54 protein-coding genes (1 of these 54 running past the window's edge) are annotated in these 57,671 nt (G+C 31.7%); 50 read left to right on the forward strand and 4 right to left on the reverse strand.

The annotated features are described in order from the left end of the window. The first annotated feature begins 5 nt into the window (after positions 1 to 5). Positions 6 to 560 (forward strand): acyltransferase family protein, encoded by a 555-nt coding sequence (locus B5E58_RS14030; protein ID WP_443080031.1) that lies wholly within the window; start codon positions 6 to 8, stop codon positions 558 to 560. Here B5E58_RS14030 and B5E58_RS03240 read toward each other — a convergent pair. After that, complete coding sequence (locus tag B5E58_RS03240; RefSeq protein ID WP_088108255.1) at positions 557 to 1,807, reverse strand: shikimate kinase; 1,251 nt, start codon at positions 1,805 to 1,807, stop codon at positions 557 to 559. The genes B5E58_RS14030 and B5E58_RS03240 overlap by 4 nt on opposite strands. Before the next feature lie 192 nt (positions 1,808 to 1,999). Between B5E58_RS03240 and polA the strand changes: the two genes are divergently transcribed. From polA to B5E58_RS03275, 7 genes are read left to right on the forward strand one after another with little or no spacing between them, the layout of a single operon-like run. After that, positions 2,000 to 4,645, forward strand: coding sequence for a DNA polymerase I (polA, locus tag B5E58_RS03245; protein ID WP_088108256.1), 2,646 nt, complete (start codon positions 2,000 to 2,002; stop codon positions 4,643 to 4,645). A 12-nt stretch (positions 4,646 to 4,657) separates the two neighbouring features. Then, positions 4,658 to 5,242: a dephospho-CoA kinase gene (coaE, locus tag B5E58_RS03250; RefSeq protein WP_088108257.1), complete on the forward strand. Its 585-nt coding sequence runs from the start codon at positions 4,658 to 4,660 to the stop codon at positions 5,240 to 5,242. A gap of 17 nt (positions 5,243 to 5,259) precedes the next feature. After that, positions 5,260 to 5,835 (forward strand): lytic transglycosylase domain-containing protein, encoded by a 576-nt coding sequence (locus tag B5E58_RS03255; RefSeq protein ID WP_088108258.1) that lies wholly within the window; start codon positions 5,260 to 5,262, stop codon positions 5,833 to 5,835. Between the two features lie 12 nt (positions 5,836 to 5,847). Continuing rightward, positions 5,848 to 7,464: an ABC transporter substrate-binding protein gene (locus tag B5E58_RS03260; RefSeq protein ID WP_088108259.1), complete on the forward strand. Its 1,617-nt coding sequence runs from the start codon at positions 5,848 to 5,850 to the stop codon at positions 7,462 to 7,464. A 37-nt stretch (positions 7,465 to 7,501) separates the two neighbouring features. Next, on the forward strand, positions 7,502 to 8,479 hold the full coding sequence (gene galT, locus B5E58_RS03265; protein ID WP_088108260.1) for a galactose-1-phosphate uridylyltransferase: 978 nt from the start codon (positions 7,502 to 7,504) through the stop codon (positions 8,477 to 8,479). Between the two features lie 6 nt (positions 8,480 to 8,485). Then, a complete protein-coding gene (locus B5E58_RS03270) occupies positions 8,486 to 9,424 on the forward strand; it encodes a D-alanine--D-alanine ligase family protein (RefSeq protein WP_088108261.1) in 939 nt (312 codons plus the stop codon). Positions 9,425 to 9,448: 24 nt separating this feature from the next. Next, positions 9,449 to 9,760 carry a YbjQ family protein gene (locus B5E58_RS03275; RefSeq protein ID WP_088108262.1) on the forward strand — a complete coding sequence of 104 codons (312 nt, stop codon included), beginning with the start codon at positions 9,449 to 9,451 and terminating at the stop codon, positions 9,758 to 9,760. A 39-nt stretch (positions 9,761 to 9,799) separates the two neighbouring features. On the opposite strand, the gene B5E58_RS03280 is transcribed toward B5E58_RS03275, so the two are convergent. Both B5E58_RS03280 and B5E58_RS03285 read right to left on the reverse strand, forming a co-directional pair. Then, a complete protein-coding gene (locus tag B5E58_RS03280; RefSeq protein WP_088108263.1) occupies positions 9,800 to 11,329 on the reverse strand; it encodes a putative polysaccharide biosynthesis protein in 1,530 nt (509 codons plus the stop codon). 64 nt (positions 11,330 to 11,393) lie between these two features. Next, positions 11,394 to 12,158 carry a YdcF family protein gene (locus tag B5E58_RS03285; protein WP_088108264.1) on the reverse strand — a complete coding sequence of 255 codons (765 nt, stop codon included), beginning with the start codon at positions 12,156 to 12,158 and terminating at the stop codon, positions 11,394 to 11,396. Between the two features lie 75 nt (positions 12,159 to 12,233). Here B5E58_RS03285 and uvrC point away from each other — a divergent pair, with 75 nt between their 5' ends. The 28 genes from uvrC to B5E58_RS03425 all read left to right on the forward strand — a co-directional run bounded on the left by uvrC (position 12,234) and on the right by B5E58_RS03425 (position 38,655). Then, on the forward strand, positions 12,234 to 14,099 hold the full coding sequence (uvrC, locus tag B5E58_RS03290) for an excinuclease ABC subunit UvrC (RefSeq protein ID WP_088108265.1): 1,866 nt from the start codon (positions 12,234 to 12,236) through the stop codon (positions 14,097 to 14,099). Between the two features lie 105 nt (positions 14,100 to 14,204). Then, entirely contained in the window at positions 14,205 to 15,134 is a 930-nt protein-coding gene (gene hprK, locus B5E58_RS03295; RefSeq protein ID WP_088108266.1) for an HPr(Ser) kinase/phosphatase, read from the forward strand. A 43-nt stretch (positions 15,135 to 15,177) separates the two neighbouring features. Continuing rightward, entirely contained in the window at positions 15,178 to 16,137 is a 960-nt protein-coding gene (locus B5E58_RS03300) for an ROK family protein (protein ID WP_088108267.1), read from the forward strand. Between the two features lie 13 nt (positions 16,138 to 16,150). Beyond that, positions 16,151 to 17,056 (forward strand): UDP-N-acetylmuramate dehydrogenase, encoded by a 906-nt coding sequence (murB, locus tag B5E58_RS03305; protein WP_088108268.1) that lies wholly within the window; start codon positions 16,151 to 16,153, stop codon positions 17,054 to 17,056. A 17-nt stretch (positions 17,057 to 17,073) separates the two neighbouring features. Further along, the gene (gene rapZ / locus B5E58_RS03310; RefSeq protein WP_088108269.1) at positions 17,074 to 17,946 is read left to right on the forward strand and encodes an RNase adapter RapZ; all 873 of its coding nucleotides are present in this window, start codon (positions 17,074 to 17,076) and stop codon (positions 17,944 to 17,946) included. An 18-nt stretch (positions 17,947 to 17,964) separates the two neighbouring features. Next, on the forward strand, positions 17,965 to 18,921 hold the full coding sequence (gene whiA / locus B5E58_RS03315) for a DNA-binding protein WhiA (protein WP_088108270.1): 957 nt from the start codon (positions 17,965 to 17,967) through the stop codon (positions 18,919 to 18,921). Beyond that, a complete protein-coding gene (locus B5E58_RS03320; RefSeq protein ID WP_088108271.1) occupies positions 18,921 to 19,163 on the forward strand; it encodes an HPr family phosphocarrier protein in 243 nt (80 codons plus the stop codon). Before whiA ends, B5E58_RS03320 begins: the two co-directional genes overlap by 1 nt. 254 nt (positions 19,164 to 19,417) lie before the next feature. Next, positions 19,418 to 21,097, forward strand: a complete 1,680-nt coding sequence (locus tag B5E58_RS03325) for an HlyD family efflux transporter periplasmic adaptor subunit (RefSeq protein WP_088108272.1) — start codon at positions 19,418 to 19,420, stop codon at positions 21,095 to 21,097. 27 nt (positions 21,098 to 21,124) lie between these two features. After that, positions 21,125 to 21,832 carry a YggS family pyridoxal phosphate-dependent enzyme gene (locus B5E58_RS03330; protein ID WP_088108273.1) on the forward strand — a complete coding sequence of 236 codons (708 nt, stop codon included), beginning with the start codon at positions 21,125 to 21,127 and terminating at the stop codon, positions 21,830 to 21,832. Between the two features lie 47 nt (positions 21,833 to 21,879). Beyond that, the gene (locus tag B5E58_RS03335; protein WP_088108274.1) at positions 21,880 to 22,389 is read left to right on the forward strand and encodes a cell division protein SepF; all 510 of its coding nucleotides are present in this window, start codon (positions 21,880 to 21,882) and stop codon (positions 22,387 to 22,389) included. Positions 22,390 to 22,406: 17 nt separating this feature from the next. Further along, entirely contained in the window at positions 22,407 to 22,697 is a 291-nt protein-coding gene (locus tag B5E58_RS03340; RefSeq protein WP_088108275.1) for a YggT family protein, read from the forward strand. An 11-nt stretch (positions 22,698 to 22,708) separates the two neighbouring features. Further along, positions 22,709 to 23,506, forward strand: a complete 798-nt coding sequence (locus B5E58_RS03345; protein ID WP_088108276.1) for a YlmH family RNA-binding protein — start codon at positions 22,709 to 22,711, stop codon at positions 23,504 to 23,506. Between the two features lie 11 nt (positions 23,507 to 23,517). Further along, positions 23,518 to 24,171, forward strand: coding sequence for a DivIVA domain-containing protein (locus B5E58_RS03350; RefSeq protein ID WP_088108277.1), 654 nt, complete (start codon positions 23,518 to 23,520; stop codon positions 24,169 to 24,171). A gap of 66 nt (positions 24,172 to 24,237) precedes the next feature. Next, complete coding sequence (gene aroB, locus B5E58_RS03355) at positions 24,238 to 25,323, forward strand: 3-dehydroquinate synthase (protein ID WP_158097654.1); 1,086 nt, start codon at positions 24,238 to 24,240, stop codon at positions 25,321 to 25,323. Positions 25,324 to 25,340: 17 nt separating this feature from the next. Continuing rightward, positions 25,341 to 25,820, forward strand: coding sequence for a signal peptidase II (gene lspA / locus B5E58_RS03360; protein WP_088108279.1), 480 nt, complete (start codon positions 25,341 to 25,343; stop codon positions 25,818 to 25,820). A gap of 3 nt (positions 25,821 to 25,823) precedes the next feature. After that, complete coding sequence (locus B5E58_RS03365) at positions 25,824 to 26,750, forward strand: RluA family pseudouridine synthase (protein WP_088108280.1); 927 nt, start codon at positions 25,824 to 25,826, stop codon at positions 26,748 to 26,750. Between the two features lie 37 nt (positions 26,751 to 26,787). Further along, positions 26,788 to 27,711: an aspartate carbamoyltransferase catalytic subunit gene (locus B5E58_RS03370; protein ID WP_242956585.1), complete on the forward strand. Its 924-nt coding sequence runs from the start codon at positions 26,788 to 26,790 to the stop codon at positions 27,709 to 27,711. Continuing rightward, a complete protein-coding gene (locus tag B5E58_RS03375) occupies positions 27,704 to 28,972 on the forward strand; it encodes a dihydroorotase (RefSeq protein ID WP_088108282.1) in 1,269 nt (422 codons plus the stop codon). The genes B5E58_RS03370 and B5E58_RS03375 overlap by 8 nt, the downstream gene beginning before the upstream one ends. A 16-nt stretch (positions 28,973 to 28,988) precedes the next feature. Continuing rightward, positions 28,989 to 29,432, forward strand: coding sequence for a hypothetical protein (locus tag B5E58_RS03380; RefSeq protein WP_088108283.1), 444 nt, complete (start codon positions 28,989 to 28,991; stop codon positions 29,430 to 29,432). A 150-nt stretch (positions 29,433 to 29,582) separates the two neighbouring features. Beyond that, positions 29,583 to 33,158, forward strand: coding sequence for a chromosome segregation protein SMC (gene smc / locus B5E58_RS03385; RefSeq protein ID WP_088108284.1), 3,576 nt, complete (start codon positions 29,583 to 29,585; stop codon positions 33,156 to 33,158). A gap of 467 nt (positions 33,159 to 33,625) precedes the next feature. Continuing rightward, the gene (ftsY, locus tag B5E58_RS03390) at positions 33,626 to 34,576 is read left to right on the forward strand and encodes a signal recognition particle-docking protein FtsY (protein WP_334293184.1); all 951 of its coding nucleotides are present in this window, start codon (positions 33,626 to 33,628) and stop codon (positions 34,574 to 34,576) included. 143 nt (positions 34,577 to 34,719) lie between these two features. Further along, the gene (gene ylxM / locus B5E58_RS03395) at positions 34,720 to 35,073 is read left to right on the forward strand and encodes a YlxM family DNA-binding protein (protein WP_088108286.1); all 354 of its coding nucleotides are present in this window, start codon (positions 34,720 to 34,722) and stop codon (positions 35,071 to 35,073) included. 15 nt (positions 35,074 to 35,088) lie between these two features. Then, positions 35,089 to 36,426, forward strand: coding sequence for a signal recognition particle protein (gene ffh, locus B5E58_RS03400; protein ID WP_088108287.1), 1,338 nt, complete (start codon positions 35,089 to 35,091; stop codon positions 36,424 to 36,426). Between the two features lie 47 nt (positions 36,427 to 36,473). Further along, a complete protein-coding gene (gene rpsP, locus B5E58_RS03405; protein WP_088108288.1) occupies positions 36,474 to 36,722 on the forward strand; it encodes a 30S ribosomal protein S16 in 249 nt (82 codons plus the stop codon). Positions 36,723 to 36,758: 36 nt separating this feature from the next. Continuing rightward, a complete protein-coding gene (locus B5E58_RS03410) occupies positions 36,759 to 36,989 on the forward strand; it encodes a KH domain-containing protein (RefSeq protein ID WP_088108289.1) in 231 nt (76 codons plus the stop codon). A gap of 91 nt (positions 36,990 to 37,080) precedes the next feature. After that, complete coding sequence (rimM, locus tag B5E58_RS03415; protein ID WP_088108290.1) at positions 37,081 to 37,590, forward strand: ribosome maturation factor RimM; 510 nt, start codon at positions 37,081 to 37,083, stop codon at positions 37,588 to 37,590. Beyond that, on the forward strand, positions 37,590 to 38,333 hold the full coding sequence (gene trmD / locus B5E58_RS03420) for a tRNA (guanosine(37)-N1)-methyltransferase TrmD (protein WP_088108291.1): 744 nt from the start codon (positions 37,590 to 37,592) through the stop codon (positions 38,331 to 38,333). The genes rimM and trmD overlap by 1 nt, the downstream gene beginning before the upstream one ends. Before the next feature lie 13 nt (positions 38,334 to 38,346). Further along, positions 38,347 to 38,655, forward strand: coding sequence for a hypothetical protein (locus tag B5E58_RS03425; RefSeq protein ID WP_088108292.1), 309 nt, complete (start codon positions 38,347 to 38,349; stop codon positions 38,653 to 38,655). 40 nt (positions 38,656 to 38,695) lie between these two features. On the opposite strand, the gene B5E58_RS03430 is transcribed toward B5E58_RS03425, so the two are convergent. Further along, a complete protein-coding gene (locus tag B5E58_RS03430; RefSeq protein ID WP_088108293.1) occupies positions 38,696 to 40,309 on the reverse strand; it encodes a DEAD/DEAH box helicase in 1,614 nt (537 codons plus the stop codon). A gap of 283 nt (positions 40,310 to 40,592) precedes the next feature. Between B5E58_RS03430 and B5E58_RS03435 the strand changes: the two genes are divergently transcribed. The 14 genes from B5E58_RS03435 to B5E58_RS03500 all read left to right on the forward strand — a co-directional run. Then, positions 40,593 to 41,180, forward strand: a complete 588-nt coding sequence (locus tag B5E58_RS03435) for a helix-turn-helix domain-containing protein (protein WP_088108294.1) — start codon at positions 40,593 to 40,595, stop codon at positions 41,178 to 41,180. Positions 41,181 to 41,246: 66 nt separating this feature from the next. Next, positions 41,247 to 41,585, forward strand: coding sequence for a winged helix-turn-helix domain-containing protein (locus B5E58_RS03440; protein WP_088108295.1), 339 nt, complete (start codon positions 41,247 to 41,249; stop codon positions 41,583 to 41,585). 204 nt (positions 41,586 to 41,789) lie between these two features. Beyond that, on the forward strand, positions 41,790 to 42,305 hold the full coding sequence (locus B5E58_RS03445) for a hypothetical protein (RefSeq protein WP_088108296.1): 516 nt from the start codon (positions 41,790 to 41,792) through the stop codon (positions 42,303 to 42,305). Between the two features lie 41 nt (positions 42,306 to 42,346). Next, the gene (gene lepB / locus B5E58_RS03450; RefSeq protein ID WP_088108297.1) at positions 42,347 to 42,946 is read left to right on the forward strand and encodes a signal peptidase I; all 600 of its coding nucleotides are present in this window, start codon (positions 42,347 to 42,349) and stop codon (positions 42,944 to 42,946) included. A gap of 29 nt (positions 42,947 to 42,975) precedes the next feature. Beyond that, positions 42,976 to 48,006 (forward strand): SpaA isopeptide-forming pilin-related protein, encoded by a 5,031-nt coding sequence (locus B5E58_RS03455; protein ID WP_088108298.1) that lies wholly within the window; start codon positions 42,976 to 42,978, stop codon positions 48,004 to 48,006. A 51-nt stretch (positions 48,007 to 48,057) separates the two neighbouring features. Then, positions 48,058 to 49,647, forward strand: a complete 1,590-nt coding sequence (locus B5E58_RS03460; protein WP_088108299.1) for a SpaH/EbpB family LPXTG-anchored major pilin — start codon at positions 48,058 to 48,060, stop codon at positions 49,645 to 49,647. 96 nt (positions 49,648 to 49,743) lie between these two features. Beyond that, positions 49,744 to 50,628: a class C sortase gene (locus B5E58_RS03465; RefSeq protein WP_242956586.1), complete on the forward strand. Its 885-nt coding sequence runs from the start codon at positions 49,744 to 49,746 to the stop codon at positions 50,626 to 50,628. 3 nt (positions 50,629 to 50,631) lie between these two features. Next, positions 50,632 to 51,759: a Cna B-type domain-containing protein gene (locus tag B5E58_RS03470; protein WP_088108301.1), complete on the forward strand. Its 1,128-nt coding sequence runs from the start codon at positions 50,632 to 50,634 to the stop codon at positions 51,757 to 51,759. After that, a complete protein-coding gene (locus B5E58_RS03475; RefSeq protein ID WP_158097655.1) occupies positions 51,749 to 52,354 on the forward strand; it encodes a sortase in 606 nt (201 codons plus the stop codon). The genes B5E58_RS03470 and B5E58_RS03475 overlap by 11 nt, the downstream gene beginning before the upstream one ends. A gap of 221 nt (positions 52,355 to 52,575) precedes the next feature. Then, positions 52,576 to 53,985 (forward strand): uracil-xanthine permease family protein, encoded by a 1,410-nt coding sequence (locus B5E58_RS03480; RefSeq protein ID WP_088108303.1) that lies wholly within the window; start codon positions 52,576 to 52,578, stop codon positions 53,983 to 53,985. Continuing rightward, entirely contained in the window at positions 53,982 to 54,494 is a 513-nt protein-coding gene (locus B5E58_RS03485) for a nucleoside-triphosphatase (protein WP_088108304.1), read from the forward strand. Before B5E58_RS03480 ends, B5E58_RS03485 begins: the two co-directional genes overlap by 4 nt. Positions 54,495 to 54,699: 205 nt before the next feature. Further along, positions 54,700 to 55,488, forward strand: coding sequence for an FAD binding domain-containing protein (locus B5E58_RS03490; RefSeq protein ID WP_088108305.1), 789 nt, complete (start codon positions 54,700 to 54,702; stop codon positions 55,486 to 55,488). A gap of 3 nt (positions 55,489 to 55,491) precedes the next feature. Next, positions 55,492 to 55,950, forward strand: coding sequence for a (2Fe-2S)-binding protein (locus tag B5E58_RS03495; protein WP_088108306.1), 459 nt, complete (start codon positions 55,492 to 55,494; stop codon positions 55,948 to 55,950). Continuing rightward, positions 55,950 to 57,671, forward strand: the 5' portion of a protein-coding gene (locus B5E58_RS03500) for a xanthine dehydrogenase family protein molybdopterin-binding subunit (RefSeq protein ID WP_088108307.1). Its footprint extends 561 nt past the window's final position; the window shows 1,722 of its 2,283 coding nt (coding positions 1-1,722); it begins with the start codon at positions 55,950 to 55,952; its stop codon lies off the right edge, out of view. Before B5E58_RS03495 ends, B5E58_RS03500 begins: the two co-directional genes overlap by 1 nt.

Here is a 57,671-nt window from a genome sequence, read left to right on the forward strand (position 1 = left end):
CTTATATTTTTGTTAATATTATAACTAGATATAATATTAAAAATAAATATATTTTTCTTTTATGTGTTTTTATTTTATACTTAAGTTTATTTATAAATTTATTTACATATAGAACTTTTTTATATAGAAATTGGCTTATGACAGGAGTTCCTTATTTTTTAATTGGAATTTTAATATGGAAAAATAAAGATTTTATTAAAAAAATAAACTTTAATAATTTTATAATATTATTTATAGTTTTTTTATTTTTATCAGAAATTGAAAAATTTTTGTTTTTTAAGGATAATTTTATGGAAACTTATATTTTTACATTTCCTTTTTGCATTATAATATTTATTATATTTTTTAAGCTTAATATAAAAAATAATTCTATATTAGCCACATTTGGCAAAAAATATTCTTTTATAATTTACATTGTACATCCATGGATAATACATATAATAAATGAATATTTATTATATTATAAATTTGAATTTATTATTCCTATTATAGTTTTATTATGTTCTATTATTTTTGCTATGATATTTGATTATATAAGAACAAAAATATCCACCCATTAAAGGTGGATATTTTTATATTCAGATATAAGATTTTCGGCACAGGCACATTCATCAATACCATTATTATATACAGATATATCAGCATATTTTTTATATAAAGGAAGTCTTTCTTTATACATAATTTTTAAAGTGTCAATACTTTTTGAAAGAGGACGACTTGGGTCTACTGAAAGACTTTCAATGTCTCTTTCTATAAATGCTACAACACCATTAGCTTTTAAATTTTCCATATTTATTTCATTTTTTACAGCACCGCCTCCAGTAGCTATAACCATTCCATTATGTTGTCCATATTCAGCACAGACTTCTTTTTCCACTTCTCTGAATTTTTCTTCACCATATAAAGCAAAATACTCTGATATTTCCATTCCTATTTTTTTGACTATGGCATCATCAAGGTCAATAAATTCTTTATTAAGATTTTTAGCACAAATTTTGCCTATTGTTGTTTTTCCTGCACTTGGCATACCTATTAAAACAAGGTTTGATTTGTCAAAAGTTATTGATTTTGATATTTCATCTATTATTGAGTTATCTATTTTTGTGTCAATAAAATATTCAACAGCATATTTTGCCTGAGCCACAAGCATTTCAAGACCGTTTACAGCTTTTATTCCTTTTTTCTCTGCCCATAAAATAAGTTTTGTTTTAAGTGGATTATATACAATATCTAAAACAGCACTTAAATTATTAAATTTATCTAAATCAACAGGGCTTTTATTTTCCTTTGATAACATACCTAAAGGAGTTGTGTTTACAATAACATCAGCGTCACTGTGCTTTTCATAACACTCATCATATGTTATTGTATTAGGATTTTCTTTGTAATATACAATATGTATTTCTCTTGCTTTTAAATACTTTAAAACAGCAATAATAGCTTTTGAAGCTCCACCATTTCCTAAAACTATAACTTTTTTACCTTCTATTTCAACATTATTATGCTGTACCTGATATAAAAATCCGTAAAAATCTGTATTATATCCATAAAGTTTACCGTCTCTGTTTACTATTGTATTTACAGCACCTATATTTTTTGAATTTTCATCCATTTCATATAAATAAGGAATAACATCTTGTTTGTAAGGTATAGTTACATTTATAGCCTTAAACTCTCGTTTTTCCATAAAATTTTTAAAATCTTCTTTTGATAACGGACATAAATCGTATGTATAATCTGCAATCTGTTCATGTATTATTTTTGAAAAGCTGTATGTGAGCTTTTCGCCTATTAAACCATATTCCATAATATTACCTTCTTTACGCTTTTTATAAAATGATAAATGTTATTTTATAAAAATGCAATAAAAATGTTTATTTATTTTTAGAAAGTAATTTTAAGAAAAAAATAAATATTATTATTACATTAAATGGTGTATAATAAATAAGATACCCATATTTGTAAATATGTTTATATAAATGAATTCAGGAGGATAAAAATGTCGGAAAAAGTTATGCTTATAGATGGCAATAGTATTGCAAACAGGGGTTTTTATGCATTGCCAAATTTAACAAACTCTGAGGGGATTTATACAGGGGCTATATATGGCTTTTTAAATATAATGTTTAAGTTTATGGACGATGAAAAACCAGATTATATAGGAGTTGCCTTTGACCTTCATGCACCTACTTTCAGACATAAAAGGTTTGAAGATTATAAAGGTACTAGAAAGGGTATGCCAGAGGAGCTTCGCCAGCAGATGCCTATTTTAAAGGAGCTTTTGACAAAAATGGGCATAAAAATTTATGAGTGTGAAGGTTTTGAGGCTGATGATATTTTAGGTACATTGTCTAAAAAAGCTGATGATTGTGGAATAATTCCTGTTGTTGTATCAGGAGATAGAGACCTTTTACAGATTGCCGGTAAAAATCTTAAAATTAAAATTCCAAAAACAAAGGGCGGAAAAACAGAGGTTGAGGACTATTACGAAAGTGATGTAATAGAGAAATATGGTGTAACACCAACTCAATTTATAGATATGAAAGCTCTTATGGGAGACAGTTCTGACAATATACCGGGAGTTCCTGGTATTGGTGAAAAAACAGCGGCTAAAATAATAAGAGAGTATGGTGACATTGAAAACGCTATTGCCCATGCTTCTGAAATAAAACCTAAAAAAGCTTCTGAAAATTTGGCAGAGTTTCAAGAACAAGCTCGTCTCTCGAAGTTTCTTGCTACAATAGTTCGTAATATGGATATTGACCTTGACAAAGATAATATGTCAACAAAAAATATATTTACTCCTGAGGCTTATGAAATGTTTAAACGCCTTGAGTTTAAGAGTATGTATAATCGTTTTGAGAGCAGTGAAACAGTTTTAAAAAATGTATGTGATGATTTTTATAAAGTAATTGAAAATGAAAGTGATATTGAAAAATATGTTTCAAATATTGATAAAAATTTAGAGTATTCATACTTTTTATATAAAGAGGATAATACTTTAAAAGCTATATCAGTTTATACAGATAAAAGCTGTGTTGTTGTATATGGTGAAAACAATATTTTAAAATATTTCAATGAATTTTTGACATCAAAGGAATTTTGTAAAATAGGAAACAATGTAAAAGAAGATATACGTTTTATGAGAACAAAAAATGTTGAGATAGATGGTATTGTTTTTGATACAGCTTTAGGAGGATACGTTCTCAATCCTACAAGGGAGGAGTATTTATATAATGATATAGCATCAGAGTATCTCAAAACAACATATCCTTCCGAGGAAGAAATTTTTGGAAAAGGAAAAAAACGTGTTTCTATTGATGAACTTGATAAAGATGTAAAAAATACATTTATGGCTAGAAATGCAAAAACATTTTATGATGGTTCAGATATAATAAGAGCTGAAATTGAGAGAAACGGACAGCATAAACTTTATTATGATATAGAGCTTCCTTTGATGAGGGTTTTGGCTGATATGGAAAAAGAGGGAATAAAAGTTGATAGAAAAGCCCTTGAAGATTATGGAGATATGCTTTCTGAAAAAATAGAGGCTATAACTAAAGAGATATACGATATTGCAGGGGAAGAATTTAATATAAATTCACCAAAGCAGTTGGGAGTTATACTTTTTGAGAAAATGGAGCTTAAAGGTGGTAAAAAGACTAAAACAGGATATTCTACTGCTGCCGATATATTAGAAAAACTTAAAAGTGAAAGTCCTATTGTTGAGAAAATTTTGTATTATAGACAGCTTGCAAAACTTAAAAGCACTTACGTTGATGGTCTTATATCTGTTATTGATGATAAAACAGATAAAATATACTCAACATTTAATCAAACTGTGACAGCAACAGGAAGAATAAGCTCAACAGAGCCTAACTTACAAAATATACCTGTTCGTCTTGACCTTGGTAGAGAGCTTAGAAAAGTTTTTATACCTTCTGATGAAAATAGATGTTTTATAGATGCGGACTATTCACAGATTGAGCTTAGAGTTTTAGCTCATATTTCAGAGGATGAAACACTTATAAATGCCTTTAAAAACAATCAGGATATACACAGACTTACAGCTTCACAGGTTTTCAATATTCCTTTTGATGAGGTTACACCTTTACAGAGAAGAAATGCAAAGGCTGTAAATTTTGGTATTGTTTATGGTATAGGTGCTTTCAGTCTCAGTCAGGATTTAGGAATAACAAGAAAAGAGGCTGAAAATTATATAAATGGATATTTTGAAAAATATCCTAAAATAAAAACATATATAGATAAAACTATAAGAGATGCAGAGGAAAAAGGATATGTGTCAACAATATTTGAGAGAAGAAGGGCTATGCCAGAATTACAGTCAGGTAATTTCAATGTGCGTTCTTTTGGTGAAAGAGTAGCTATGAATATGCCTATACAGGGAAGTGCTGCCGATATTATAAAAATTGCTATGGTAAAAGTTTATAATGCATTGAAAGAAAGAAATATGAAATCAAAACTAATACTTCAAGTACATGACGAACTTTTAATTGATGCATATATTGATGAAATTGATGAAGTTAAAGACATACTTAAAAATGAAATGGAAAACGCTGTGGAACTTAAAACACATCTTGATATTGATGTACACACAGGCAAAAACTGGTATGAAGCGAAATAAAGGGGAATTTTTATGGATATAATAGGACTTACTGGGGGAACAGGAAGTGGAAAAAGTGTTGTATCTTTGGAGCTTAAAAAGAGAGACTCTTTTATAATAGACTGTGACAAAATAGCCCATGATATAATATTAAAGGGTGAACCTGCCTACAATGAGATTGTTGAATTTTTTGGAGATAATATTATTGATGAAAATGGTCAGATAATAAGAAAAAAATTAGGTGAAATAGTTTTTTCAGACAGTGAAAAACTTAAATTTTTAAATAAGTGTACTCATAAACATATAGGAGATGAGGTTAAAAGACAGATTGAGTTTGCAAAAAATTCAAATGTATATAAAAGAGTTATTATAGACGCTCCACTTTTAATAGAGGCAGGACTTACAGATATATGCGACAAAATTTGGGTTGTATACTGTGATGAGAGTGTGAGAGCTGATAGAATTGTGGCTCGTGACGGTATTTCAAAAGATTTAGCACTTAAAAGAATAGCCTCCCAAAAATCTTGGAGTGAGTATAAAAAATATGCTGATGTTATAATTGACAATAGCAGTGACTTAAATTCTGTAATAGAACAGATTGACAAAATTTTAAAATGATGAGAGGTAATATATAAATGTCTTTTTCTTTTAAAAAGAAAATATTTGGTTTTTTAACATTTTGTATTATTGTTACTTTTGGCATAGGTTTTTTGAAATGTTATGTAATAGAAGATGTACTTTTTCCTTTAAAATACAGAGATATAATTGAAAAATATTCTGATGAATATGATATTCCTATGTCCCTTGTTGTGGCAGTTATAAATACAGAGAGTAGTTTTGACAAAGATGCTTTATCTAAAAGAGGAGCAAAAGGTCTTATGCAGATAATGGATATTACAGGAGAATGGGGTGCTAGTGAACTTAATATTGAAAATTTTACACCAGATATGTTGTTTGACCCTGAAACAAATATACATATAGGTTGTTGGTATCTTGATACATTAGATAAGCAATTTGACGGTGAGACAGATACAGTTCTTGCAGCATATAATGCGGGAAGTGGTAATGTTTCAGATTGGCTTGATAGTGAAGATTATAGCAAAGATTACAGAACACTCCATTATATACCTTTTGAACAGACAAGAAATTATGTTGAAAAAGTAAATAAACACAGAGAAATATATAAAAAGCTTTACGATTTGAAGGACTAAGGAAGTGATATAATGAAAAAGAAAATAGCCCTTATTATTACTTTTGTAATGTTTGTTGTTTCTGTTTTTTCAGGTTGTAGTTCATCAGATGAGAATGTTGAAAATACTGATAACACAACAAATACAGAAGCTCAAACAAATACAGAAAATTATGAAAAGGGAAATGAGATTGTTCTTTCAATGAGAACAACGCAAAACTTAAATCCACTTACAAATGAAGATGAGTCAGTTGATAATATATTAAAGATTATGTTTGAGCCTTTGATAGCCATAGACAACACAGGAAAACCACAGCCGGCTGTGGCTGAAAGCTGGACTTATTCAGAGGACGGAAGTGTTTTATCTATAAAAATAAAAGATAATCTATACTGGCATAATGGAAGTAAGATAACAGCAGATGATGTTGTATTTTCAATAAATACAATAAAGGGAGCTTCTGAAAATTCTGTATATAAAAATTGTGTGTCAAATATAGCTTCATGCACAAAAACAGGAGAACTTACAGTCAATATAAACTTTACAGGTCTTTACAGTGGAAATATATATTATCTTACATTTCCTATAATATCATCAGCCTATTATGGAAGTGGAAATATGGCTGATAAAAATCTTACACCTTTGGGAAACAGTGCTTATGCTTTTAAGAGTTTTACTCCTGCAAAAGAACTTAGACTTGTAAAATCTGATAACAGTTTTGGAAAAGTGGCTGCAACAGATGAAATATGTGTAAATATAACACCAGATAAAGATACAGACCTTTATTCTTTCGACCAAGGTATATTGGATGTTATAGCTGCTGATGTAACTGAAATGGGCAAATATGATAGCACAGGAGACAGACAGATTTCAGAGTATTCAACAAATTATATTGATTATATAGGCTTTAACTGGAATAGAAGTATTTTTCAGGATAAAAATGTGAGAAAAGCTATTGCCTTTGCTGTTCCAAAAGAAAGTATACTTGAAAGTGTTTATCTTTCCCATGGACAAGTTGCTAATACAATAGTAAATCCTTCATCATGGCTTTATGAAGATGAAGTTGAAAAATATGAATATAATCTTGATGAGTCAAAAACATTGTTAAATGATAGTGGTTGGATTGACAGTGATGGTGACAATGTGAGAGATAAAACAACCAATGAACTTAAAGAGGTTTTGAAGTTTAATATACTTGTAAATGAGGAAAACGAGGAAAGAAAACAGATTGCCGTAAGACTTTGTGAGGAGTTTAGAGCCATTGGAATTTCTGCCACTGTTGAGGCTGTACCTTTTGCCGATTATCAAGAAAGACTTTTAAATAATGATTTTGATATGTATGTGGGAGGAATAAAACAGAATGTTGTTCCAGATTTTACATATCTTTTAGGCACAGGCGGTTCAATGAATTATACAGGATATAGCAGTGAACAGACAGACTTATTTTTACATTCATGTAGAAGTGCTTTGACTGATGAGACTATGAAAACATCTTTTTCAAGTCTTCAAAAATATGTTGCTGAGGAAGTTGTATATATTCCTGTTGCTTACAGAAATTCAGCTATATTCGCCAATAGACGTGTAAATGGTGAGCTTTCAGCAACAGAAATAAATGTTTTCCAAAATGCATATAAGTGGTATATTAAAAAGTAGTAAGTTTATTATGCTTATATTGGGGGAGTGATTTTTAATGTCAGAACTTAGAAGAAATCCCATAACAGGTGAATGGGTAACCTTTGCAGTAAAACGAGGTGCAAGACCCTATGACTTTGTTAAAAAAAGTGAGGCGAAAAAGGATAGTAGTAAAACTTGTCCTTTCTGTCCTGGAAACGAGAATGAAACCACAAAAGAAGTATTTCAAAATGATGATAAAAATTGGTCAATAAGAGTTTTTCCAAATAAATATCCTGCCCTTGATTTTGGAGATTGTGATTTTGAAAATCACTCTTTTTATGAAAATATGAATGGTGTAGGGATACATGAAGTTATTGTGGATACTCCAAATCATAATGAAAAAATATATGATTTTAGTAGCGAGCATTTTTTAGATGTCATAAAGGTTTTAAAAATGCGTTTCGATGATATGAAAAAAAGGGATTTTATAAAATATATTCAGATATTTAAAAATAATGGAGCGGAAGCAGGTATGTCCCTTGTACATTCCCATTGGCAGATTATAGGTATGCCTGTTATGGGAAGAATACAGAATGATACTCTATTTAATGCTTTGGAGTACAGAAAAAAACATAACTCTTGTGTTATGTGTGATATGATTAAAAATGAGATTAAAGAGAATATAAGGGTTGTTTCTGAAAATGAAAATTTTGTAGCTTTTACTCCCTACGCTTCAAAAATGAGCTATGAGTTATGGATAGCACCAAAGGAACATATATCATCTTTTGGAGAATTTAACGAAAAACATATTGAAGATTTTACAAATATATTCCATAATATGTTGAAAAGGGTATCTCTTATAAACAAGGATATTTCATATAATATATGTTTTATGGATAGTCCTATTGATGAGAATAAAAAATATTTTCATTGGTATGTTAAAATTGTACCCCGAATAGGAAATTTTGCTGGTCTTGAGTTTTCAACAGGAACATTTATAAATCCTGTTATGCCAGAAGATGCGGCAGAAGTTTATAAAAGCAAGAAGGTGTGACTTAATATGCGTACAAAAGTTTTAATTCTTTATGGAGGAAGTTCTGCTGAAAGAGAGGTTTCTTTTATGACAGCAGAAAAAATACTCTCAAACATTGACTATGATAAATATGAGGTCTCAAAAATAGAAGTCCCCGCAAAAAATAAAGACACAGAGTGGATTTCTAATATTATTAAAATTAAGCCTGATATTGTTTTTATTGCCCTTCATGGTGGAAAGGGTGAGGATGGTTCTGTTCAAGGTTTGTTGGAATGTCTAAATATACCCTATGTGGGAAGTAGAGTTTTAGGCAGTGCTATTTCAATGAACAAACACATATCAAAAACAATTATGAGATATAATTATATACCTGTTGCTCCTGATGTGTTTATAGGCAAAAATGAGGACTATACTGAAGTTTTAGATAAAATAGTTCAGATAGGTTTCCCTCTTGTTGTAAAACCTAACAGTGGCGGTTCTAGTATAGGTATAAGTGTTGTATCAAATATAGATGAACTGGCAGAGGCTATTGATAATGTCAAAGATTTGGGAGATGATGTTATAGTTGAAAAATTCGTTTCAGGTCGTGAAGTTACCTGTGGTGTGTTTGAAAAAAATGGTCAACTTAATGTCACATCAGTTCTTGATATAGGTACAAAAAGTAGATTTTATAATTACAGTGAAAAATATGAAGGTGATACATCTTTTGCAGATATATCAAAACTCCCTGACTATTTACAAAGCATGATTAAACAGATAGCGAGAAAAGTTTTTACTGCTGTAAATGCAAAGGGCTATGCTTGTGTTGATATGATTGTTTCAGAGGAACAAGTTTATGTTCTTGAGATAAATACTTTACCAGGAATGACTGTTAAAAGCCTTCTTCCTAAGGCTGTTGAGAACAGCGGAAATCCTTTCTCTGAATTTATAAACCTTTTGATTGAAGATGAGCTTAAAAATAAGTGATATTAATAAAAGGGGTGTATTAATATGTTTATTGTAAATACTGATTACATTGAAGGAACAAAATTTGAAATGATTGGCCTTGTCTTTGGAAGTGTTGTTCAGTCTAAAAATATAGGTCGTGACATTGGAGCTGGTTTAAAGAGTATAGTTGGAGGAGAGCTTGAAGGCTATACTGAAATGATGGAGGAGGCAAGAGAGATTGCCACTGAAAGAATGATTAAAAAAGCCGAAAGTTTGGGAGCTGATGCTGTTATAAATGTAAGATATGCCACATCAGCAATTATGCAGGGAGCTTCTGAAGTTATGGTTTACGGTACAGCAGTTAAATATATTTAATACAGATAAATAAAAAACGGTGGATTTTTCCACCGTTTTTTATTTTTTCTTTAATCCTGCAAACTGTAAAATTTCATCTTTTTTAATACAGCCTGTTATTATTAAAAGTATTATATAAAATATACACATTCCACCCATTATTGATACAGTTGAAATACTACTGTAAGGTATTTTTATAAATAATAATCTTCCTGTAAGAGCTGAAGCTAATATACATATAAGGGGATAGAATAAACATTTTATAATATCAATTTTAGTTTCTGTTATTTTTAATACTCTGTGAAGGCTTGTTGTTGATGTCAAAATTAAACTTACTATCCAACCTAATATGAAAGCGTCAACACCATACAAAGGCATTCCAAAGTATATAAAAATTATGTTTATTATTGATGATATTACATTGTTTTTAAGTATGTAAATATGTTCCCCCAAACCATTTAATAATCCTGAAAGAGTTATATGTAAATATAAAAAAGGACAGACAGGAGATAACTTTAATAAAAGCATATAGAGTTTTTCTTCTTGGTATACTGTCTCACATACTTCCTTTGGAAATATGGCAAATATAGCTGTAAAACACAAAGATACAACTATTGTAAAAAATACTGATAAATTCACAGCATCACGAATACGTCTCTTGTTTTTTATTGCACAAGCCTCTGAAACTGCTGGAACAAGTGTTATTGATACAGCCATTAAAAATGCTGTTGGAAACTGTATTAAAGGCATCATAAGACCTGTTAAACTGCCGTATATCTCAAGAGGATTTCCCTTTGCACCTGAAAAAAGTCCTAATCTTTGAGGTATAAGTATATTTTCAATAGTTGATAAAAGAGCTCCAAGACATCTTCCTGATGAAAGAGGTATTGCCATGGATAGTATTGTTGTAAGTGATGTCATAACACCCATTGAAGGTTTTTTAATAAATCCTTTTTTTATTTTAACTCTCTTATAAAGTAAAAGTACAAATAAAAATGATACAATTTCTCCGGCAACTATACCTATAACAGCGGAAGCACAAGCATAGGAAAGTCCCATAGGAACAAGTTTTTCAGCTGTAAAAAATACTGCTGTTATTCTTACGGTCTGTTCCAAAATTTGAGAAAAAGCAGGAACAGTTGAGTTTTGTATACCGAAAAAATAACCTCTTATACATGAACCGGCAGACATAAAAGGAAAACACAAGGCAAGTATTTTTAATGGAATTATTGTTCTTTGCTCTTTTATTATGTATGTTGCAAATACATCAGCTGTAAAATACAGAGATATACTTATAATGAGACTTAAAAAAGTACATATTAAAAGAGATTGTTTAAGTATCCTACCCATATTTCCATATTGATGTTTAGCCTTTTCTTGGGCTGTCAGCTTTGATATTGTAGTTGTAAATCCTGATGATGTTATACTCCAACAAAGAGAATATACAGGCATTATAAGCTGATAAAGTCCCATACCCTCAATGCCTATTGTATTGTTCATGTATATTCTGTAAAAAAAGCCTGTAAAACGAGTTATTATATTTGCTAGGGTTAGTATGAAAGCACCCTTTAAAACAGTGTTTTTGTTCATAAAATCCTCACTGTGCAAAAGTTTTTCAATCTATTTTATGGCTTTTTTTATTGGTCTATGTATATTATCTGTCAAATACAAAAAACTTTATTATTGAAAAATATTCACGTATATAAAAATTAAAAAGTAAAGGTTTGTAGGAAGGAGCTCCCAATCCATAGGAATTTAAACCGCATTTTTTTGCTGTAAGTCCTGCTCTAAAAACGTGAAAATCATTTGTTACATATACTGTTGTGTATTCTTGATTTTTAAAATATTCATCAAGTATATTTTTTGAAAATTCAAAATTTTCAAGAGTTCTTGTGGATTTATTTTCCTCAATTATTCTTTCTTCTGATATTCCTTTGTTTATCAAATATTCTTTCATGGCGGAGCTTTCTGTTCTGTCCTCACCTCTACCTTGACCGCCAGATACAACAATTATACAATCACTATTGTTTTTAGCATATTCAAAGGCTGTATCAAGGCGATAGGCTAAAGATTTGCTTACTCTACTACCGTTTAATCCTGCACCTAAAACTATGACTGCATCACAGTTATCAGGGGGATTTTTTGTTCCTCTATAATTTAAAAACAGTGTGCATATTGTAAATGATATTATAAAAAATAGAAATCCACAGTATACTATTATTTTAAATGTTTTTAAAATTCCTGTTGATGTGAGTATATCTATTTTAGATTTTAAAAATGAAAAAAATATAAGGATAAAACCCATTATGCCAGGGAGATATGTACCTAAATTTCCATTTGACACTATAAGAGTTGTAAATGTGTTTATAATACCTATTGCACCTACTGCAAGACATAAAAGTCGTATTATAATATCCAAACTTTGTCCTCCTTTGATAATTTTATTCCATTAAGGTATAATTATTATATCACACAAAAAAGAGAGGGAGGAAAAATGTTTGACATACAAGAAGAATTGAAAAAATTACCGGAAAAACCCGGCGTTTATATAATGAAAGATGATACAGATAATATTATATATATAGGAAAAGCTAAAATTTTAAAAAACAGAGTGCGACAATATTTTAGAAGTCTCAAAAATCAACCCCCTAAAGTTGCCGCTATGGTTAAACATATAGCAGAGTTTGAATATATTGTAACAGATACAGAAATGGAGGCTTTAATACTTGAATGTAATCTTATAAAACTTCATAAGCCCCATTACAATATAATGCTTAAAGATGATAAAACTTACCCATATATAAAAATTACTGTAAATGAGGATTTTCCAAGAATTTTTGTGACAAGACAGTACAAAAAAGACGGAGCAAAATATATAGGACCTATAACAGACGCTCTTGCTGTTAAAGAGACTATTGACACAATACACAAACTTTTTCCCGTAAGAAAATGTAAAAAAGTTTTTCCAAGAGATTTGGGAAAGGAGAGACCTTGTTTAAATTATCATATTGGACAGTGTTCTGCTCCCTGTGACGGTTTAATATCTAAAGAGGAGTACAGAAAATATATTGATGAAGCTATACTTGTAATTGAGGGAAAACATGATGATATTGTAAAAAGAATGAAAATTGAAATGGAAAAGGCGGCTGAAAATCTGGAATTTGAAAAAGCGGCTTTAATTCGTGATAAACTTAAAAGTATAAAGAGTATAGCTGAAAAACAAAAAATGTCTAATACAGGATTGGGGGACTGTGATGTTATAGCCTTTGCAAGAGCCCATAATGAGGGTATTGTTCAAGTTTTCTTTATACGAAAGGGCAAAATGACAGGAAGGGAACATTTTTTACTTGAAAATGTTGATGATACAGACAGAAGTCAAATTATGACAGACTTTATGAAACAATTTTATAGTGGTACAGCTTTTATTCCTAAAGAAATACTTGTTCAAGATGATATTATACCAGAGGAAAAAGATATTATAGAAAGTTTTCTTTCTGATATAAAGGGCAGTAAAGTTTCTATAAATTGTCCTAAAAAGGGAGAAAAACATAAAATGGTAGAATTGGCAGGTAAAAATGCCATAATAGTTTTTGAACAGATTGGAGACAGAATTAAACGTGAAAAACAGCGTACTGTTGGGGCTGTTGATGAGATAAGAAAGGCTTTAGGAATTGATTTTGATATAAATAGAATTGAAGCCTTTGATATTTCAAATACTCAAGGTTTTGAGTCTGTGGGTTCTATGGTTGTTTTTGAAAAGGGCAAAGCTAAAAAAAGTGATTACAGAAAATTTAAAATAAAAACTGTAATAGGTGCAAATGATTTTGCCAGCATGGAGGAAGTTTTGACAAGAAGATTTTCAAGGGGATTAAAATCTGATGAAAAGGGAAGTTTTTCAAAAATGCCTGACCTTATTATGATGGACGGGGGAAAAATACAGGTAAATGCAGGAAAAGAAATTCTTAATAAATTTGGACTTAATATTCCTATATGTGGCATGATAAAAGATGATAAACACAGAACGAGAGGACTTATATATAATGATGAGGAAATATATATGCCTTTATCATCGGAAGGATTTTTGCTTGTAACAAGAATTCAAGATGAAGTTCACCGTTTTGCAATAGAGTATCACAGAAAACTTAGAGAGGAAAAAGCTCTACATTCTGTGTTAGACGATATAAAAGGAATAGGCGAAAAGAGAAGAAAATCCCTTATGAAACATTTTGGTTCAATAGATAAAATAAAAGAGGCGGAAGTAGCTGAACTTATAGAGGCAGAAGGAATGACAATAAAATCTGCTGAGGCTGTATATGCCTTTTTCAGAAATATTAACACTGCTGTTGTTGAAAAAAGGTGACATATGGTTTATTATAAAATAAATCATATTTTTACTATGATTTTTAAAAAATAACTACAAAAACATAAGGGGTATTTGTTTAGTTAAGATACGGAGGGAATTTATATGTATACAGTATCAATGGAAAAGTTCGTAAAGGAATTTGGTTTGGAAGTTGTTACACCACAAATTGATTTTTCAGATAAGGTTTTGACTTGCAGTGATGTAAATCGTCCGGCACTCCAGCTTGCAGGATTTTTTGAACATTTTGACAATGACCGAGTGCAAGTTATAGGTATGGTTGAATATACGTATCTTTCAAAACTTGACCCTGAATTTCGTGAAAATGTTTTAAGACAAATTTTTGGTTTTAAAATACCATGTATAGTAATATCAAGAAACCTTGATGTTTTCCCAGAAATGATTGTTTTTGCAACAGAGTTTCAAGTGCCTATATTTAAAACAAGAGCAAACACTAGTGAATTTATGGCAGAGTGCATAAGATGGCTTAATGTTGAGCTTGCACCAAGAATTACAATGCATGGTGTACTTGTAGATATATATGGTGAAGGTATACTTATAACAGGTGAAAGTGGTATAGGAAAAAGTGAGACAGCCCTTGAGCTTATAAAGAGAGGTCATCGTCTTGTTGCTGATGACGCTGTTGAAATTAAAAGAGTTTCCCATAGAACACTTGTAGGAACAAGTCCAGAGCTTATAAGATACTTTATAGAGCTTAGAGGTATAGGAATACTTGATGTAAAACAGCTTTATGGTGCTGCTTCTGTAAAACAGACACAAAATATAGACCTTGTTGTAAAACTTGAAATGTGGGACGAAGACAAAGAATATGACCGTCTTGGTCTTACTGAGGAATATATTGATATATTAGGTAATAAAATATTATGTAATTCAATACCTATTCGTCCGGGAAGAAATGTGGCAATAATTTGTGAGGCTGCTGCTATAAACCATAGACAAAAGAAAATGGGTTATAATGCGGCACAGGTTCTCCATGACAGAATAGCAAAAAGTATTGAAGAAAGTTCAAAATAATGAATTAATACAAATAAAAATTTGACATACGGAGGTAAATTTTATGTATTACCTGGGAGTTAACTTTGGAAGAACAGTAATAACAGTAGGTGTTGTAGATGAAAATGGTGAAATAATAATAAAAGGCTCAGTACCTACATTAAAATATAGAGGAATTGAAGATATAGTAAAAGATATTGCAACACTTTGTATTAGAGTTGTAAATAATGCTAAATTAAATATAGATAAAGACATAGTTTCAATAGGAATAGCCATAACAGGTATTCCAGATAAAAAAGATGGTACAATAGTTTATTCAAGTTACTTTGACTATCATACAGTTCAGGTTAAATCTATATTGAAACAGTATATAAATCTTCCTATATATATCGAGAATGATGCAAACTGTTATGGTTTGGCAGAAAGTAGATGGGGAGCTGCAAAAGGATTTAAAAATTCTGTGACAGTAAATATAGGTCAGGGAGTAGGTGCCGGAATAATAGTTGATGGTAAAATATATAACGGTGCATTCTCTGGTGCTGGAGAGTTGGGACATCATGTAATTGTAGTTGATGGTGAGCCTTGTCATTGTGGAAGAAGAGGTTGTTGGGAGTGTTATGCTTCTGAAGACGCTCTTATTCGTGACGCAAAAATTTTATCTATAAAATATCCTAAGAGTGAAATTTTTAAAATGGTAAATGGTGACTTTAGAGTAATGTCATACAACACACCTTTTGAGGCTGCCAAAATGGGTGACAAATATGCAGTTGAACTTATAAATAAATATATAAAATATATGGCTGTTGGTGTTATAAATATTGCTAATATATTACAGCCAGATGTTATTGTTATAGGTGGAAAAGTTATGGAACAGGGAGAGTATTTCTTGGACTCTCTTAAAAATGAAGTTGAAAAACATCATTATGGAGACCACCTTTCAAATACACTTAGAGCACCAGAAATAAAACTTTCACAGATTGGCTATGATGCCATAATAATGGGAGCGGCTATGCTTCGAGAATAAAAGGAGTGATAAAATGACAGAAGCGAAGGGACTTATTGATATATTGGGTGAAGATAAGGTTCTTATTGATGAACCTATGAAAAATCATACTTCTTTTAGAGTTGGAGGAAATGCCGATATAATGATACAGCCTTCAACTGTTGAGGAGCTTAAAGAGGCTCTTTCTTATATAGTTAAAAATAATATACCTTATTATATTATGGGTAATGGCTCAAATCTTATTGTGGGAGACAAGGGATTTAGAGGTGTTATTATAAAATTGTTTAGCAGAATGTGTCATATAGAAGTTTCAGGAGAATTTATGGATATAAAAGCGGGAGCTTTAATGACTGTTATAGCTACAAAAGCCCTTGAAAACAGTTTACAGGGCTTTGAGTTTGCCTCAGGTATTCCGGGAACATTCGGTGGTGCTGTATGTATGAATGCGGGAGCTTATGGCGGCGAGATTAAAGATATACTTGTGTCTGTAAATGTTCTCACAAAAGAAGGCGAGATTAAAACAATAGATGTAAAAGACCTTGATTTATCTTATAGACATAGCATTATACCAGAAAATGATTATATTGTACTTTCAGGAAGAATTAAACTTAAAAAAGGCGATTATGAAAGTATAAAAAATGAAATGTCAAGACTTTCTGCTCAAAGGAGAGAAAAACAGCCACTTAATTATCCTAGTGCAGGAAGTACATTTAAAAGACCGGAAGGATATTTTGCAGGTAAACTTATTACAGATGCAGGACTTAAAGGCTATAACTGTAATGGTGCTGAAGTCTCTGAAAAGCATGCTGGATTTGTTATAAATAAAGGAGATGCAACTGCAAAGGACATTTTAAATGTCATAAAACATTGTCAGGACACAGTTTATGAAAAATTTGGTGTTAGACTTGAAACAGAAGTAAAAATGATAGGTGAGTTTTAATTTAAGGGGGGATACAAATGAGATTTGTTATAGTTACAGGAATGTCAGGAGCAGGAAAATCAACAGTTCTTAAATTTTTTGAAGATATGAACTTTTTCTGTGTCGATAATCTTCCACCAGCACTTATTCCAAAATTTGCAGAACTTTGTTTTGAACAGGGAAGCGAGATTGAAAGAGTTGCTATGGGTATTGACATAAGGGGAGGAAAACTTTTTAAAGACCTTTTTGCTACTTTGTCAAATCTTCAAGAAAGCGGATATGATATGGAAATACTTTTCCTTGATGCTTCCGATACAACTCTTATAAAGAGATATAAAGAGACAAGAAGAAGTCATCCTCTTTCAAAGGGCGGTTCAATAGAAGAAGGAATTAGAAAAGAGAGAGAAATTCTTCAAGATGTAAAGAAAAAAGCAACATATATAATTGATACAAGCAATATACTTGTAAGGGAACTTAAAGAACAGATTAACCATATATTTGTTGAAAATAAGAATTTTGAAAGTCTTATAATAACAGTTTGTTCTTTTGGATTTAAGTATGGTATACCTATTGACAGTGACCTTGTTTTTGACGTTAGATTTTTACCAAATCCATTTTATATTCAGGAACTTAAAGAACTTACAGGAAATGACTCACCTGTATCAGACTATGTAATGAGTTTTGATGAGAGTAAAATATTTTTAGATAAACTCACAGATATGGTTAAATTTTTAATACCACAGTATATAAAAGAGGGTAAAAACCAGCTTGTAATAAGTATAGGATGTACAGGAGGAAAACACCGTTCTGTTACACTTGCAAATGCTCTTTATAATGTGCTTAAGGAGGAGGGACACAGTATACTCATTAAGCACAACGATATTGAGAAAGATTCAAGACATAAAAAATAGACAGCGGAGGTGAAATTTTTGTCATTTTCGTCTAAGGTAAAGAGTGAGTTATGCCAGCATTTTGGAAATGCCACCCATTGTAAAATTGCTGAGCTTGCTGCTATTATAAATATATGTGGACATATTATTGAAAAAGATAATAAATTTTGTATAAAAATACAGACCGAGAATTTTGATGTCGCTAAAAAGTGCTTTACATTATTGAAAAAAACTTTTAATATAGACATTGAAATATTGGTAAGAAGAAATAGTCAGTTTAAAAAAAGCAGAGCCTATTTTTTATATATAAAAAATAGTGATGATGCTTTGAAAATTTTGTCTGCAACAGGAACTTTGTTTGTTGAAGATGATAAAAAGATTTATGTCAAAAGTATAAATCCTATGATTGTATCATGTACCTGTTGTAAGCGTGCATATATAAGAGGTGCTTTTTTGTCATCAGGTTCTGTTACGAACCCTGAAAAAACATATCACCTAGAATTTGTAAATACAAACCTGCAATACGCTGAGGAGCTTAAAAATCTTATATCTTTTTTTGATATAGAAACCAAAATTGTTAAGAGAAAAGAACACTATGTCCTATATGTTAAAGAAGGAGAACTTATAGTAAATCTTTTAAATGTTATGGGGGCTCATGTTGCTCTTATGGATTTTGAAAATGTCAGAATATTAAAGGATATGAGAAACAATCTTAATAGAATTGTCAATTGTGAGACAGCTAATCTAGGAAAGATTGTTGCGGCCTCTGTTAAACAGGTTGAAGATATTAATTACATTATGAAAAATTCGGACTTTTCTGAATTACCTGAAAATCTTATAGAAGTGGCGAAACTTAGGGTTGAATACCCTGATGCCAGTCTTAAGGAGCTTGGACAAATGATGAAACCGCCTGTGGGGAAATCAGGTGTAAATCACAGGTTAAAAAAACTGGGAATTTTGGCAGATACATTGCGAGAGGAGAAAGGTGATATTTAATGGCTGAAAAAACAATAACAGTACGCAAATCTTTGGACGCTAGACAGGCAGCATTTTTTGTACAGACAGCGAGTAAATTTGAAAGCAGAATACAGGTTACAATCGACGACAGAAAAATAAATGCAAAAAGCATTATGGGCACTATTTCACTTGGAATAACTGAAGGTCAGGTTGCAACAATAGTAGCTGAGGGTTCTGATGCAGATGAAGCAGTAAAAGAAGTTGCAAAAGTTTTGGAATAATAAAATAATATAATTGATTTTTTTAAGGCGAGGGGTTGACATTATAGTTTTCCCTCGCCTTTTATAATGCAATAACATAAAATTTTAAATTTTTGTTGAAAATTATTGAAACTTTTGTCGAATTTATAAATACCTTACAATTTTGTGCGTATTATTTTGTACATAAAATGTTTTTTTAGTTTACCATATGAAAAAAATGTATTATAATATTTTAGTATATTAATTTGATTTACGATTTTACAAAGGAGGCTTCTATGGCTAAGAAGAATAGTGGCAGCTCCAATAAAAGTAATAAAAGAAATTATAATAGCAGAAATACATATAAAAATGTAACAAACAGAAATGTGAACTCAAAAAATAAAAAATATAATAGTAGACCTTCTGCAAAAAATATTAGTCGTACTCAAAAAGGAAATGTAACATATATACACCGTCCTGTTAATAAAAAACCAGTACCAAAAAAGAAAGTTAGAAGAAATGGTCACAGAGCCTTTATGGGTATAATGTTCACAGTACTTATAATATATCTTTTTGGATATTTAGTAGCATTTTTAAGCAAACCTCAGATTTCTGTTGAGTCTGTTGGATATGGAACTATTGATGTTCCAAAAACATTAAATGGAATTATTGTGAGAGATGAAAGAGTTTTTACAAGTCCAATTGATGGACAGCCTGTTTTTTCATATTCTGAAAATGAAAGAGTGAAAAAAGGCTCCACTGTTTGTGTTATAAAAAAAGATGATACTGCTGATGCTATTGAGGAGCGTATAGAGGAGATTGATAAAGATATACTTGAAAAACAGAAACAGAGAAGTGATATTTCTGTTTTTAAAGAGGACATTGACAGAATTGAAAAAAATATAAGTGAAACTATGGATTCATATATGTATAAATTTTCCGATGGAACAATGGCAGATATATATTCTCTTAAAAACCGTGTGGATTCTCAAATTACAATGAGAAATAATATATGGCTTGCAGAAAATAATGCCAGTGTTTCAGAACTTAGCGAGGAAAAGAAAAGCTATGAAAGTCAGTTGGCAGGAAGTAAAGCCAGTGTTGCTTCTGATGTTAGTGGTATTGTAAGTTATACTATTGACGGCATGGAAAGTACATTACCTTATGATAATCCTGCTTCTATAACAGAAGAACAGACAAAAATGAAAGTTGACCCTACGGTTATTTCTAAAAGCCAAAATGTAAAGGCGGAAGACCCATTGTTTAAAATAGTACAGTCAAATGTGTGGTATATGACATCATATGTACCTGCTGAAATTGGTTCTACATGGGCTGTTGGAGATAGAAAAGTTGTTAAAACAACAATAGATGATGAAGATGTTGAAATAAATGTTACAATAAATTCAATAGAACAAATTGAAAAGAAATCTAAAGTTGTATTTAGGTCAAATGAAAGTCTTGAAAAAATAATAAACACAAGAACATTGACATTTAAAATAGAAGATAATGTTTATGAGGGACTTAAAGTTCCTAATAATGCCATAGTTGAAAAAACTCTTTTAAAAATTCCAGAGGAATGTATAAGAGAGAGCAACGGAGAGGAAGGAGTATTAAAAGTATCTGGTGAAGAAACTACATTTATTCCTCTTGTAATATCAAGAAGAGTTGAGGCTGACCCTGAAGCAGGAACAGGTGCTTTTGCATATGTATTGCAGGATTTTGAAACAATACGACTTGGAGATACCATTGTTATGGGTACAGGTGAGACTTCTTCAAATTATACAATATCTGAAGTTGAGACTAAAAAAGGTGTCTATGTTGTAAATAGTTCTGTGGCAAACTTTAAAGTTGTTGACGTTTTAATATCAAACAGTGAATACTCTATTGTTGAGGCTGGTTCTGCCTATGGTCTTAAGGCCTATGACAATATTGTTTCTGATGCTAAAAACATACAGGAGTCGGATTCTGTATATTAATATATGTTTTTAAGGAAGTGATAGTGTATGCGTTCTTCAATAGAAGAAAACATTATAGAAGTTAAAAGGAGAGTTGAAGAAGCAGCAAAAAAAGCTGGAAGAAATCCAGAAGATGTACTTATCCTTGCTGTGAGTAAAACAATTGATGTGCCTAGAATAAAAGAGGCTGTTCAGTGTGGACTTAATTCTCTTGGTGAAAACAGAGTTCAAGAGATTATGGATAAGTATGAACCTATGGGTGAGGGTATAAACTGGCATCTTATAGGTCACCTTCAGACAAACAAAGTAAAGTATATAATAGATAAAGTTTGTCTTATACACTCTGTTGAGAGTTTAAAATTGGCAGATGAAATTAATAAAAAGGCTGAAAAAGCCGGAATTATAATGGATATTCTTGTTGAAGTAAATATTGCCAATGAGGAGTCTAAATTCGGCATAAAGCCTGAGGATTGTGAAAGTTTTATAAGAGAGCTTTCAAAAATGAAAAATATAAATGTAAAAGGTCTTATGACAGTAGCACCTTTTACAGAAAATCCAGAAGAAAACAGGGTTTATTTCAAAGGATTGAAAGATTTGCTTGTTGACATCAACAATAAAAAAATTGATAATATAAATATGTCTGAACTTTCTATGGGAATGACAGGGGACTTTGAAGTTGCAGTTGAAGAAGGTGCAACTATTGTAAGAGTTGGAACAGGAATTTTTGGTGAAAGATTTTATCCAAATAAAAAATAATATTTTTTGATTATATTACGTATACATATTCAAGGAGGAAGTTTTAAGTGAGTGGTTTAATTAACAAAATGAAAGATTTAATACTTGGAGAAGATTATGAAGATGAAGAGTACGATGAGTATGAAGGCTCTGAACAGGAAATGGAAAGAGAAGTTCCTACAAGAGAAATGTCTCAGCCTGTAAGAGAAACTCAGGAGTATACTCCTCAAACAACATATGGAAGAAGAAGAAATGGTGGAGCACAGGTTGTAAGCATACAGGCTAATGTTCAGATGCAGGTTGTTGTTGTAAAACCTGAATGTTATGAAGATGCACAGGAAATCTGTGACCAGATAAAGAGTAAAAAACCTGTTGTTGTTAATCTTGAAAAAGTTGAATACCCTATTGCTCAGAGAATAATGGACTTCTTAAGTGGTACTTGTTATTCTCTTGACGGTACAATTCAGCGTGTTGCTAATAATATTTTTATAATTGCACCTGAAAACGTGGATATTTCAGGAGATTTTAAGGAAGAATTAAAAACTAAGGGAGTTATACTTCCTTGGGTAAAACAGTAAATTGACGGAGGATATATATGCTTGGCTTAAAAAGTGTATTATATCAGGCGGTAGATACATTTTTCTATGTACTCTATCTTCTGATACTTGTAAGAATAATAATATCATGGCTTCCTATAAGTAGAGATAATAGTATAGTCAGACTTATTTATTCTTTTACAGAACCTATTTTAGGGCCTATAAGAAATATGATATCAAAATCACCTCTTGGTGGTGGATTGATGCTTGATTTTTCACCAATTATAGCTCTTTTTGCTATGAATATAGTAAAAATGATTATTATGACTCTTATAATATCCTTTCTCTAGAAGGGACGGTTTTGACGGTTTTGAATAGAAATGATTTTTTAAAAAGAGCTTCTAACAGTGAAGAAAGATTGCTTATATCAAAAATTATTGATAAAGCAGAATTAGCTATTAAAAAACATGAAATTGCTTTTACGGATTTTATAAATCCGGCAGAAATGGCTGTTGTATATGATATTGTAAAAAATATACGAGATGTAAATTTCCGAATTTTTGGAGGAGGAGAAGACTGTGAAAGAAATATTATAGGTTTTTCACCGGAATATATTGAACTTTCAGACAGTGACTTTCCTATTAAAGCTATAAAAATTACAAGAAATCTTAAATTTTCGGGAGAACTTTCCCATAGAGATTATCTCGGTTCTATATTAGGTCTTGGTATTGATAGGGACAAAACAGGTGATATATTTGTATTTGATGAATATACACTCTGTTTTGTCATTAATACTGTTGCTGATTATATAGGAACAAATCTTATAAAAGTGGGTAAAACAGCTGTAAAAACAGATATTATTGATATTGAAAGTGTGTCTGTACCTGCGAAAAATACCGTTTTAAAAAGAGAAACGGTGTCGTCAATTAGAATTGATGCTGTTATAGGCTCGGCTTTTAATATTTCTAGAGGCAGGGCTCAAGATTTTATAAAGAGCGAAAGGGTTAATGTTAACTGGTCTACTGTCACAAGTGTATCTTTTTTGTTAAAAGAAGGAGATATGGTCTCTGTAAGGGGACTTGGTCGTTTCCGTATATCAGAGATAGGCGGTAAAACTAAAAAAGACAGAACCGGAGTTATTTTTTCAATGTACGTTTAAAGGGGGATAATATGATTACTATTAGTGATATCGAAACAAAGGAATTTAAAAAATCAGCTTTTGGCTATTCACAAGATGAGGTAGATAAGTTTTTAGACGAGATTATACTTGATTATGAAAAACTTATAAAAGAAAATTTTGAGCTTAAGGAGAAAGTTTCAAATCTCAATAGCAGTATTTCCAACTACCGTTCAATAGAAAAGTCACTCCAGACAACTCTTGCTCTTGCAGAGAAAACAGCTGATGAAACTCTTAAAAATGCTGAAGCTGACAAAGAGAGAATTGTAAGTGAGACAAGAAAACAGGCTGAAACATATTTAGCACAGGCTAAAGAGAAATCAGAAACTATGCTTGCTGAAGCTAACACAAAATCAGAAAGTATTTTATCAGAGGCAAAAACAAAATCAGAAGCTATGCTTGCTGAGGCTAATTCTAAGGCAAGTGTAATTCTTGAACAGGCTAATGATAAATATGAAATGGTTTTTGGTGATACAGACAGAAAACTTACAGAAATGAAAAATTCTCTTGAAAAACTTCTTGAGAGATATGACGCTACAAAGAAAAGACTTAAAGTTATATTTGAAGCGGAAATACGTCTTCTTGACAAAACAGATTTTAACGAGACAAGCGAAAAAGACATAATTGCAGAAACAGAAAATAATTAATTATAAAATAAAAATAAAGGGTGGGGGAAATAACCCTACCTTTTTTGTATTTTGGGGGGATAAATTTTGAAAAGTGTTACAGTAAAAACAGAGTTAAAAGAGTATGATATAGATTTTAGAAGTGGTTTTTATGGTATAAGTGATACTATTGAAAAATCTGGTGTTAAGGGAAGTAAAATATGTGTCATAACTGATGATAATATAGAACAATTGTATGGTGATGAGGTCAAAGAAGCTCTTTTGAAAAATTTCAAAGAGGTTTATATAAAATCATTCACTAAGGGAGAAAAAAGCAAAAATCTTGATACAATATCAGATATATATAAATTCCTTTTGGAAAATCATTTTGATAGAAAATGTGCTGTTGCCGGACTTGGCGGAGGAGTTGCAGGAGATATGGCAGGATTTGTTGCTGCAACATATATGCGAGGTATAGAATTTATTCAGATACCTACAAGTCTTCTTGCTGAAGTTGACAGCAGTGTGGGAGGAAAAACTGGTGTTGACTTCTGTGGCAGTAAAAACATAATAGGTGCTTTTTATCAGCCTTCTTTTGTTTATATAAACATTGACACTTTAAAGACTTTACCAAAAAGAGAGTTTTCAGCTGGTATGGCGGAAGTTATAAAATATGGTATAATATTGTCAAAAGATTTTTATAATTTTATATCCGAAAACAGAGAAAAAATTAAAAGTATGGATATAGATACAATGACAGAAGTTATTGCTAAATGCTGTGAGTTTAAAGCCTTTGTTGTGTCAAATGATGAGAAAGAAAAAGGCATGAGAGCAATATTAAACTATGGACATACAATAGGTCATGCTGTTGAAAGTCTTAAGGAGTTTGAGCTTATACACGGTGAGTGTGTTGGAATTGGTATGGTTGCCGCTATGAAAATAAGCTGTGACAGAGGTGTTATAACAGAAAAAGACCTTAATGAATTTGAAGAACTTCTCACATACTTTGATATACCTGTAAAAACAAAGGGACTTAACCCTGAAGATGTTTACAGTCAGATGTTTAATGACAAAAAAGTTAGTGATAGCAAAATAAACTTTGTTCTTGTAGATAATGAAATAGGCAAGTCTTATGTAACATCTGAAATTTCAAAAGATGAGATTATAAAAGCTATATCATACGTAGTTGAATAAGAAAGGACATAATAAACATGATATTTTTACCTTTGGTTGTGACAGCAATTCTTGTGGTGATTGACCAGATTACAAAATATATAGCTTTAAGCTCACTGAAACCCATAGGCTCAATGACTTTTATAAAAGGCTTTATGGATTTTACTTTTGTTGAAAATAGAGGTGCAGCCTTTGGAATTTTGGAAGGTCAGAGATGGTTTTTTGTAGTTGCCACAATAGTTATATCAGTAGCTATAATATATGCTTTTGTTAAAATGCCTAAAAAGAAGGAATATAAATATATGAAATTGGCTCTTGTTTTGATACTTGCAGGAGCTTTTGGAAATGTTATAGACAGACTTTTTAGAGGATATGTTGTTGATTTCTTTGAATTTACATTTATTGATTGGCCTGTGTTTAATGTGGCTGATATATATGTTGTTGTTGGAACAATTATATTTGCATTTCTTATACTTTTCGTGATAAAAGATGAACCAAAAAATAATAAAAAGGGGTAAAAAATGGATATATATAATTTGGCAGTTGAAAAAGAGGATGTTGGCACAAGAATAGATGTCTTTGTGTCTGAAAATTTTGATGATATTTCAAGAAGTGGAGTTCAAAAACTTATTGAACAGGGACATATAACTGTAAATGAGAAAAATATAAAATCAAACTATAAACTTAGAGATAAAGACATTATAAAAGTTGAAATTCCGGAACCTGTTGAGATAGAAATACTTCCGGAAGACATTCCTCTTGACATACTTTATGAAGATAATGATGTTATAGTTATAAATAAACCACAAGGAATGGTTGTTCATCCTGCACCGGGACATTATTCTGGTACACTTGTCAATGCTTTGATGTATCACTGTAAAGGTGAACTTTCAGGGATAAATGGTGTTATGCGTCCTGGAATAGTTCACAGAATTGATAAAGACACATCAGGTGTAATTATGGCAGCTAAAAATAATATGGCTCATCAGTCATTAGCTTTACAACTTGCAGAACATAGTATAACAAGAAAATACAATGCTATTGTTTTTAATAAACTTAAAGAAGATGAAGGCACAATAGATGCACCTATTGGACGACATCCTGAGGATAGAAAAAAGATGTGTGTTAGGGATAAAAACAGTCGTCATGCTGTAACTCATTATAGAGTTATAGAACATTTGGGGAAATATGACCTTATAGAAGCTCAGCTTGAAACAGGGAGAACTCATCAGATAAGAGTTCATATGTCATATATAGGTCATCCTCTTTTAGGTGACGAGGTTTATGGCAAGAGAAAACAGCCTTTCTCTACAAAAGGTCAAGTTCTTCATGCCAGAGTTTTGGGATTTGTTCATCCAAGAACTGGGGAGTATATGGAATTTGAGTCAGAACTTCCTGAATATTTTAAAAAACTTATTGAAAAATTAAAACAGATACAGACAAGCTAATATAAACAATAAAAGTTTTTGAGGTGATAATGGTATTATGATTAGAAGAAAAGATTTTTTTGGTCTCAAAAATATGAGTTCCGATGAAATACGCTATATTCTCAGTACTGCTGAGACAATGAAGTATATATTAAATCATAAAAACAAAAAAGTTCCCCATTTACAGGGAAAGTCTGTTGTTCTTCTTTTTTATATGGCAAGTGCAAGAGAGAAACTTTCTTATGAAATGGCGGCACAGCACCTCAGTGCAAATGTTGTTGATATGACAAGAGAGAAATTTGGAAATGAGAAATTAAAAGACATGGGACAGCTTGTTGACCAGATGGGAGCTGATTTTATAATACTTCGTCATCCTATGGCTGGAGCTGCTGAATTTTTAGCTGAAGGCGTTCAAGCTTCTGTTATAAATGCTGGTGATGGATATAATGAAAATCCCGGTCAGTCCCTTCTTGACCTTTTAATTATAAAAGAGAACAAGAGAAGTTTTCAAGGACTTAAAGTTGCCATTGTTGGAGATATTATTCACAGTAGAGTTTCAAGAAGTAATATATGGGCTTTGACAAAATTAGGAGCTGATGTTAGAGTTGCAGGACCTCCTACTCTTATGCCTTCTAATTTATCTGATTTTGATGTTAATATATTCTATAATGCTAAAGAAGCTGTGAAAGATGCTGACGTTATAATAACAACTAAAGTTAGAGTTGAAGACCATGAAAAAAATATAATACCTTCCTTTGAGGAATATAAAAGTCTTTTCAGAATAGATGAAAACCTTTTAAAATATGCAAAGAAAGATGTTATTATAATGCACCCAGGACCTATTATGAAAGATATTGAAATATCTTCAAAGGTTATAGACAGTAAACAGTGTATTATAAATGACCATATTGCAAATGGTGTTGCTGTAAGAATGGCTATTCTTTATATATTATCTCAAATTGGAGGTGGCTTTAATGGTTGATATACTCAAAAATCTCCATATTGTTTCTCATAAATATGATATTAATAAAATTTATGATATTAAAATTGAAAATGGATACATAAAAGAAATTGGTGAAAACTTAGATGATACAAATTGTTATATAACAGATTGTACAGGACTTTTTGCTCTTCCCGGATTTATTGATATGCATTGTAGGATAGGAGACCCAGGTTTTGAGCATATTGAGGATATTGAAACAGCCTCAATGAGCGGTTCTAGAGGTGGTTTTACATCTTTAACTTGTGAACCTTCAACTAAGCCTGCCATTGATAATAAAGCCGTTGTTGACTATGTTATATCAAAAAGCGGTATATATTCACTTGTAAATATATTACCCTATGGAAGTATGACAATAGGCTGTGAGGGAAAAGAAATGGCAGAGATAGGTGAAATGTATAAAATGGGTATAGTTGCTCTCTCTGATGGCGATAAGTCTATTACAGATACTGGACTTTTGAGAAATATATTTAAGTATTCAAAAATGTTTAATCTGCCTGTAATAACAAGTTGTGATGACACATCAATATCAAATAACGGTGTTATGAATGAAGGATTTATGTCAACAGCATTGGGGCTTAGAGGTATACCTAAAGAGGCGGAAGAAGTTTTTGTGGCAAGAGATATTGTTTTAGCTGAAAGAGTTGGAAATCATCTTCATATTTCAACTGTAACAACAGAAGGTTCTGTTCAGCTTATAAGAGAGGCTAAGGCTAGAGGTGTAAATGTTACATGCGAGACAAGCCCTCATTATTTCACATTTACAGAGGATAAAGTTTCAGGATATAATACTCTTGCAAAGGTCAAACCACCTTTGAGAACAGAAAAAGACAGACTTGCTGTTATAGAAGGTCTTAAAGATGGCACAATAGATGTTATATCATCATCACATACTCCTGCCAATCCTGATTGGAAATATGAGGTTTTTGACTCGGCTGACTGGGGTATTTCAAGTCTTGAAACTGCTTTCCCTGTAAGTTATACAAAACTTGTTGAAAAAGGTGAACTTACACTTTTACAGCTTGTAGAGAAAATGTCTCTAAATCCTTCTAAAATATTAGGACTTAAAAAAGGCGTAATTGATGTGGGAGTTGAAGCTGATATTACTATTGTTGACACAAAAAATGAGTATACTGTGAAATCTTCTGATTTTTTATCAAAAGCAAAATTTTCACTTTATGAGGATATGAAACTTAAGGGTAAAGTTGTTTATACTATTGTTCATGGAAGAATAATATATTGATAGGAGGAATGTTTTTTTGAAAAAAGAAAAAAAGGCTGTTTTTGCTATGCTTGTTGTTATCGCTCTTGTAGGTACATACATAAATTATAAACCAACTATAAATAAAGTTAATATTGAGAGTGTTGAAATAACGGAGGTTCAGCCAAGTCCTTCTATATCTAAAATTTTTAAAGATAAAGATGATATGAAAGAATTTTCCCAAAAGTTTTATGATAATTTGGAAAATTTTAAGCCTATGGTTTTAAATCTTGATAAAGACTTTGACAGTATAATATATCTTGAAAGAGAAGACGGAACAACTATTCCTGCTATGATACAAGATGACTGTATAAAGATAAATAAAAAATGGTATAAAACAGACAATGAGTTTATAGAATATACAAAAGAGTTTTTTGAAAATAAACAAGGTGTTGAGACAGAAGAAAGTCAAGGCATGAAATATTACGATATTCAACAATAAAGCTAAAAGACAGTGATTTTTTCACTGTCTTTTTTGTGATATAATTTTAAATAGATACAATTTATATTTACTTTAGTAAAAGGAATAATTGAAAGAGATACACTTTTTTGATAAAATAAATTCTGCGTTAAAATTTTAAGAGGTGTATATATGTATTTAAAAAGACTTGATTTGCAAGGCTTCAAATCCTTTCCTGAAAAGGTGAAGCTTGATTTTAATAAAGGAATAACAGCCGTTGTAGGACCTAATGGCAGTGGTAAAAGTAATATATCTGACTCTGTAAGGTGGGTTTTGGGAGAACAGAAGGCAAAAACTCTCCGTGGTGATAAAATGGAGGATATTATATTTGCTGGTACAGAGAGCAGAAAAGCTTTAGGATTTGCAGAGGTTTCTATAACAATAGATAATAAAGAGGGCAAAATGCCCATTGAATATACAGAGGTAACTGTCACAAGGCGTGTATATCGTTCTGGTGAAAGTGAATATTTGATAAATGGCACAAATTGCCGTCTTAAAGATATCCATGAACTTTTTATGGACACAGGAATAGGACGTGAAGGCTATTCTATAATTGGACAGGGTAAAATTGATGAGATATTAAGCTCAAAGTCTGATGACAGAAGAAGACTTTTTGAGGAGGCTGCCGGTATTGTTAAGTTTAAAAATCGCCGTCAGGAGACATTTTTAAAACTTGAAAAAGAACAACAAAACCTTGAGCGTGCCGAGGATATTATAAATGAACTTGAAAGTCAGATTGAACCTTTAAAAAATCAGTCTGAAACTGCTAAAAAATATATCAGTCTCAAAGAAAAACTTAAGTATTGTGATATAAATATATTTAAGTTTGAGAGAGAAAGAATTGACAGTGAGATAAAGGACATAGGCGAAAAACTGGAAATTTATAATCAGTCTGTATTGGAGAAAGAAAAAGAGGGAGAAAGTATACGTGATAATATTCACAGTCTCAAAAAACTTTCTGATGAATATACAGATGATATTCAGAATATAAATGATAATATTGCTGAAAAAAGAAGCTCTCTTGAAAAACTTGAAAGTAGTATAAAAATTGTTGAAGAACAGATTGCTCATTCAAAGTCTAATATTGAAAGGGCAAAGTCTGATAAGGCAAAGGCTTATGAGGCAATAGAGAAAAACAAAGAGAGTATTGATATTGAAAAGTCTAAAATAACAGCCTCAGAAATAAGCCTTAAAGCTCATAATGATAAACTTTCTGTACTTGAAGAAAAATTTTCAAATTTAAGTAATGCTCTCACTGAAAATGAAAGTATCATTGACGAATATAAAACTGAGATGATAGAAAAAATAAAAACAAGTACAGAGCTTAAAGGTGATATATCAAAGGCTGAAAGCATGGAAAGTCAGTATAAGAGACGTAAAGAACAGCTTGAAAATGAGAAGGCTTATATTGAAAGTCAAATAAGAGACAGTGAAATCCATATTGAAGCCCTTAAAAAACATATTGAAGTTAACGGAGAAAAACAACAAAAACTTGAAAAAGAGATATCAAACTCCGATTTTGAGAGAAAAAATATATTGAATAATAACGATATTATGAGGGCTATTCTCCAAACTAAAGAGAGAGAATATAACGATAAAAAATCTCGTCTCAATGTTCTTTCTGATATGGAAAAAGAACATGAGGGATTTTTTAAGAGTGTAAAGAGTATATTAAAATTAAGTTCTCAAGGTGATAGAAGATTTAAAGGTGTTATGGGAGCTGTGGGTGAGATATTCACAGTTGATAAAAAATATGAGACTGCCATAGAAATTGCTTTAGGCGGTGCTATGCAAAATATTGTAACTGATAATGAAGATAGTGCTAAAAGTGCTATTGAATATTTAAAACATAATAATCTTGGTAGAGCTACATTTCTTCCTATATCTGCTGTAAAGGGTAAAGGAATAGAAAAAGACAGAGATAAAATACTTTCTGAAAAAGGTATAATTGGAACAGCGGACACTATTGTTAATTATGAAAATGTTTATGACGGTATAGCTAAATTTCTTTTGGGAAAAGTTATTATTGCTGAAAATATTGATTTTGCCATTGAATTTTCTAAAAAATATAAATATTCTTATAAAATTGTAACCCTTGATGGAGATACTTTAAGCGTTGGTGGAGCCATGACCGGCGGTAGTATTTCAAAAAAATCAACTGGAATATTTGGAAGAAGTAGAGAAATAAAAGAGCTTAAAGATTATATTGAAGTTTTTGGAAAAGAAGTTGATGAAATAAGAAATAAAATTTCTGAGGGACAGAAAAAAATTGATAAAATAGCTGAAAAAGTATCTGAAATGAATATGGCTTTAAGAGAGATAAGCCTTAAAAATGAAAATGCAAAAAATGATATATCAAGAACAGAAAATTCTCTTAAAGATAAAAATGAAAAACTTAATCTTTATATTATAGAGGAAAAACAGCTTAAAGAACAATCAGACTTTGCAAACACAGACCTTGAAAAGGCTAAGGAAAAACTCTTAAATACTGAAAAAGATATTGAGAGAATAAACGAAGTCTTATCTAAATATCAGACAGACATTGAAAGCGAGAGAGTTTCACAAAATCAGCTTTTAAATGAGATTACAGAAATAAAAATAACAGTTTCTAATATAAAACAGAGTCGAAAAAATTCTGATAATACAATAAAAAGAATAAATGACACTATAAAGGAACTTGAAAAAGATATTGAAAACTTTGACAAAGACAAAGAAAAACTCAAAAAAGATATAGAAAACAAAAAAGAAGATATATCAAAAACAGAAGTTCAAATATTGGAAGTTAAAAGAAATATTGATGAACTTCAAAAAAATCTCACAGAAAAAGCCGATATGAGAAAAGATACTATTGAAAAATATGAAGGCTTGGAAGAAAAAATAAGAGAATGTTCCGATTACATAGCTAAACTTAAAAATGACAGTGTACGTATTGAGGCTAGAAGGGATAAACTTTTTGAGGACAAAGAAAGAATTGCAAATAATATAATTGAGGAGTATGATATAAACCCTGAAACTATTGAAAATACCCTTGATAATTTGCCTTCCGTTGACAGTCTCAAAAAATCTGCCTATAATCTTAAGGGGGAAATAAAAGCCCTTGGAAGTGTCAATGTTGATGCAATAGAGAAATATAGAGAGGTAAAGGAGAGATATACTTTCCTTTGTAGTCAGAGAGACGATATTGTGGAGGCTGAAAGAAAACTTAAGGGTATTATTTCAGAGCTTACTACACTTATGGAAAATCAGTTTAAAGAACAGTTTGAAATCATATCAAATAACTTTAACGAGACATTCAGAGAAATGTTTGGTGGTGGAAAGGCTTATTTGAGACTTTCTGATGAAAATGACGTTTTAGGTTCGGGAATAGATATTATTGCACAGCCACCGGGAAAAAATCTTCAAAATATGATGCTTTTATCTGGTGGAGAGCGTGCTTTAACTGCTATATCAATACTTTTTTCAATACTTAAAATGAAACCGTCACCTTTCTGTATACTTGATGAGATTGAAGCTGCCCTTGATGATGCTAATGTAAAACGTTATGCCGATTATTTGAGAAAGTTCTCAAAGGAAACACAGTTTATAGTTATAACTCACAGAAAAGGCACTATGGAAGCGGCTGATGTTATGTATGGCATAACAATGCAGGAGAAAGGCGTTTCAAAACTTATATCGGTTGATTTTACCGATACTATGGATTATTCATAATTATGGAGGATTTTTAAATGGGATTTTTTGATTTTTTAAAAGGTAAGAAAAAGAATACAGATGAAAATGTATCACAGGAAAATATTAATGAAAGTAGCAGTAATGTTTTAGAGGAGATTGAAGGTATAGAGGTTACACCTTTTGAGCCGGAAGAAAAAGGAAGAACTCCTGAAGAAATTTTTAGAAATAAACAGGAGTTTAAAGCTGATATAACTATTGCAAAAATTCCTGACATTACAGCGGAGGAACTTGAAAGGGCTATACATGAAGATGAGGAAGAAACAGAAGAAATTGAGGAAGTCACAGAGATAATTGACGAGCCTGAAATCAGTGAAGAAATAACAGAAAATGCAGAGGAAATAGAAGAAACAACAGAAAATACAGAGGAAGTTTCTGAAGAAGTAGAAGAAACAACAGAAGAAATAGAAGAAGTTATTGAAGAAACTGTTGAGGAAGAAAAAGAGGAAATAAAAGAGGAAGTTGTTGAAGAAAAACCAACTAAAAAAGGATTTTTTGCAAAACTCTTTGCAGGACTTGACAAGACAAGAAAAAATATTCTCGGTGGTGTTGATGCTGTTTTAGGTGCTTTTACTAAGATTGATGAGGAGCTTTTTGAGGAACTTGAAGAAGTTCTTATTATGGCTGATATCGGCGTTGAAACTACAATGAATATTATTGATAACTTGAGAAAGAGAGTTAAAAGAGAGAAAACAACAGACCCACAGGCAATTAAAGGAATGTTGGTTGATGAGATTACAGAGCTTTTAAATGAAGGTGCTGATGATGATTATGACCTTCCAAAACCAACAGTAATGCTTGTTATAGGTGTAAATGGTGTAGGTAAAACAACAACAATAGGAAAACTTTCTCATAACTATAAAGATCAGGGAGATAAAGTTTTACTTGCTGCAGCAGATACATTTAGAGCAGCAGCTATTGACCAGCTTAAAATATGGGGCGAGAGAGCGGGAATTGATGTTATAAGACATGAGGAAAACTCTGACCCTGCCGCTGTTGTTTTTGATGCTGTAAACGCAGCTAAAAACAGAGGTACAGACATTTTAATTTGTGATACTGCTGGAAGACTTCACAATAAAAAGAACCTTATGGAAGAACTTAAGAAGATTTCAAAGGTTATTGACAGAGAATATCCACAGGCTAACAAAGAAGTTTATCTTGTACTTGATGCTACAACAGGACAAAATGCTATGCAGCAGGCTAAATTATTTAAAGAAGTTGCAGATATTACAGGTATAATACTTACAAAACTTGATGGTACAGCTAAAGGTGGTATTGTAATAGCTATAAAATCAGAACTTAATATACCTGTAAGATATATTGGTGTTGGTGAAGGTATAAATGACCTTCAGAAATTTAATGCGAGAGATTTTGCTTCTGCACTTTTCGGTAATGAGTAATATTGCATAAAAAAAGTTTTGGGTTTACTGAAATTTTTGAAGGGGTGTAAAGTAAAAATACTTGACACCTCTCCCTTTTTATTGTAGAATATTCGAGGTAAAGTAAAAATACTTTACACCCTTTAAAAAGGGAGAGATGAAATATGGATAGTTTATTACAGATTTCACTACTTTTTGATTTTTACGGCGAGCTTTTGACAGATAAACAAAAAACAATATATCATATGTATTATGATGAAGATTTATCTCTCTCCGAGATTGGAGAGGAGCTTAATATAAGCCGTCAGGCTGTGAGAGACCAGCTTAAAAGAACAGAGAAAATTTTGAAAGGTTATGAGGAAAAACTCAATCTTGTTGAAAAATTTATGATACACAAAGAGTCTGTTGCTAAAATCAAAAATATTGTTGAAGATATTGAGAATAAATTTGAAGTGCCCCGTAATATGCTTAATTGTATAGAGGATATTAAAAAATTAGCAGATGATATACTTTGCTAACTAGGAGGGTGATTTATGGCATTTGAAGGTTTATCAGGAAAACTCCAAGAAGTTTTCAAACAGCTTAGAAGTAAAGGAAAACTTACTGAGGACGATGTTAAGTCCGCCATGAGAGAAGTCAAAATTGCTTTGCTCGAGGCTGATGTTAACTTTAAAATTGTAAAATCTTTTATTAAAAAAGTGACAGAAAGAGCTGTTGGAAGTGAAGTTCTTGAAGGACTTAATCCGGGACAGCAGGTTATAAAAATTGTTAATGAAGAAATGATTGAGCTTATGGGTACTACCCAAAGCAAACTCACTTTTGCAAATCGTCCACCAACAATTTATATGATGGTTGGTTTGCAGGGTGCCGGTAAAACTACAACAAGCGGTAAGCTTGCCGGACTTTTGAGAAAACAGGGCAAAAAACCTCTTTTGGTTGCCTGTGACGTTTACAGACCGGCTGCTATTAAACAGCTTCAAATTGTAGGAAAAACTTATGATATACCTGTTTTCGAAATGGGAGATAAAGTTAATCCTGTTGAGATAGCAACAAAATCTCTTGAATATGCAGAGAAAAACAAACATGATGTAATACTTATTGACACGGCAGGTCGTCTCCATATCAATGAAGAATTGATGGACGAGCTTAAAAATATAAAATCAGCCGTAAGACCACAGGAAATTATACTTGTGGTTGATGCTATGACAGGTCAGGACGCTGTTACGGTTGCTGAAAGTTTTGATACACAGCTTGGTGTTGACGGTATAATACTTACAAAACTTGATGGCGATACAAGAGGCGGTGCTGCTCTTTCTGTAAGACATGTTACAGGAAAGCCTATTAAGTATGTAGGTATGGGTGAAAAACTTGAAGATTTAGAGCCTTTCTATCCTGATAGAATGGCTTCAAGAATACTTGGTATGGGAGATATACTTTCTCTTATAGATAAGGCTCAGGCAAACTTTGACGAGAAGCAAGCTATGGAGCTTCAAAAGAAAATGAGAGAAAATGACTTCACTTTAGAGGATTTTCTTTCACAGATGCAGCAGGTCAAAAAAATGGGACCTTTAAAAGACCTTATTGGTATGATACCAGGTATGAACCAAATGAATATACCTGATACAGAACTTGACCCTAAAGTTTTGAACCATGTTGAAGCAATTATACAGTCTATGACTATTGAGGAGAGAAGAAACCCTTCTATACTTAATGGACCTAGAAAGAAACGTATTGCACAGGGGAGTGGTAGAAATATCGCTGAAGTAAACCGATTGCTCAAACAGTTTGAGGAAATGAAAAAAATGATGAAGCAGTTGGGAGATTTACAAAAGGGTAAAAAAGGAAAATTCAAACTTCCTTTTTTAAGATAAAATAAAAAAGATAATAAATAATTAATATTTTTAGGAGGAATTTTAAAATGGCAGTAAGAATTAGATTAAAAAGATTAGGAGCTAAAAAAGCACCATTCTATAGAATAGTTGTTGCAGATTCAAGAACAGCAAGAAATGGTAAATCAATCGCTGAAATCGGATACTATGACCCAACTAAAGAACCAGCTGTATTAAAAGTTGATTCAGAAGAAGCAAACAAATGGTTAGCAAACGGTGCTCAGCCTTCAGACACAGCTAAAGCTTTATTAAAGAAAGCAGGAGTTATTGCTGAGTAATTGTTGATTTCTTCAAACTAATTGGAGGAGATTACTATGAAAGAACTTTTAGAGGTAATCGCAAGGAACCTCGTTGATTGTCCTGAGAAGGTTACTGTTACTGAGAATGAGACTGAAAAAGCTCTTGTTCTTGAACTTAAAGTAGCCCCTGAGGATATGGGAAAAGTTATAGGAAAACAGGGAAGAATTGCTAAAGCAATCAGAACTGTTGTAAAAGCTGCGGCAATTCATGAAGATAAAAAAATTATCGTTGAAATTGTTCAGTAATACAGAGTTTAAATATGGGGTTGCCTTATGGTAACCTCATTTTTTTATTTATTTTTATTTGTTTTACTATTATTGATTAGAGGTGAATATATTGGATAAATATTTTGAGATAGGAAAAATTACAGGTACTCATGGTATTAAGGGCACATTCAGAGTTTTCCCTACAACAGAACAGCCAGAAAGATTTGAACTTTTAAAAGAGATAACTGTTGAAAATAGAGGTAAAATTGAAGTTTTCCATATACAGAAAATAGCTTACCATAAAAAATTTGTTCTTGTTACAGTTAAAGAGATTAATGATATAAATGTAGCAGAGACATATAAAAATGCTACAATATTAATTCCAGAGGAACAAGCTATTCCTCTTGAGGACAATGAATATTATACAAGAGACCTTTACGACATGGAAGTATATACAGACGAAGGAGAATTTTTGGGAATATTATCTGAAATATATGAGACAGGTGCTAATGATGTTTACGGTGTGAGAAAAGAGGGAGAAAAAGAACTCCTTATACCTGCTATAAAAGATTGTATTTTAAATGTAGATACTGAAAATAATAAAATGACAGTTAAACTTTTAGAAGGGTTGAGAAACTGATGAATTTCTTTGTTTTAACACTTTTTCCTGAAATGATAACAGATACTCTTTCTCATAGTATAACAGGAAGAGCTATAAAAGATGGCAAAATAAATATTGAGGCTGTAAATATACGTGATTTTTCAAAAAATAAACAGAAACACGTTGACGATTATCCTTATGGCGGTGGTGCTGGAATGGTTATGCAGCCACAGCCTGTGTATGATGCTTATAAGAGTATTGAACAAAAGGCGGGGAAAAATACTCGTGTTGTGTATATGACACCCCAGGGAAAAACTTTTAATCAGAAAATGGCTGAGGATTTTTCTAAGGAAGAAAATATAATATTTTTGTGTGGTCACTATGAGGGCATTGATGAGAGAGTTATAGAGGAGATTGTGACAGATGAGGTTTCTATTGGTGATTTTGTTCTTACTGGTGGAGAACTTGCTTCTATTATGATGATTGATGCTATATCTCGTCTTGTTCCTGGTGTTTTGGGAAAAGAGGAGTCCTTCCAAGATGAGAGTTTTTCAGATAATCTTTTGGAGTATCCTCAATATACAAGACCTGCTGAATTTATGGGTAAAAAAGTTCCTGATGTTCTTTTATCCGGTCATCATGGTAATATTGCCAAATGGAGGAGGGAACAGTCTATTATAAGAACAATAGAAAAACGTCCTGACCTTATTAAAAATGCTGAACTTTCAAAAAAAGATATTAAGTTTATAGAAAAGATTGGAAAGAGTGATATAATAAAATAAAGGAGGTGTTTATATGAAAAGTATTTTATCAAAAATTATTGCTGTATCAGCTGTTACATTAATAATAGGTAGTACTGTTTACGGTCAGTGTGTTAGAGAGTATAAAAATAACTGTGTAAATAATGGTATTTGTCAGTATGAAAATTGTGTAAATGACGGAGTTTGTCAGTATGATGGAATATGCCAGTATGAAAATTGTGTAAATGATGGTGTATGTCAGTATAATAATGATGGAGTACGTCAGCATAAAAATTGTACAAATATAAATGTTACAGCTCAAAAAGGAGCAGGATATCAGCAAGGAAGACATCATAATAGATAAAATAAAAAAGGATAAGACTTTTGTCTTATCCTTTTTTTAATTATTTTTTGCCTTTTGATTTTTTAGCTATTTCAATATTTATTTTTTTACCTTTTATTTTGTTGTTTTTCATACCCTTTATAATATCTTTTGCATATTCGTGAGGTACATCAACAAAAGTGTAATCGTCATAAATATCTATTGCACCTATAACTTTTCCTGGAACTCCAGTTTCTCCAGCTATTGCTCCAAGTATGTCTTTTGTACGTATTTTCTGTTTTTTACCTGCATTTATGAAAAGTCTTACTGTTTTTTCACCACTGTCGCCGTAAGCATCACAGCCGTCAAAATTTATATCATCAATGGCATCAAGAGAGTCTCCACCGAAGTCTGAAAGGTTCATTTTCATCAAAGCTGCTGCAATATCTATTGCTGCAAAGTCATCTGAAATCATATTTTCAACAATATTGATATATTTTGACAAATGACCTTCTTCAATAGTTGTTTTTATCTGTTCTATGAAATTGTTTGTTTTTGCTTCCTCAATGTCTGTGAGAGTAGGAAGTTTCTGCTGTATAATTTTTGTTTTTGTATACTTCATTATATCACGAAGTTTGTATATTTCTTTTCCTACACAGAATGTAAAGGCACGTCCTGTTCTTCCTGCACGTCCTGTACGTCCTATACGATGAACATAATATTCTTCATCTTGTGGTATATCATAGTTTATAACCATGTCAATATCATCAACGTCAATTCCCCTTGCAGCAACGTCTGTTGCAACAAGTATTTCTATTGTACCGTTTCTGAATTTTTTCATTACCATATCACGCTGAGGCTGTTTTAGGTCACCATGGAGACCTTCTGCAAAATATCCTCGTCCCTGTAAAAGCTCTACAACCTCATCAACACGTTTTTTAGTGTTACAGAATACAAGGGCAAGTTTTGGATTATACATATCCATAAGACGTGTCAAAGCGTCAAGTTTTGTTTTCTCTTTAACATCAAAATAAATCTGGTCTATACTTGGAACTGTAAGCTCTTTTCTTATTACTTTTATATACTCAGGCTCTGTCAAAAATCTCTTTGTAATATCAAGTATCTCTTTTGAGAGTGTGGCAGAGAAAAGAACTGTTTGTCTTTCTGGTGGGATTTTAATAAGTATTGTTTCAATGTCCTCTCTAAATCCCATATCAAGCATTTCATCAGCTTCATCAAGTATAACCATTTTTACAGTTTCCATTTTAAGAGTACGGCGTTTCATATGATCCATAACTCTTCCTGGTGTTCCTATTATAACTTGAGCACCTTTTTTTAATGCTGTAATCTGTCTATCTATTGGCTGACCACCATATATAGGTACAACTCTTATACTGTCTTTGTATTTGAGAAGTTTTCTAAATTCTTCACTTACCTGTATTGCAAGTTCTCTTGTAGGACAAAGTATTACAGCTTGGAGTTTTCTGTCATCAGGGTCTATCATTTCGAGGCAAGGTATACCAAAAGCGGCTGTTTTTCCTGTTCCTGTCTGGGACTGACCTATAACGTCTTTTCCTTCCATAATAACTGATATTGCCTGAGACTGTATTGGTGTTGCCTCCTCAAAACCCATGTCTGCAACAGCACGACATATTTCAGGAGACAAATTCATTTCTTCAAATTTTAAAGTTTCCATTTATATTTTTTCCTTTCCGATTTTTAAAAATGCCAAATCGAAAAGCATAATAAACTATTAAACACAAAACACATATATAACGCAAAATATGCTTTTAAATTCGGCTTTTTGTTATAATCTATTTTTAAACAGACTGTTTAATACTATACCATTATTCTCATATTTTTGCAACAATAATATTATTATTTTCTGAAATATTTTATAATATTATAAAACAGTATGTATACGAATAGTGGATTGAAAATTTATATTGTTTAATGTATATTTTTTTCGAGGTGATTTTATGGACTGTAAAAAGACCGGAATTTTTATAAAAAAGTTGAGAACTGAAAAGGGAATGACTCAAAGGGATATTGCTGAAAAAATGAATATAAGTCCTAAAACTGTTTCAAAATGGGAAACTGGAGCAGGCTCTCCTGATATTTCTCTATTAAGAGAGCTTTCTGAGATACTTGGTGTAAATATAAAAGAAATTTTGAAAGGTGATGCTGATATAAATGATAGGGAGGAAGGAAATATGAAAAAAACAAAATTTTATGTATGTACTGAGTGTGGTAATATTATAACATCAGCAAATATAGCTGATATATATTGTTGCGGTAAAAAACTTGAAAATCTTCAAAGTAAAAAAGCTGAGGATAGTGACCATGATTTTAATATAGAATTTTCTGATGGTGAGTATTATGTAACAATGAACCATGAAATGACTAAAAGTCATTATATATCATTTGTTATATATATAACATCTGATAAAATGCAATTTATAAAACTTTATCCTGAACAGGAAATACATTTAAGATTTAAAAAACAAGGTCATGGATATTTTTATGTTTATTGCGTAAATGATGGATTTTTTCATAAATATATATAATTCTGTTGATACTCTTGAATTTTGGTTATAAAATTAAATAAACAAAATTTCAGGCGGTGTTTATTTATGAAATATGATGATATGGAAGTTAAAATATCAATAAGAATATTTAAGGGAGAAAAAGCCTTTGGTCCGGGAATAGCCGAGCTTCTTGAAAATATAGACAGAGATGGCTCTTTGCATAAAGCTGCTAAAAGTATGAATATTGCATATAGTAAGGCTTGGAAGATACTTAAAGAGTCTGAAAAGGCTTTGGGCTTTGAGTTGGTTTTAGGTAAAAGAGGAGGAGTTTCGGGAGGTGGTTCTCTTTTATCAGATGAAGGACGAGAAATTCTTTTGAAATACAGAGAATTTGAAAAACGTGTAAAATATGAGACTGAAAAAATATTTAATGATATATTTTGAAATATACAGGGTTTTTACCCTGTTATTTTTTTGCTATTTTGTAATATAATTTGTTTTTTAATTACATTTTATTATAATTTGGTTGTAAGTAACATTTTTATATGGTATTATACTATATGAAATTATAAAAATGTTACTAATATAATTATTTTTATTAAAATAATTACATATTTTTATGGAAATATAATTACAGGAGAAGGATTTATGATTGATAAAGAAGTGCGTAAACTTAGCAGAGCCCAACTTCTTCTTATTATAAGGGAACAGGAAAAAGAGATTTCTGAGTTAAAAGAATATATACAGAAACTTGAAAAAGATATTGAAAATACGAATATTACAATAAAAGAATGTGGTTCTATTGCAGAAGCATCATTGAAATTAAGTGGTATATTTGAGAAAGCTCAAGAAGTTGCTGACCAATATATTATGAGTATTAAAAATATTGAAAATAATATTAAATCTAAATCATTAGAAAATTATAAAAATAAAAATATTATTTTAAATATTGAAAATGAAAACAAAAATAGTAATAATTTACAAGAAATATCTGATGAATTTATTCCACAATTTGATTTTAATCAAAAACTTGATATAAATAATCAAGACCAATCAATTAAAGAAAATATATTTTTAAATTCAAATGAAAATCAATCAGAGGATATAGATGAAATCCAAAAATGGCTCAGAGAATATGAGCTTAAAAATAATTTAAAATGGTAAATGTAATTTTATATAGTTCAGAAAGATAAAAGGTAACTTTAATGAAAAAAAATGACATAGAAAATAAAAAGTTTTCTGATAGGCCAACTATTGAACAGATAGACAAAGAGCTTGAAAGGCTTGAATATAGAAAAGCCTATGGAAAAGCAATGAGAGGAACTATATGGGTTCTTATTGTTGTGGCAGCATTAGCAATAATATTTTCAACCTTTTTCTTTTCGGTTTTAAAAATACAAGGCAATAGTATGACACCTTCTTTAAATGAAGATGAAATGGTTGTTGCAATAAAAACAAATGATTTTGAAAGTGGTGATATTATAGCCTTTTATTTTAATAATAAAATACTTTTAAAAAGAGCCATAGGTTCACCGGGGGAATGGGTTGATATAGCTGAAGATGGAACTGTTTATATAGATAATGAAGAAATTTTGGAACCTTATGTTAAAGATAAAACAAAAGGTGAATGTACCACAAATTTTCCTTATCAAGTTCCGGATAATAGGTGGTTTGTTTTGGGAGACCACCGTTCAACTTCTGTTGACAGTCGTTCTGATGTTATTGGAACTGTGTCAAGTGAGCAAGTTATAGGAAAGGTGGTTTTTAGGATATGGCCTTTTTCAAATTTTGGGTTTGTTAAATAAATTATAATTACAGGGGCAGGTGGCATATTTTGAATTGGAATTTGGATAAAATGGTAAAACAACTTTATAATACTAAAATTAAGCGAAGGAGAAAATTTGCTCTTTTGTCTTTACTATCTTTTATAGTTTTGGCATCAACTTTTTATGTTCTTGCTTTTCCAGCTATAACAGCAGAAAAACCTAAATGTGGTATTGAGGAACATATACATACAGGTCAATGCTATGAGAGAGTTTTGAAATGTAATAATCCCGACCATTTAGAAGCAGGAAGTATTATATGTGAACATGAAGGTGTTGTCATACATACCCATGATTCTAATTGTTATAATGATAATGGAGAACTTATATGTAACCTTGATGAGGTTTCTGAACATATTCATGATGATAGTTGTTTTGCTGAGGAAAAAGAGCTTGTATGTGATATTGAAGAAAGTTTGGCTCATGTTCATGATGATAGCTGTTATGCAGAGGATAAAGTTCTCACTTGTACAGAAGATGAGTCGGAAGGTCATAGCCATGATGACAGTTGTTATGATGAAGAAGGAAATGTTATTTGTGGCATGGATGAGTCGGAAGGTCATAGTCATGATGAAAATTGTTATACAACAGAAAAAGTTATTGTATGTCAAGAGGATACAGAAATAGAAGGTCATGTTCATGATGACAGTTGTTATAATACAAAACTTGTTCCTGTATGTGGACAAGATGAAATATTTGAACATAAACATACAGATGAATGTTATTTAGATGGTGAATTAAATTGTGGTCATATTGAAGCCGTAAAACATCAACATGACAGCTCTTGTTTTGTTCCTGAAAAATCAATTGAAGGAGAAGTTGGACAAATAACTACACCTTCTGGTCATACAGATGAATGTTATGAAACAAAACTTATATGTGATAAAGAAGAACATACTCATACAGATGAGTGTTATGACGAAGAAGTAGCCGGCGGTGGCGGTGGTGGTAGACCTGATGAGGAAAGACCATCTTTAGGAGACTATGATTTTGAAAATGATATGGAAAATCATGAAGAAGATGAAAGTTTTGCCCTTGCCTATAAACCTTCTTTTGATGAGGAACAATCCCTTGTAAATAAAGGTGTTTCAATGTTAATGAGTTTTATGGCTAAAAATTCTCCTGAGGGTGCTGACATAGCAAAGGATTTTACAGATTGGATTACAGATGTAAAAATACAGAAAAAAGATGGAGATACTTGGATTGATGCTACTGATATATATTTTGGGGATATTGTACGTTGTATTATAGAGTATAAAGTACCTAAAGATGAAGTTACTGTTGAAAATCCTTATATAAAATATCAGATACCAGAGGGACTTATTCCTAATGCTGATATGGAGGGAAAAGTTTTAAGCTATGACAGTTCATTTAATCCTATTGAGGTTGGAAACTATTGGATAACAGATGACGGACTTATACTTATAAAATTCTATGATGCTTTTATAAAAGATGGTGAAAGTTTCAGAGGAGATGTAAGTTTCCAAGGTAAAATGGAAAAAGAAGATGGTGAAGGTGGATATGAAATAGATTTTGGCTTTGACGGTGAAGCTGTAAATGTAGGCCCTAAACCTGTTAAAAAGGATTTCACAGTTTCAAAAAGTGGTGTTCAAGGTGAAAATAATACTGTGAATTATACTGTCACAATAAGCTCTGAAAATGGTACAAATGATAGTATAAATATTACAGATACATTTAGTTTTGGAAAATTAGGTATATCATATAATGATGGAAGTTTTCAGATAATAAAAACAAATGCTTATGGTGTTACAGAAAATGTTACTGGATTATATACTGTAACAATAAATCCTCCACAGGATAAAATATCATCAGGTTCATTCACTATCAATGGACTTGCACCTTTAGAAGCTGGTGAAAAATACGATATAAAATATACAATAACACATACTCCTGTAAGTGAAAGTGGCGAAGGTAACGGAGAGATTATAATAAAAAATACTGCCTCTGTAACAAGTGGAGAGGATACAAGAGAAGCTGTTTTTGAATTCTTTTTAAGTAAAAAGATGATTGAAAAAACAGGTTATCAGGATATGAAGAACAATTCTATTGTTTGGATAATAGATATAAATAAAGATTTAAGAGACATAAGTGGTTATACTGTATATGACCATCTTCCAGAAGGTCTCTATGTTACAGGAGATATTGAGATAAAGAATAATAGCGATAATACTTCTGTTACTATAAAAGAATTTCCTTATACTTTCCCAGAAGGCTCTAATGACTGGTATACAGTAACATTCAGAACTGCTGTGTCTGATGATATACCACAGGGAGCTTATAAGGAATATACAAATAAAGCTGAACTTATAAAGGATAATGACACATATTCTTCTGATTATACTGTAAAGTATAATAATAACAGTGGTCTTAAAAAAGAATTTTTGGGAAATTACAAACCTATATATGATGGTTGGGGAACTGAAAGCGGAGAAGAATATCAGTGGAAAACAACAATATATCTTCCTGAAAATGGTATAACAAAGGATACAAAATTTGAGTATACCGACACAATGGGAGAATACCTTTGGACAAAAGCTGATGAAAGTATAAATATGCTTGATATTAAAAAAGTTACAAGTGACGGAAGGTCTGTATCATTAAAATCAAATGAATATTCTGTTGAATATTATGATGCCAAGGGTAATATTTGTAAATCTGAAGAAGATGATGTTAAGAGCTTTAAAGTTATATTTAAAACTGATATTGATAACTCTTTTGAAAGAATTGAGCTTACATATTATACATATGCTGATTATTCTGAAATACCAGAAGGTGAAAACTTTACATTTGTAAATAAGGGTAATGTTGTTATAGGTGAAAATACTCATAATGTTGAGAGCACTCACGATTATGAAAAAATAGCCCCTGTAAAGAAAGTTCCTGGATATGTTGATGAAAACGGAGATATTCAATATACAGTTGGAAATATGAAAGTTGACTTTGATAAGAGCGATAGAAAACTCTACTACAAACTTATTGTAAATTCGGGAAAAGATAAGAGCGGAGATATAACTGTTACAGATACACTTCCAGAGGGAACTAAATTCAATAGTAGTGATTGTAAGTTCAGTTTTGTACTTTCAGATGGAAGCGAGTCTAATACAATACATATTGATGGTTCAACTTATGATGTAAATGATATAGCTGATTTTAGTTATGATGAGGATAAGAATAAAGTTGAGTTTAAATTTAGACAGGGACAGAATAAATTTGAATTTACAGTGAAATACTCTCTTTCATTTGATGAGGATAGTTTTTGGGATAATGCAGCTAATAGTGAAAAGGGTTATGAAAATATTGTAATTACTGACGGATATGAGACAAGCATAACTCAAACTGTTAAACGTGAAGATATTGTAATAATGAAAATAGGAGAACAAGGACCTGAGGGAGAAGGTAACAGAATAAAATATAATGTTACAATAAATCCTTCTGGTGATGACCTTTTAACTGATGAACACGTTCTTAAACTTATTGATACTATTGAAATTGATGAAACAGAAATAAAAGATATAAGTCTTATTTCTGAAACAGTCAAATTATATCGCTATGACTCTTCATTACCTAACCATAAAGGTAATGAGATTTCAAAGGACGAGTATTCTGTATCTTATGACTCAAAATTAAGAAAACTTGAAGTCACTGTTCCAGATGAAACTCCTTGTATATTAGAGTATGAGTATTTTGTAAATCCTGTATCAAATCAGGAAACTTTTGAGATACTTAATAAGGCTAATCTTGTTGGTGTAGGTAATGTTGAAGATGAAGATAGTATTATATTTGATACATCAAAATCAATTGCCTCTGCTATAAAATCAAGAGTTGTAATTAAAAAAGTTGACAGCGAAAATATGTCAATAGTTCTTCCGGGGGCTAAATTTAAAATAAAAGAATATGATTTAAGTTCAAATAGTTGGATTGATGTTGGAGATGAATATACAACTGACAATAAGGGTGAAATTATATTCAATATTGATGACAATGACAGTATCATAAAAGAAAATACACTTTATATGATTGAGGAGATAGCACCTCCTGACGGTTATCAAATAATAAGTCCTGCCTATGCATATTTTACTGTTGGAAAAGGAAGTATACAGGACGTTAAAAACAGTATGAGAGAAACAGTTGAAAAAGCTGGTATTCCTGTTGAAGATGTAAATTATTTCACAGAAGTTGGCGGAAGTATATACTTTGAAAATGAAAATGCTGCTATTATGGTAGAGAAAAAATGGCAGAATGAAAGTGGGGAGGAAATAGAAGCACCTGTTGAATATATAGAAGTAAATCTTATGAGAAAAATACAGGGAGCTTTGACTGGTGAGTTAGTTGAAACTGTAAGACTTTCAGAAGAAAATCAATGGAAATACAGTTGGAATGACCTTCTTAAATTTGATAGTAACGGAAACAGAATATATTATTATGTTGAAGAATTAAATGTACCTGATGGCTTTGAAGTTTCTTATAGTGTTTCATCTGATGGTGTTTTGTCAGGAACAATAACTGTTATAAATAAATTTAAGTCAGCTGGTTTTGATATTATAAAGGTTGATGAGACAGACTCTCCTCTTTATGGTGTTGTATTTAAACTTTATAAGGCTGATGATAGCTGGAACCAACTTGGAGACCCTATAAAAACAATTACAACTGATACTAACGGAAAAGCTGTTTTTGATAATTTATCAAGAGGAAAATATTTGCTTTATGAGACAGAAACTCTTGCAGGATATGAAAAACCTGAAAATCCTTGGAAAATAGAGATAGTAGAGAATAAAGACACAAATAAACTTGAAGTTAAGTTTGTTGAAAGTCCAGAAGGTCCTCTTGGAGTTATTGAGGCAGAAAAAATTAATAGCAATCCTTCAAACCCTGAAAATGATTTATATAAAATAGTAAATCATTTTGTTACACCTGAACTTCCTCAAACAGGAGGAGAGGGAAAATATATTTATACAATAAGTGGTATTTTACTTATGGTTGGTGCTTTAACTATCAACAGTAAAATCAGGAAAGAGGGTTGATATTAAATTTATTTTATTATTTAATACATAAAGAAAGAAGGGGAAAGTTTTATGAAAAAAATCAAAAGTATTATAAGTACTGTAATGATGATTGTTATGGTATTTGCTTTTAATGTATCAGCTTTTGCGTCAACAGTCACAATAAGTAATCCTACAACAGGAGCTGTTTATGGTGCTTATAGGATTTTAGACCTTACAACAAGTCTTAATTGTTCCCAAGAACATGAACATACAGAAGAGTGTTATAATTATGGATATAAAGTAAATTCAAAATATCAGTCAGTTCTTACAACTGTAACAGGTAAAACAAAATCTTCAGAGATTGTTGCATATATAGGAGCTTTTAAAGATAATGACCAAGATATAAGACAATTTGCAGATAGTCTTTATAAAGAGATTAAAAAAGCAAGTTTAAGTGCTGATGCCACTTCAAATAATGGAGTTTTTACATTTAGTAATGAAGGTTACTATCTTATTGATGAAGACATAACAAATGCAGGAGATAATGAGACAACATCTCTTGTTATGCTTGACACATCAGGTAAAAAAGATATTACAATAACAACAAAAAAAGATAATGTTACTGTTGAGAAAAAAGTTCTTGAGGATGAAGATAGCACAGATATAGGTTGGAATGATGTTGCTGATTATGATATAGGGGATACTGTAAAATTCAAATCAACAGGAACTGTTCCAGCAGAAATATCATCATACCAAACATACAAATATATATTCCATGATAAAATGGAAAAAGGACTTACATTTGATAGTACTAGTGTTGTTGTAAAAATTGATGATGTTGTTGTAACATCAGGTTATCAGCTTATAACAAGTCCAACTGATGATTGTACATTTGAAGTTAAATTTGATGACCTTAAAGTTGCTGAGGGTGCAAGTGGTGTTATTCCTATAACTCCTAATACAGAGGTTGTTGTTGAGTATTCTGCAATTTTAAATGAAGATGCAGAGATTGCCAATGACGGTTCTGGCGTTGACGGAAATGAAAATGAGGTTTATCTTGAATTTTCAAATAATCCTTATGATGAGGGAACTGGAGAAACTCCTAAGGATATAGTTGTTGTTTATACATTCCAAATTGAACTTAAAAAAGTTGATGAGGACAAAAATCCTCTTGAAGGTGCAAAATTTAGACTTTACAGTGATAAAGATTGTAAAAATGAGATAAAATTAAGAAAACTTGCTGAAAAAGTTAATGGCAAGGATGCTTATATAATTGACCCTAAGGGAAATGATTATATTGAAGGTTCAGATGTTTATATTATAGGTCTTGAAGCTGATGAAGGAGAAGGAACAACATATTACATAAAAGAGATTGAAGCCCCAGACGGATATAATATTCTTGAGGAGCCTATCGAATTAACTCTTATAGGTGGTTACGAACTTAGAAATAGTTATATCGGTAATGATGAAGATGCTTTAAAATATATAGAATATATAATAAATGGAAACAAAACAGAAAGTAGCTCTGTTGTTCTTCCTGTTGTAACTGTTGAAAATACTACTGGAACAGAACTTCCTTCAACCGGTGGTATAGGTACAAGAGTATTTACAATAGGTGGTATTGTTCTTATGGTTGGAGCAGTTGTTGTTTTTGTCACAAAAAGAAAAATGCACCAATAAATTAAAAATCCTAAATTTATTAAATATCTATCAAAAAACTGTCATTGGGGGGAATGTTTCCCCCCTAAAAATGACAGCATCAAGGAGAGGCATATAATGAAAAATAAATCTAACAAAATATTAATATTGGTGTTCCTTGTGGGTCTCTCCCTGCTGCTGTACCCCATATTAAGTGATTTGTGGAATTCTAGGGTACAGTCAAAGGCAATAGCTACATATGAGGAAAGTGTATCTAAAATGACACAAGAGGATTATACAGCTTATTGGGAGGCTGCCAATGAATATAACAAAAGACTTTTGACTAAGACAAACAGATATTATCTCTCTGAAAGTGATAAAAAAGAGTATGAAAATATTTTGAGTACAGATGATACAGGCATTATGGGATATGTTGAAATACCTGTTATAAATGTGTCATTGCCTATATATCATGGAATAAGTGATGAGGTTTTACAGGTTGCTATCGGTCATATTGAGGGAACATCTCTACCTGTTGGTGGTCCTTCAACTCACTGTGCTATTTCAGGTCATAGAGGTTTACCTTCTGCTAAATTATTTACAAATTTAGATAAAATGGAGGAGGGGGATATATTCCTCATACATACGCTTGATGATGTTTTAGCATATCAAGTTGATAGAATACTTATTGTTGAACCTGAAGACGTAAGTGGTCTTGAAATAGAGGAAAATAAGGATTATTGTACTCTTATTACTTGCACACCTTATGGAATAAATAGTCATAGACTTCTTGTTAGAGGCGAGAGAATAGAATATAATGAAAATACAATTGAACAACTTGTTTTTAAAGGTGATGCAAATCATATTGAGCCTATAAAGGTTGCTCCTGTTATTGCTGTTCCTATACTTGTTATATTGTTTATATGGCTTTTGTGGAGTACAAGAGATAAAAATAATAAAAGTAATAAAGTTTCAAACAAAGAAACTTCAAGAAGAAGACGAAATAGAAAAGGAGGGAAATAGAACTTGAATATAAAGTCATTATTTAAAATATGTGTATCAACACTGATTTTTACTTTGATTATGGTTTTATCGTGTATCACAGCTTTTACGGCAGTTCGTGTTGACATTGATAAAATATCTTCACTTAAACTTCAGTATAAAGAAGACGGAAATTATGTGTCAAGTGCAGATGTAAAGATATACAGAGTTGCTGATATATCAGAAGGAGCAAGGTTTACACTGTCAGGAGATTTTTCAAAATATTCAATAAAAATAAATGACCTTGATAGTACAGGTTGGAAAAATGCTGCAAATACTCTTGATACTTATGTTAAAGCTGACGATATAAATCATTATGACAGTAAAAAAACAGACTCTAAAGGTGAAGTGTTATTTGAAAATCTTAAAACAGGTCTCTATCTTGTTAGATTTGAGACAATAAAAATAGGTGATATAACTTATAAGAGTGACCCAGTTCTTATATCACTTCCAAGTCTTGATGATAATAATTGGATTTATGATGTAAATGCTTATCCAAAAATGTCATCAGAAGATGAGCCGGGAGGGGGCGGAAATAATTCATATATTGATGTTGAAGTTATAAAAGTTTGGAATGATGACGGAAACAAAGAAAAACGCCCAGAAAAGATAGAAGTTGAGCTTTTAAAAGACGGTAAAGTTTATGATACTGTTGAGCTTGATGAAGACAATTATTGGAGATATGAGTGGAAAAGACTTAATAAAAAATATGAATGGAAAGTTGTGGAAAAAACTGTTCCAGATGGATATACTGTTGAATACAGCGGAAATAAAACACTTTTGAAAATAACAAACAGTTATATAGAGGATATACCGAATACACCTCCACCAAAGGGAGAAAAACCACCAGATGAGCCGGAAACACCACCAGAGACACCTCCAGATACTCCTAATATACCAGAAGTACCTATTGAGGAGCCACCTGTGCCAACAGGTCCTATGCCTCCAGATGAGGAAGTACCACCTGAAACTCCAGAAACACCTAAAGAGGAGTTGCCACAGACAGGTATGATACAATGGCCTATTCCTGTTTTTGCAGCCTTAGGACTTTTAGTTTTTGGGTATGGTTGGTATATTACATTCTCTAAAAAGGACGGTAAAAATGACAAATAAAAAAGGCAAAATATTTATGAGTATAGGGATAATTTTTATATTTATATCCCTAGGTTTTACTGTTTTTAATATAGCTTTACAAAAAAATGCTGATAGTGTGTCAAAAAATGTTGTTGAAACTCTTAAAACAAATGTTATACCTTCTGAAAGTCTTGATACTTTTGAAGATGATGAACAATCTGTCACTATTGATGGTAATATTTATATAGGTATTATTGATATACCTTCTTTAGACATATGTTTGCCGGTTATGGGTGAGTTTACTTATGAGGGACTTAAATATTCACCATGTAGATATAAAGGCTCTTTTGATGATGATAATGTTATCATATCAGCTCATAATTATAAAAATCAGTTTGGCAAATTGGAAGATATTACAGGTGGAGAGATTGTTACTTTTACTGATGTAAATGGAAATGTTTATAAGTATAAGACAACCCAGTTTGAAGTTATAAAAGGCTATGATGTGGAAGCTATGAATTATGGTGATTGGGATTTAACACTTTTTACTTGTGATTACAGTGGCAGAAATAGAATAACCATAAGATGTGAACGAACAGATGAAAATTATTATGCTTTTTATAATGATTTGTAAATATATTAAAAAAAAACATAGTTTATGAAGTAATTTTTCATAATAATATAAAAATATTATACACTACAATTTTATAATTATAATATAAATAAAAAAGGTTTTTTGGGAAAAAAACCTTTTTTTGCTGAAATTTAGCTTTTTTTTATATTTTTATATACAAAACATTATAAATAGGATATACTTCATATTGTTGTTAAAAAAATACGGAGGAGATTTTTATTATGGAAAACAAAAATTCATTCGGAAGTCCTTATGAGTTTTATGGAAAAATGTCTCTTAAAAGAGCCATTCCTTTAGGACTTCAGCATGTACTTGCCATGTTCGTAGGTAACCTTACACCTATACTTATTATCACAGGTGCTTGTGGTATTGGTGCAGGAAGTGAATTTGCAGACTTACAGGTAAGTCTTTTACAGAATGCTATGCTTGTTGCTGGTATTGTCACTCTTGTACAGCTTTATGCAATAGGTCCTATCGGTGGAAAAGTGCCTATTATAATGGGTACAAGCTCAGGATTTATAGGAGTATTTAACAGTGTTGCCAATGTAATGGGCGGAGGTATTCTTGCCTATGCTGCTATTATGGGAGCTTCAATAATTGGTGGTATATTTGAGGGTGTATTAGGATTTTGCCTTAAACCACTTAGAAGATTTTTCCCTCCTGTTGTAACAGGTACTGTTGTTCTTTCAATTGGTCTTTCACTTATCGCTGTTGGTGTAAACTCTTTTGGTGGTGGCGGAAGTACTGTTCCTGACTTTGGTTCTGTGGAAAACCTTTTCCTCGGTACTCTTGTTCTTATTGTAATAGTTGCTTTCAAACACGGCTCAAAGGGCTTTACAAGTTCATCTTCAATACTTATCGGAATTATAGTTGGTTATATTGCTGCTTTTATAATGTCTCTTGTGCTTGATACAACAGCTGTTTCTGCTGATGGTACAGAGTATGTTAAAGCATGGGTTTTAAACTGGGACAAAGTTAAGGAAGCAAGCTGGTTTGCTGTTCCTGAAATTATGCCTGTTAAACCTACATTCGACCTTAGAGCAATACTTCCTGTTCTTATAATGTTCATTGTTACAGCTGTTGAGACAGTTGGTGACATTTCAGGTGTTATGGAAGGTGGTATGGACAGAGAGGCAACTGATACAGAGCTTTCAGGCGGTATTATATGTGACGGTCTTGGTTCAAGTTTTGCTGCTATTTTCGGTGTTTTACCTAATACTTCATTTAGCCAGAATGTTGGTCTTGTTACAATGACAAAGATTGTAAACCGTTTTGCTCTTGCAACAGGTGCTATATTCCTTGTACTTTGTGGTCTTTTCCCTAAACTTGCAGCTTTAATATCAATTATGCCACAGAGCGTTCTTGGTGGTGCTGCTGTTATGATGTTCTCATCAATCGTTGTAAGTGGTATACAGCTTATAACTAAATATCCTATGAGAGGAAGAAACATAACTATTGTTTCTGTTGCTCTTGGTCTTGGATATGGTCTTGGTGCAAACAGTGGTGTTCTTTTACATATGCCACAGGCTGTTCAGCTTGTATTTGGTGGTTCTGGAATTGTTCCTGCTGCTTTAGTTGCAATAGTATTAAATGTTATTATTCCTAAAGATGAGGAAGAAACTGCTAAATGATAAATATTGTTATTACAGGTAAAAGACAAAGTGGTAAATCAACATTGGCTAAAAGAATTATTGATAAATACAATTTTTCAGTAGCAGGATATTTGACATTGCCTATTTTATCTGAAAACAATATATGCGGTTATAAAATTGTACATATACCTGAAAATGGTATGGAAGAAATTATAATTGACATTAAAGACGGAAAGATTAAACCCTTTCCGTCTGTTTTTTTGGATATAGGAAAAACATTTGTTGAGGATGCTTTGTTGTCAGACTGTGACTTTATTATACTTGATGAGATAGGGCGAATTGAAAAAGATGTAACTCCTTTTACAGATATTATTAAAAAAGCTCTTGACAGTGATAAAAATGTTATAGCTGTATTGAAAAAAGAGGATATTCCTTTTATAAATGACATTAAAAAAAGAAGTGATATTTATATTTGGGATATAGATTTGATAGATAGGGAAAAGGCTTTTTTTGAAATATCAAATATTATCGAAAGTAAAAATATCTAGAGGCGAAAAGCCTCTTTTTTTATTGCAAAATATATTGAAATATTGCAAAAAAAAGTTTAAAATTAATCGGTGTGTGTTTTTTAGCAAAAATGTATCTTATAGTATGAAATAATGATATAATAAATATACAGTAAAAGGGATATATTGACACTTGTATAATTTAAGATATTTCTAAAAAAGATATATTTTATATGGAGGTAAAAAGGTGCTTACTATTAATCAGTATGTAAAAGTGAAAAGTCTTGATGAAGCCTATGAGCTTAATCAGAAAAAAACAAACAGAATAATAGGTGGTATGCTCTGGCTTAAAATGAGTAAACTTAGAGTTAATACTGCCATAGACCTTTCCGGTCTTGGACTTGATACTATTGAAGAAACAGATGAAGAATTCAAAATCGGCTCTATGACTACTCTTAGAACTATTGAAACTCATGAAAGTTTTAATGAGTACACAAAAGGTGCTGCAAAAGAGGCTGTTCGTCATATTGTTGGTGTACAGTTTAGAAATATTGCTACTGTTGGCGGAAGTATTTATGGTAGATATGGTTTTTCAGATGTTTTGACATTTTTATTAGGTCTTGACAGCTATGTAGAGCTTTATAAAGGTGGAATTATACCTCTTAAAGATTTTGCTGCTATGAAGGCTGATAGGGACATTATTGTAAGAATAATAGTTAAAAAGAAACCTGTTCAGTGTGTATATCTTTCAGAGAGAATTACAAAAACAGATTTCCCTGTTATTGCAGTATGTGTTTCAAAAATTGATGATAAAGTTATGGCATCAGTTGGAGCTAGACCTGCAAGAGCAAAAATTGTTGTTGATGAGACAGGTATTTTATCAGAAGAAATTAATGATGAGACAGCTTTAAAATTTGGTGAGTATGTTGCTGAAAATCTTGACTTTAATTCTAATATGAGAGGTTCAGCCCAGTATAGAAAACATATTGCAAAAGTTCTTGTTAAAAGAGCTGTTAAAGCTTTAGGAGGTGAGTAAAAAATGGATATACAGGTTAAAATAAATGGGAAATTAGTTAAATCAAGTGTTGATGCAGACCTTATTTTATTGGACTATTTGAGAGATAACGGTTGTCTCAGTGTTAAAAGAGGCTGTGAGACTTCAAACTGTGGTCTTTGTACTGTAATTATGGACGGAAAGCCTGTACTTTCATGTTCTATACTTGCCGTTCGTGCTGACGGAAGTGAAATATACACTCTTGAAGGACTTCAGAAAGAGGCTGAGGAGTTTGGAACATTCGTTGCAAATCAGGGGGCTGAACAGTGTGGTTTTTGTAATCCGGGATTTATTATGAATGTCATTGCCATGCTTCGTGAAAATGAAAATCCTTCTGATGATGAGATTAAAGAATATCTTGCAGGTAATCTTTGCAGATGTTCAGGTTATGAAGGTCAGTTCAGAGCTATTAAAAACTTCCTTGCACAGAGAGGGGCGAAATAATGGAAACAAAATTTGTAAATAAACCTATTATGAAAAAGGACGCAATGGCTCTTGTTACAGGAAAACCTGTTTATCTTGATGACGTTACTCCTAAAGATTGCCTTGTTGTAAAGGTTTTGAGAAGTCCTCATGCTAATGCTATTGTTGAGGAAGTTAAAAAAGATGTTGCTCTTAAAGTTCCAGGAATAGAAGGCATATATACTTGGGAGGACGTTCCTAATAATCGTTTTACTATGGCTGGTCAGACATATCCAGAGCCTAGCCCTTATGACAGACTTATACTTGACAAACACGTTAGATACGTTGGTGACCCTGTTGCTATTGTTGCTGGTAGCGATGAAAAGAGTGTTGATAAAGCCCTTAATATGATTAAGGTTAAATATACTGTTCTTGAGCCTATTTTAGACTTTAGAAAATCTAAAGATAATGAAATCCTTGTTCATCCAGAGGATAGTTGGAAATCACTTTGTCCTGTTGGCGCTGATAATAAGAGAAATCTCTGTGCCAGTGAGGTTTGTGGTCAGGGAGATGTTGAAAAGACTTTGTCAGAATGTGACGTTGTTCTCGAGAGAACATACCACACAAAGGCTAATCAGCAGGCTATGATGGAGACATTCAGAACATATTGTTATATTGACACTTATGGTAGACTTAATATTTTAAGTTCTACTCAGATTGTGTTCCATGTTAGAAGAATAATTGCCACAGCTTTAGGAATTTCAAAATCAAAAATAAGAGTTACAAAACCTCGTATCGGTGGTGGTTTTGGTGCAAAACAGACTGTTGTTGCTGAAATTTTCCCAGCTTTCGTTACTTGGAAAACTGGAAAACCTTCTAAAATGATATTTACAAGGGAAGAAAGCCAGATTGCTTCAACTCCACGTCATGAAATGGAAATAACAGTCCGTGTAGGTGCTACAAAAGAGGGTATTATAAAGGCTATTGATTTATATACTCTTTCAAATACAGGTGCTTATGGTGAACATGGTCCTACAACAGTAGGTCTTTCAGGTCACAAATCTATACCTTTATATGGCAAGGTTGAAGCCTTTAAATTTGCCTATGATGTTGTATATTCAAATGTTATGTCTGCTGGAGCATACAGAGGATACGGTGCTACACAGGGTATATTTGCCCTTGAATCTGCTGTAAATGAGCTTTCTGCTAAACTTGGAATTGACCCTGTTAAACTCCGTGAAATGAACCTTGTAAGAGAAGGACAAGTTATGCCAGCATACTATAATGAAACTACAAATAGCTGTGCATTAGATAGATGTCTTGAGAGAGCTAAAAACATGATTGGCTGGGATGAAAAATATCCTTTTAAAGATATGGGCAATGGTAAAGTAAGAAGTGTTGGTGTAGCTATGGCTATGCAGGGCTCTGGTATATCAGGAGTTGACGTGGGAAGTGCTACTATAAAAGTTGATGATGACGGACTTTATACTCTTATGATTGGTTCTGCTGATATGGGTACAGGTTGTGACACAATACTTGCACAGATTGCCGCTGATAGTCTTGATTGTGATTTAGATAATATTACTGTTCTTGCTGCTGATACAGACGCTTCTCCTTATGACTCAGGTTCTTATGCTTCAAGTACAACTTATGTAACAGGTAAAGCTGTATGTAAAGCTTGTGAGAAACTTATAAATATTATGAAGGAAGAGGGAGCAAAAGCTATTGGTGTTGATGCTTCTGATGTTGATTTTGACGGAAAG

It is taken from the genome of Tyzzerella sp. An114 (assembly GCF_002161055.1).
GTDB lineage: Bacteria > Bacillota > Clostridia > Lachnospirales > Anaerotignaceae > Fimicola > Fimicola cottocaccae.

Excerpts from the sequence above, each read along its gene's own strand:
- B5E58_RS03365 (WP_088108280.1), top strand. The coding sequence starts at position 25,824 with ATGGATATATATAATTTGGCAGTTGAAAAAGAGGATGTTGGCACAAGA.
- B5E58_RS03330 (WP_088108273.1), top strand. The coding sequence starts at position 21,125 with ATGCGTTCTTCAATAGAAGAAAACATTATAGAAGTTAAAAGGAGAGTT.
- B5E58_RS03255 (WP_088108258.1), top strand. The coding sequence starts at position 5,260 with ATGTCTTTTTCTTTTAAAAAGAAAATATTTGGTTTTTTAACATTTTGT.
- ffh (WP_088108287.1), top strand. The coding sequence starts at position 35,089 with ATGGCATTTGAAGGTTTATCAGGAAAACTCCAAGAAGTTTTCAAACAG.
- B5E58_RS03325 (WP_088108272.1), top strand. The coding sequence starts at position 19,418 with ATGGCTAAGAAGAATAGTGGCAGCTCCAATAAAAGTAATAAAAGAAAT.
- B5E58_RS03410 (WP_088108289.1), top strand. The coding sequence starts at position 36,759 with ATGAAAGAACTTTTAGAGGTAATCGCAAGGAACCTCGTTGATTGTCCT.
- B5E58_RS03300 (WP_088108267.1), top strand. The coding sequence starts at position 15,178 with ATGTATTACCTGGGAGTTAACTTTGGAAGAACAGTAATAACAGTAGGT.
- B5E58_RS03340 (WP_088108275.1), top strand. The coding sequence starts at position 22,407 with ATGCTTGGCTTAAAAAGTGTATTATATCAGGCGGTAGATACATTTTTC.
- galT (WP_088108260.1), top strand. The coding sequence starts at position 7,502 with ATGTCAGAACTTAGAAGAAATCCCATAACAGGTGAATGGGTAACCTTT.
- ylxM (WP_088108286.1), top strand. The coding sequence starts at position 34,720 with ATGGATAGTTTATTACAGATTTCACTACTTTTTGATTTTTACGGCGAG.
- B5E58_RS03270 (WP_088108261.1), top strand. The coding sequence starts at position 8,486 with ATGCGTACAAAAGTTTTAATTCTTTATGGAGGAAGTTCTGCTGAAAGA.
- uvrC (WP_088108265.1), top strand. The coding sequence starts at position 12,234 with ATGTTTGACATACAAGAAGAATTGAAAAAATTACCGGAAAAACCCGGC.
- B5E58_RS03460 (WP_088108299.1), top strand. The coding sequence starts at position 48,058 with ATGAAAAAAATCAAAAGTATTATAAGTACTGTAATGATGATTGTTATG.
- B5E58_RS03495 (WP_088108306.1), top strand. The coding sequence starts at position 55,492 with ATGGATATACAGGTTAAAATAAATGGGAAATTAGTTAAATCAAGTGTT.
- B5E58_RS03480 (WP_088108303.1), top strand. The coding sequence starts at position 52,576 with ATGGAAAACAAAAATTCATTCGGAAGTCCTTATGAGTTTTATGGAAAA.
- B5E58_RS03375 (WP_088108282.1), top strand. The coding sequence starts at position 27,704 with ATGGTTGATATACTCAAAAATCTCCATATTGTTTCTCATAAATATGAT.
- B5E58_RS03350 (WP_088108277.1), top strand. The coding sequence starts at position 23,518 with ATGATTACTATTAGTGATATCGAAACAAAGGAATTTAAAAAATCAGCT.
- B5E58_RS03435 (WP_088108294.1), top strand. The coding sequence starts at position 40,593 with ATGGACTGTAAAAAGACCGGAATTTTTATAAAAAAGTTGAGAACTGAA.
- B5E58_RS03260 (WP_088108259.1), top strand. The coding sequence starts at position 5,848 with ATGAAAAAGAAAATAGCCCTTATTATTACTTTTGTAATGTTTGTTGTT.
- lepB (WP_088108297.1), top strand. The coding sequence starts at position 42,347 with ATGAAAAAAAATGACATAGAAAATAAAAAGTTTTCTGATAGGCCAACT.
- rapZ (WP_088108269.1), top strand. The coding sequence starts at position 17,074 with ATGAGATTTGTTATAGTTACAGGAATGTCAGGAGCAGGAAAATCAACA.
- B5E58_RS03370 (WP_242956585.1), top strand. The coding sequence starts at position 26,788 with ATGATTAGAAGAAAAGATTTTTTTGGTCTCAAAAATATGAGTTCCGAT.
- lspA (WP_088108279.1), top strand. The coding sequence starts at position 25,341 with ATGATATTTTTACCTTTGGTTGTGACAGCAATTCTTGTGGTGATTGAC.
- B5E58_RS03465 (WP_242956586.1), top strand. The coding sequence starts at position 49,744 with ATGAAAAATAAATCTAACAAAATATTAATATTGGTGTTCCTTGTGGGT.
- coaE (WP_088108257.1), top strand. The coding sequence starts at position 4,658 with ATGGATATAATAGGACTTACTGGGGGAACAGGAAGTGGAAAAAGTGTT.
- B5E58_RS03475 (WP_158097655.1), top strand. The coding sequence starts at position 51,749 with ATGACAAATAAAAAAGGCAAAATATTTATGAGTATAGGGATAATTTTT.
- rpsP (WP_088108288.1), top strand. The coding sequence starts at position 36,474 with ATGGCAGTAAGAATTAGATTAAAAAGATTAGGAGCTAAAAAAGCACCA.
- B5E58_RS03425 (WP_088108292.1), top strand. The coding sequence starts at position 38,347 with ATGAAAAGTATTTTATCAAAAATTATTGCTGTATCAGCTGTTACATTA.
- B5E58_RS03430 (WP_088108293.1), bottom strand. The coding sequence starts at position 40,309 with ATGGAAACTTTAAAATTTGAAGAAATGAATTTGTCTCCTGAAATATGT.
- B5E58_RS03440 (WP_088108295.1), top strand. The coding sequence starts at position 41,247 with ATGAAATATGATGATATGGAAGTTAAAATATCAATAAGAATATTTAAG.
- B5E58_RS03320 (WP_088108271.1), top strand. The coding sequence starts at position 18,921 with ATGGCTGAAAAAACAATAACAGTACGCAAATCTTTGGACGCTAGACAG.
- smc (WP_088108284.1), top strand. The coding sequence starts at position 29,583 with ATGTATTTAAAAAGACTTGATTTGCAAGGCTTCAAATCCTTTCCTGAA.
- B5E58_RS03280 (WP_088108263.1), bottom strand. The coding sequence starts at position 11,329 with ATGAACAAAAACACTGTTTTAAAGGGTGCTTTCATACTAACCCTAGCA.
- B5E58_RS03445 (WP_088108296.1), top strand. The coding sequence starts at position 41,790 with ATGATTGATAAAGAAGTGCGTAAACTTAGCAGAGCCCAACTTCTTCTT.
- trmD (WP_088108291.1), top strand. The coding sequence starts at position 37,590 with ATGAATTTCTTTGTTTTAACACTTTTTCCTGAAATGATAACAGATACT.
- polA (WP_088108256.1), top strand. The coding sequence starts at position 2,000 with ATGTCGGAAAAAGTTATGCTTATAGATGGCAATAGTATTGCAAACAGG.
- murB (WP_088108268.1), top strand. The coding sequence starts at position 16,151 with ATGACAGAAGCGAAGGGACTTATTGATATATTGGGTGAAGATAAGGTT.
- B5E58_RS03275 (WP_088108262.1), top strand. The coding sequence starts at position 9,449 with ATGTTTATTGTAAATACTGATTACATTGAAGGAACAAAATTTGAAATG.
- B5E58_RS03485 (WP_088108304.1), top strand. The coding sequence starts at position 53,982 with ATGATAAATATTGTTATTACAGGTAAAAGACAAAGTGGTAAATCAACA.
- B5E58_RS03240 (WP_088108255.1), bottom strand. The coding sequence starts at position 1,807 with ATGGAATATGGTTTAATAGGCGAAAAGCTCACATACAGCTTTTCAAAA.
- hprK (WP_088108266.1), top strand. The coding sequence starts at position 14,205 with ATGTATACAGTATCAATGGAAAAGTTCGTAAAGGAATTTGGTTTGGAA.